The following is a 57,671-nucleotide window of genomic DNA, read 5'->3' as shown; positions in this document are numbered from 1 at the left end:
TTCTAATAGAATTATCACCTTTTTTGGTGCAGTATTAGTCACTTATTTTATTGTTGATCTATGTAAAATAGTGCTAGCAAAAAGCCTAAATCGTTACCTCACACCACATCGTATATTTCTATTAAAAAGATTGATAGCTATCATAATGATGATTAGTGGTGCGGTACTTATTTTTAAAGGAGCTTTTCCTAGTGTAACTAATCAGGTAGAAGAGCAACTGCACATTATTCCAGAATTACCAGAACCAGTCGCTCCAGAACTAGAAGGTGTGGAGGAAATTCCTGTACTTAACGATTCTATTTAAAATAAAAAATCCCCAATCAGTAAAGATTGAGGATTTCAGAGGCGTCTAGCGGATTCGAACCGCTGTACTAGATTTTGCAGACCCATGCCTAGCCGCTCGGCCAAGACGCCTTTTACGCCCGCAAAAATAACAAAAAAGTTGTCTTTATCACTATTATTAATCAAAAACGCTCTTTAGTGTTGACTTCTAGCGACTTTGCTGCATAGAAATGACCACACTTGCCACATCACCACTTATAGGAGGATTGATTTTTGCCACTTTTACATGCGCTTTTTGTACTAATTGCTCTTCATTCAGAACTCGATCCAGTATTCTTTGTGCGACTTGTTCCAGTAATTTTGAACGTATCGCCATTTCTTCTACTATAATTCTATTAAGTGAAACATAATCCACGGTATCACTCAGTTCATCAGTCTTAGCGCTTTTTGATAGATCAGCAGTTACTTCTAGATCTACTCGATATTCACTACCTATCATAGCCTCTTCATCGAGACATCCATGGTTAGTATAAACCTTTACGTTTTCAAGTATAATTGTATGCATGTGGTAAAGATACTATGAGTATGGTTAGGACTGAAATAAGCTGTAAATTTGTTTTATCTAAATATATTGAAAAGAGCCATGAGTGATACTACTAAACCTAATAACTTCATAGAAGACATTATAGAAGACGATTTAAACAATGGTCTTTCTCAAGATAAATTACGTTTCCGTTTTCCACCAGAACCTAATGGGTTTTTACACATAGGTCACGCTAGTGCAATATGTTTAAACTTTGGGCTAGGAGAGAAGTACAACAGGCCAGTAAATCTGCGTTTTGATGATACTAATCCTGCAAAAGAAGAAGCAAAATATGTAGCTGCGATTCAAAAAGACGTAGAATGGTTAGGTTATAAATGGGATAATCTGTGTTATGCGTCAGACTATTTTCAAGAGCTTTATGACTGGGCAGTTCAAATGATTAAAGACGGAAAAGCTTATGTAGATTCTCAATCTAGTGAAGAAATGGCCGCTCAAAAAGGGACACCTACTCAACCTGGAGTAGATGGACCTTACCGTAATAGAAGTGTGGAAGAAAATCTAGCACTTTTTGAAGGTATGAAGAATGGAGAATATGGTGAAGGAGAACATATCCTGCGTGCTAAAATTGATATGCAGTCTAATAACATGCTCATGCGCGATCCTATCATGTATCGTGTGGTTGATAAAGCACACCATAGAACCGGTACTGACTGGAAAATCTATCCTATGTACGATTGGACACATGGAGAAAGTGATTATCTAGAGCAAATCTCACATTCTTTCTGTACGCTTGAATTTAAGCCTCATAGAGAGCTTTATGACTGGTTCCTTGATCAAGTTATCGATAAAGATAAAATACGTCCTAAGCAACGTGAATTTGCCCGTAGAAACGTATCACATACTGTGACCAGTAAACGTAAACTTCAAAAACTGGTAGAAGCTGGTGTAGTTAACGGATGGGATGATCCACGTATGACGACCATATCTGGTTTAAGACGTCGAGGTTACACTCCAGCATCATTAAAAAACTTTGCAGAGTCTATAGGAATCGCAAAACGTGATAACCTAGTAGATATGAACCATCTCGAGTTTCATTTAAGAGATGATTTAAATAAAACTGCAGATCGTGTGATGTGTGTATTAGATCCAGTAAAACTGGTTATTACTAATTATCCAGACGATCAGGTAGAGATCCTTCAGGCAGAAAATAGTCAGGAAGACGAGTCTCGTGGTTTTAGAGAAGTTCCTTTTTCCAAAGAACTTTATATAGAACGTGAAGATTACAGAGAAGAGGCAAATAAGAAATTCTTCCGTCTTAAAAATGGAAAAGAAGTACGTCTTAAGAACGGATACATCATTAAAGGTGAAGGTTGCCTTAAAGATGCAGACGGTAATATTACAGAGATTCACGCCACCTATGATCCAGATTCTAAAAGTGGTAGCGGTACTGAAGCGAGTATGCGCAAAGTAAAAGGTACACTTCACTGGGTAAGTGCTGCACATGCAGTGCCTGTAGAAGTACGCCTTTATGATCGTTTATTTACAGTACCATCACCAGATACTGATAAGGAAAAAGACTTTATGGAATTTGTGAACCCTAATTCTCTAGAAGTTATTACTGCCATGGCAGAGCCTGCAATGAAAAACTTAAAAATAGGTGACATTGTACAATTCCAACGTATGGGATATTTCTGTGTTGATCCAGATACTACAGAGGATCAAATGGTATATAACCGTACAGTAACCTTGCGAGATACTTGGGCAAAGCTAGAGGACTAGTATTTTCTAAATATTTTGAATAATTACGCTTTCGCGAAAGCGTATCTTATAAAATCCTTCTTATTTTAACTACAATTAGTAATAATTATGTTGATTTAAGAAGGATTTAATATATATACCATAATTGTTAACCGGTTATTAACGTATTACCACATACAGTGTGTTTATCTTTGAATCAATTAATAATCAATAAATTAAACGAAGATGGCAAAGACAGGAAACGCATTAGTAGCACTAGTAGCAGGAGCAGCAATAGGAATAGCTGCAGGCTTACTTTATGCACCAGAAAGTGGTGAGAAAACTAGAAAGAAATTAAAGAAAAAGGCTGATAAGGCGCAAAAGGATATTAAAAATCAAGCACAAACTGCTTATGATACTTTAACAACTAAGGCCACTGAATATAAAGGTACCCTAGATGAGCGCATCGAGACTGCATTATCAACAGCAAGTTTTAAAGCTGACGATGCAATTGTTTCGTTAGAAAGAAAATTAGAGCAGTTAAGAGCACAAAATGCAAAATTACAGAAGCCTAAGGTAAACGGAAAAACCACGGTATAAATCTGATATATGGGAAAAGGTATAAGTGAGAATATTCAAGAATTTACCACCGCTACTCAAAGTTTTATAGAATCATCTATTAACTATCATAAACTCGATCTTTATAAAAAAGTAATGAGTGGCGTGATATCGAGCAGCCATAAATTGCTATTGGGATTTTTTTTACTGATATCAATTCTATTTTTAAGTCTTGCTGTCAGTATCTACATTGGTGATTTATTAGATAACGATGCTCTTGGATATTTAATCGTTGGATTATTTTATTTTTTACTCGTTATACTAGTAGCTTTATTTATGAAGCCAGTCATTGAAAAAAGTCTATTGCGCAAGACCAGCCAGCAATTCTTCAATTCAAATGAGGATATAAAAATTGACAAGTATGAGAGTTTATAATAGTTTTGACGAAATAGATAGAGATTTAAGGTATTTACAACTGCAAAAACAGGTTGATCAAGAGACCATGAAACTTAATCTGAATGAAGTAAAGGAAAGCTTCTCTGCAGTATCAGTATTAACTAGTATTGTAAGTTCTATTGCAAAGAAAGCGGTGATTCTTAAAACGGTCAACAAATTGATAGGAAGATAAAATTGCATTGAAAAATAAATGAAAAAGCACCGCAACAGCGGTGCTTTTTTTATTTAATAAAATAGATTTATAAGATTAATCTTGCCATCCATCAGAATCTTTATTTCTATTTGCCTCATCTACTTCTTTATTTTTATTAGTTTTTTTCATTTGCTCACCTATTTGTGCACTTGCAGTGAAACTAGCAATCATGTTGTTTAACATATCACTACCAGCTTGTGGTGAGTTAGGTAAAAGAATAAGGTTAGAATTAGTTTCTTCACCCAAAGATTGTAAAGTATCATAGTGCTGAGTAACTACGATTAAAGCACTTGCCTCTTGAGAATTGATACCTACGTTATTTAAAACATCAACACTTTCTTCTAATCCACGAGCGATTTCACGGCGTTGATCTGCGATACCTTGACCTTGTAAACGTTTAGATTCAGCCTCGGCACGTGCTTTTGCAACAATCTTGATACGATCAGCTTCAGCTTCATACTCAGCAGCTGTTTTCTCGCGCTCTGCTGCATTAATACGATTCATAGCTGCCTTTACCTGTATATCTGGATCAATGTCTGTTACAAGCGTTTTAATGATGTCATATCCATAATCCATCATTGCTTCGTTTAATTCACGTTTTACAGCAATGGCAATATCATCTTTCTTTTCAAAAACGTAGTCTAGTTTCATTTTAGGAACCTCTGCACGTACTACATCAAATACATATGATGTTATCTGGTCATGTGGGTTTTGTAATCTATAAAAAGCATCATATACTTTTTCTCTTCTAACCTGGAATTGTACAGATATTTTAAGACGAACAAATACATCATCTTTTGTCTTAGTTTCAACAATAACATCTAGTTGTTGAATTTTAAGATTAATACGTCCTGCAATTTTATCAATTAATGGCACTTTAAACTGAAGTCCAGAATGACGCATACTGGTAAATTTTCCAAAACGCTCAATTAGAGCAGCTGTTTGTTGCTTTACCGTAAAAAATGAACTGAAAATTAGTAGAAGTATGATTACTCCTAAAATTGGAAAAATTAATTGTCCCATAGTTAGTGTTTTAAGTTTGTTTAAAGATACAGTACAATTAGTCTTATTTTATTTAAAAAAGTTACAGGCACTATTTACAATGTTCTTTATAAAGCTCTGTCAACATTAAAACTCCTTTTTCTTTATAGAGATCTTTTGTGACATGTGTCAGTAATTCAGGACATGAATCTTTAAAATAATAATCTATGATTTTGGTGAATGCTTTATAAAATCCAATTTTAATTTCAGTCATAGAGCTTCCTTCATATTGAAGATATTTAAGTTCTTTTTCATCAGGTAGTTTCATGTATGAAGTCATGCTGTAAGAAATGTTTCCGCGGCCGTCATTTGATTTTCCCCAAGCCACATAAATAGATACACCATCAATATTCTTTTCTATAACTTTAAACCAAATGGGCTTTTTACTCACCTTTAGTTTCTTAAAATTTAAAAATTTTGCCTGCATGTAGTATAAAACTTCATATTTCACAAGCTCTTCGCCTTTAGTAAATTCAAGTGTAGAAAATTCTACTGACAGAAATTTTTGTTTCTTACTATCTAAAGAACTTTTGAATTTAATTTTTTTAACCGCTGCAAAATCTGGTTCTTCAAAATAACCTATTAATTCTGTTCCGTCGGTCTTTACAGCCTTTCCGGGATAATACTTTGCAGCTATAGAAATCAATGGGATAATCAGAAAAAATGTAAGGATTGTATTTTTCATCTTTTATTTCTTTTAAAGAATTTGTAGCCAAGGTAAACAATAATGATATTGTTTGCTTTCTATTTAGTCTCTGAGTTCTTTTATTATTATGTTTAGCTTTTAATTTAATTATGAGAAGTTTATTTATTATTATTTTCATTTGTGGTTTCAATATAGTTGCTCAGGCTCAAAGAAGACAAGCTTCAAATAATAGACTAGGTATAGCTCTAGATGCTACCTTTTTTAGTTTAAACACTGATGATGTAGCGGTAGATGGTAAAGTAGGGTGGAGCGCTGGATTAGAAACCAGAGGATCCTCTAGACCTTATTGGGATCTGATTTTTGGAATACACCTTTTTAATAATAAATTTTCTGTTCAAGAAGCGTTAACACTTGATGATATAGACATGAGTGTTATCGGTGCAGAGGTAAAGTTACTATGGGCTTATAAAATTGATAATAGAGATTATCTTTCTTTAGAAATAGGACCAGCCGTATCTTTTAATGGTGAATTTAAAGTAGCAGATAAACGGTATGAAGACAGCATAATTACAGGTAGTAGCGCTGTTACCGTTGCTTCTTTTCAAGAAACATCGCCAATAAATATTAATGGAATTGTCGGTTTAAGTGGTGGATCAGAGAAGATTAGATTTTCTGCTCATTACCACTATGCGTTTTTAGATGTTTTAAATGGTAAAAACGCCTTAAGCGAAGAACTCAACGGTAATATGAGTTATATCACCGCTGGAGTTCGCTTTTATTTTTAAGATAACTTCTTTATAGCATGTTGAATGCGAGCGATAGTTTGATCTTTACCTATCATACTTGCTATTTCAAATACATCAGGTCCCATCAAACTACCTACTAATGATAGTCTTAATGGCATCATTACTTTACCAAATCCCATTTCTTGAGTAGTAATCCAGCCTTTAATTGCAGTACTTAAACCGGTAGCGCTATCATCAGTGCAGTCTTCGATAATTTTAATCACATCTGTCATAATGTTAGAAGTATCTTCTTTCCAAGCTTTTTTAGCTGCTTTTTCATCATATGAATCTGGTGCAGTAAAGAAGAAACCAGCCAGTTCAAAAAGATCTTCTGTAAAAACAGCACGTTCTTTCACTAGACCACAAACTATATTCACATAATCCTGTGATCCATAATCGATATCTTTTTCTTCTAACGCTTTCGCAAAAGCGGCACCTATAACAGCATCATCTTGTGCAACATACCATTGTTGCTGAAACCATTTAGCTTTTTCCGGATCATATTTTGCACCAGAACTATTTACCTTATCAAGACTAAAAGCTTGAACCAATTCATCTAGACTGAAAATCTCTTGTTCAGTTCCTGGATTCCATCCTAAGAACGCTAAAATATTGATCATTGTCTCTGGAAGAAAACCATCTTGTTTAAAACCTGTAGATATTTCTCCACTTTTAGGATCTTTCCATTCTAGTGGGAATACTGAAAAGCCCATTTTATCACCATCACGCTTACTTAATTTTCCTTTTCCGGTAGGTTTAAGTATTAATGGTAGGTGAGCAAACTTAGGTCGTTCCCATCCAAAGCTTTCATAAAGCAATACATGCAATGCCATGCTAGGCAACCATTCTTCACCACGTATCACGTGAGAAATTTTCATATCATGGTCATCTACCACATTAGCAAGGTGGTAAGTAGGCATTCCATCACTTTTAAATAATACTTTATCATCGATAAGTGAAGTGTCTATTTCAATCCCTTTACGGATTTCATCAAACATGTGTAGTGTTTTCAACTCTGGCTTAAAACGGATCACATAATCATCTCCACGATTGATACGTTCTTTTACTTCATCACTAGATAAGGTTAGAGAATTGGTAAAATCGTTACGATTGTTATGATTGTATATAAAAGTTTCCTTTTTTGCTTCTGCATTTTCACGAGCGGTTTGCAATTCTTGCGCAGTATCAAACGCATAATAGGCGGCACCTTTTTCTATAAGGTCTAGCGCATATTGTTTATACATTGATTTGCGTTCGCTTTGTCTATAAGGTCCACAATCTCCTTCTTTTCCTGGTCCTTCATCATAAGGAATATGACACCAGTTTAAAGCGTTAATAATATAATCTTCAGCACCTTCTACATACCTGTTTTGGTCTGTATCTTCAATACGTAGTACAAAAGTACCGTTGTGTTTTTTTGCAAATAAATAGTTGAACAATGCTGTTCTAACGCCACCTATATGTAATGGTCCCGTAGGACTAGGTGCAAATCTTACTCTAACTGAAGTGCTCATTATCGCCGTTTTTAAGGCTGCAAAGATAATATTTGTAAGTTATGAGTTCAGTGTTAACAGTTAAGACTTTCTCAAGAAAGTGGTTCTCTATAGCTATGGTAGGACAATATTTAACGATTATAAATGTCTATTTTTATTTTCAGATAATTCTATCATTTCTTGTGGCACATGTTTATTAACAATTGAAAACCACAATGGTGGTATCGTAGCAATAACCATCATAGTAGGATATCCATAGGGTAGTTGTGGACTGTTTTCATGATAATCTAGAAGTTGATACTTTTTATTTGCTCTATAGTGATGATCACTATGTCTAGTAAGTTCATAAAGCAAAATTCTACCCAGCGCGTGGTTAGAATTCCAGCTATGTATTTCTCTTACTACTTCATATCTGCCTGACTTTTTCTGTACTCTTCTCAACCCATAATGTTCTAGATAATTTATAATTTCTAGCAAACTAAAACCGACTACAGCAATACATAATGCAATTATAGAAGTCATCCAAGAAAATGAAATACCTATAATAATTAAATAATTCAATTGTATAACTGTGTACCAAAGCATGTCATTTTTTACAGAATAGAATGATTGATCGTTTGCTTTCAATAATCTATTTTGAATACTCCATGAGTTTTTATATTGATTGATAACAGAACGCCACCAGAATGCATATAGACTTTCATTGTAACGCGCACTAGCTGGGTCCTCAGGTGTTGCAGCATTTACATGATGTCCATAGTTATGCTCTATATAAAAATGCATGTAGAGACTAGGTAATAACAATATTTTACCTAGAAAACGTTCCCACGATTCTTGTCTGTGACCTAATTCATGTGCAACATTAATTCCATTACTACCAGCCACTATTCCTAACGTAAAGATTAAACCCATTACTTCATAAGTTTCAAAATTACTGATAGAGTACATGTATAAACCATAAATAAGAACACTAAATATGATAGGTACATTTAACCACAATAAGATGTCAAATAATTTATTTTTCAACTTACTCTCTTTACTTTCCGCATCTAAATTGCTAGTTAAAGATGGCATGATTAGTTCAATTAATGGTACGATTGTAAAAACCATCAATGGGGTAATATATAAAGCAGATCCTCTATAATAAATACCAATCACGCACAAAATAGGAACGATATATGCGGTTAGGTATTTGAGATCTTTCATGAGTATGATGATTAAACTATTGAAATTTTAAGGGCGTTATTTTCTTAAAGAACAAGTTCTAATATACACCATATCATAAACATCGTGCTCATTGCGTTATATTTACCCTACATAGACGACATATTAAGTGATGAATAACTTTCAAATCATAGAGCACAAGCTCAAACTTTTTATTAAAAAATATTACACAAATGAGATCATTCGTGGTATTATTTTATTTCTAGCGATAGGATTATTGTACTTCCTATTTACTGCTGTTATCGAGCATTTTTTATGGTTGAGTTCTACAGGTAGAACAATTTTATTTGGTCTTTTTGTGTTAGTACAGGCAGCATTATTGTTTAAATTTATTGGTATACCATTAGCAAGACTATTCAAATTATTTTCAGGAATTGATTTTAGAGATGCCAGTAATATGATAGGAACTCATTTTCCTGAAGTATCAGATAAATTAATCAACATATTACAATTACATAAAAATGGAGGAGATGATGAGCTTACTTGGGCCAGTATTAATCAGAAGAGTGAAGAGCTCAAACCTATTCCTTTTTCTCTCGCCATCGATTTTAAAAAGAACGCGGCATATTTAAAATATCTTGCTATTCCATTGTTAATTATTGCTGCACTTTTCTTCACTGGTAATAATGATGTACTAACAGAAAGTACAAAACGTGTAGCAGACTTTAACAATGAGTACATCCCACCAGCACCTTTCACTTTTAAGTTGCTTAATGAAGATTTGAATACTTTACAAAAACGTGATTTCAAACTTAATGTAGAAGTTTCAGGAAGAACAATTCCTGAAAACGCAAGTATTCATTTTAATAATCAAACTTATTATTTAACTCAAGACGCTCCAGGTAGATTTAGTTTTGTATTTAATAATCCATCTGCAGACACTCCATTTTATCTTAAAGCAAATGAAGTGCGTAGTGAGAATTTTGAACTTACTGTCGATGCTGTCCCTTCCATTAATAAATTTGAATTATTGATGGACTATCCATCCTATACTGGTAAGAAAGATGAGGTTATAAAAAGCACGGGAAATGCTCTGGTTCCACAGGGAACTAAGATTACTTGGAAATTAGAAACCGCTGCGACAGATCATGTAGATTTTAAATATACTAATGCTGTAGAATCGTTTGAGAAGGATGGTAATGATTACGCTTTCGCGAAAGCGATATTAAAGCCACTTAAATATGCTATCTCAACATCCAATGTGAATGCAAGGGATTTTGAAGAATTGAATTTTAAAATTGAAGTTACTAAGGATGATTATCCAGAATTAAAAATGGAAATGAAGAAAGATAGTATTCAAGAAGATATTCTTTATTTCAGAGGTCAAGTAGCTGATGATTATGGGATTAGAAGGATACAACTTGTTTATTTTGAAAGCGATAATAACGTAAGTCAGCAGATTTATGAGATAGGAAAGAATCGTGGAACATTTGATCAATTTCTTTTCACTTTTCCTGGTAATTTACCCTTAAAAGGCGGTAAAAATTATCAATTTTATTTTGAAGTAGTTGATAATGATGTTGTTAATAATTTTAAAAGTGCAAAGAGTCAGGTTTATGGTTTCAAAAAATCTACAAAAGAAGAGGAACAGCAAAAACAATTAAAAGGTCAAAAAGAATCTTTAGAAGAGCTAGAGAAATCATTATTAGAACAAGAAAAACAACAAGAAGAACTTAAAGAAATAAGTCAAGAGCAAATTGAGAAAAAACAACGTGGTTTTAACGATAAGAAAAAATTAGAACAAGCTCTTAAAAATCAACAAGAGCAGGAACGTGAAATGCGTCAACAAATGGAAAAAATGAGGGATAATTTAGAGAAGTCTAATCCTGAAAAAGATCCTATGAAACAGGCTTTAAAAGAACGTTTACAGCAAAGTGAAGAAGAGATTAAGAAAAATGAAGAATTACTTAAAGAGCTTCAAGAGTACCAAGATAAGTTAAGTAAAGAAGATCTTAAAGAAAAAATAGAGAAGGCTCAAAAGAATTCAAAGCAGCAAAAGCGTAATTTAAAACAATTGCTAGAGCTCACAAAAATGTATTACGTTACGCAGAAGTATGAGCAAATGATTGATAAGCTGAAGGACATTGCACAACAGCAAGAAGATCAATCAAAAAAAGAAGGTGATAAGAATAAGAAGTCTGAACAGGATAAGTTAAATGAAGCTTATAAGAAATGGGAAAAGGAACTACAGGAACTTGAGAAGGAAAACAATGGTCTTAAAAAACCTATGAAGTTAGATTTTGATCCACTTAACTCACCAGAGATTAAGAAAGAACAGCAGGAATCTAGCGATCATCTTGAGAATTCTAAAACGCCGGATGCTAGTAAAAAACAAAAAAGTGCCGCAGATAAAATGAAAGAGCAAGCGCAAGCTATGAAAGCTCAAATGAGTTCTGGTAAATCTGAGAAATTGAAAGAGGATGCAGATATGTTGCGTCAGATATTAGATAACCTGATTGTGTTTTCAAAGGAACAAGAAAACGTTCTTAATGGTGTTAAGAATCTAAATAGAAACAGTCCAAATTTTGGTAAAAAACTTAAAATCCAAAAGGATCTTGAGAAAGCATTTAAACACGTCGATGACAGTTTATTTGCTCTTGCATCACGTAATCCTGAGGTGGGAATAGAAATAAATAGAGAAGTAACTGATATTTACTATTATATAGATAAATCTTTGGTGCAACTAAGTGATTTTGAGATGAATAAAGGGCAGATATCACAGCAGTTCACTTTGAATGGTTCTAATAAACTAGCAAATCTACTTAGCAGCGCTATGGATGCTATGAATAATGCGATGGCTTTACCTGGTAAAGGTGAAGGAGAACCTGGTGAAGGTCAAAGTTCAGGTTTTCAGTTACCAGACATTATTAAGAAACAGGAGTCTTTGATGAAAGAAGGACAGGACGGTAAGGAAGGTAACGATGGTAAAAAACCTGGTGATGGTAAGGGAAAAAAACCTGGCGAAGGTAAACCTGGAGAATCTGGTCCACCTGGTCAAGGAGGAAAGTATGGTCAAGAAGGTCAGTCGGGTGAAGGTGGTCAATCTGGTGAAGGTGGTGAAAGTGGTCAAGGCGGTAAAGACGGTAAAGGAAGTACTGGTGAATCTGGCCAAGGTGGTCAAGGTGGTGAAGGCGGTCAAGGTTCTAATGGTGAAGGATCGGGTAGTGATGGTACGAGTGGAAAAGATGGAAATGAAAATGGATCTGGTGATAGTCAAGAGAAACGTGGATATAAAGAATCAGAAGAAGAAAGTGGCAGGATTTATGAGATTTATAAAAGACAACAGGAATTGAGAAATCAATTAGAGGATATGATTCGTCAGGAAGGTCTTGAAGGAATTGTTGATGACATTACTGATAAGATGAAGGCAGTGGAGCGTAAGCTATTAGATCAAGGTTTTAATCGTGAAGTTCAAAATCAAATGATGGAGATACAACATGATTTATTGAAGTTAAAAGACGCAGGATTGCAACAAGGTAAGGAGGATGAAAGAGAAGGAAATACTAATCGTAAAGACTTCAACAATCCTACTAATGCTGTTTTACCAGATGCATCCATGTATTTTAATAGTAAGGAGATTTTAAATAGACAAGTACTACCTTTGCAACAGCAATATAAACAGAAGGTAAAGGAGTATTTTAAAGAAGATGGTAGACTTTAATTATCAATTTAATTTTGAATTATCAGATGAAGTACGATATTCAAAATGGTTACGAGCTGTTGCTTTATCTGAGAATAAATCTTTAGGTGATTTATCCTATGTTTTTTGTACTGATGATTTTCTATTGGAAATAAATCAGAAGTATTTAAATCATGATACTTTAACGGATATTATAACTTTCGATTATTGCGACGATGATTTTATTCATGGGGAAATATATATTTCTGTGGATAGAGTTAAGGATAATGCTAAGGATTTTGTCGTAAGCTTTGACGATGAGCTGTTACGAGTTATGTCTCATGGGCTGCTTCACCTTATTGGTTTTGGTGATAAAACTGATATCGAAAAAAGTATTATGCGACTCAAAGAAGATGAAAAAATTAAAATGTTTCACGTGAAACAATAGGTATGTTTGATAAAGAATATGATGTAATAGTTGTTGGTGCAGGACATGCAGGAAGTGAAGCCGCAGCTGTATCTGCAAATATGGGTTCTAGTACATTATTGGTTACTATGAATCTTGAAACTATTGGACAAATGTCTTGTAATCCTGCTATGGGAGGTATTGCAAAAGGACAAATTGTTAGAGAAATTGATGCTTTAGGAGGATTGAGTGGAATAGTTTCAGATAAGAGTGCTATTCAATTTAAAATGCTTAATCAATCTAAAGGTCCTGCTATGTGGTCTCCTAGAACACAAAATGATAGGATGCGCTTTTCTGAGGAATGGAGGTTGCAATTGGAGGCTATTCCGTTACTTGATTTCTATCAAGAAATGGTAGCTGGTTTAGTTATTGAAGGTAATAAAGTAGTTGGTGTTCGAACCTCTTTAGGTATTGAAATTAGATCTAAAGCTGTAGTTCTTACTAATGGTACTTTTTTGAATGGTTTGATTCATATTGGTGATAAACAGTTTGGTGGTGGTAGGGCAGGTGAGCGTGCTTCAACGGGTATTACAGGTCAGTTAGTTGATTTAGGTTTTGAATCTGGCCGTATGAAGACAGGTACTCCACCTCGTGTTGATGGTCGTTCTTTAGATTATTCTAGAATGGAGCCACAGCCAGGCGATGCAATTACTTCTAAATTTAGTTACAGTAATCTTACTACATCTCTGAAATCTCAAAGGGATTGTCATATGACCTATACCAGTCCCGAGGTTCATAATTTATTGCGTGAAGGATTTGATAGATCTCCTATGTTTAATGGTAGGATTAAATCTTTAGGTCCTCGTTATTGTCCTAGTATTGAAGATAAAATAGATCGATTTGCTGATAAGGATAGACATCAATTATTTGTAGAACCTGAGGGATGGAATACTTGTGAGGTTTATGTAAATGGTTTTAGTACATCTTTACCTGAGGATGTACAATTTAAAGCTTTACGTAGTGTGGTTGGTTTTGAAAAAGTGAAGTTTTTCAGACCAGGTTACGCTATTGAATATGATTATTTTCCACCTACTCAGTTAAAACATACCTTAGAGACTAAACTTATTGATGGTTTATATTTTGCTGGTCAGATAAATGGTACTACAGGATATGAAGAAGCCGCTTCTCAAGGTTTAATGGCTGGTATTAATGCAGTTCGTAAAATAAGAGAAGAAGAGCCATTCATTCTAAAAAGAGATGAAGCTTATATTGGTGTACTTGTGGATGATTTGATTACTAAAGGAACTGAGGAACCTTATAGAATGTTTACATCACGCGCTGAATATCGAACGTTGTTGCGACAAGATAATGCAGATTTAAGGTTAACACCTAGAGCTGTTGAGTTGGGTATTGTTACTGATGAAGCTCTCAAAAGAGTAGATCGTAAAGCTACAGAATCAGAAAGAATGGTTCAGTTTTTACGTGATACAAGTTATGATTTTAAAGAAATGAATAATCTGTTAGTAGCTAAGGGTACTAAACAAGTTACTCAAAATGATAAGCTTTTTAAAGTTTTTTCTAGACCTCAGATTAATCTAGAGGATATCAAAACGATTTCTCAGGTAAAAGAATATCTTGAAACTAATGATCTAGATGATGATATTCTAGAACAAGTTGAAGTTCATGTAAAATATGCTGGCTACATTGCAAAAGAAAAAGATAATGCTGATAAGTTACACAGATTAGAAAATGTGAAAATTCCATCTGATTATGATTTTAAATCTATTAAGTCTCTTTCCTATGAGGCACGCGAAAAGTTAACAGCAATTCAACCAGCAACAGTTTCTCAAGCATCTCGTATCTCGGGAGTTTCTCCTAGTGATATTTCGGTGTTATTAGTACATATGGGAAGATAGTTTCACGTGAAACAATGAAAAAAAACAATAATTACTCAGAGCATTTTCTTTCTTTAAAAGACTATTTTTTAACTCAAGAATCATTTGAACTATATAAGGATCCTTCTTCCGCAGTTCTTAAAACGATTCCTCAACCTAAGCATTTAGAAGCTTATTATGAAAGTGAGGATTATCTATCTCACGATGATTCTCAAACCTCTTTTTTTGCAAAATGTTATCAGTTCGCTAAAAGGTGGAACCTTAAGAGCAAAAAACAGTTGATTGCAAAGTATGCAATCGACGGAAAAATTTTGGATATAGGTGCTGGAGTAGGCGATGTCGTAGCCATTTTAAAAAATGCGGGTTATGATGCTATAGGGTTTGAACCTAGTGAAAAAGCAAGATCATTTGCCGCGAGAAAAGGAATCGAACTTTTAAATCAAACGGATTCTATAGAACCAAAAAGTATTAAGGTTATAAGTATGTATCACGTTCTTGAACATGTGCCTGATTTTGAACAGCAAATTAATCAAATCCAAAACTGGTTAACAAAAGATGGGATTCTAATTTTGGCACTGCCTAATTATAATTCATTTGATGCAAAATATTTTAAAAATGAATGGGCTGGATATGACGTCCCTCGACACTTATATCATTTCAACAAAGAAGCTATAAGAAATATCTTTCAAGACCGTTTTGAATTAATAACTACAAAACCGATGTGGTTTGACAGTTTATATGTTTCCATATTATCTGCACGTTATCAGAAAAGAAAATTTTCCTTTCTTTATGGTTTATGTATAGGTTTTTTATCTAATTGTTCTGCGGTCTTCACTAAAGAACCATCTTCACTAGTTTACGTCCTTAAAAAACGATTTTAAAGCCTTTTAAGAGGCTTTTATATATATTACTGTAGTTGCGTGTAATATTATTTAAAACACCGTGTAGATTGCTTTAATTAGAAGGTTTTTAATAAACTTAATTTATTTTATGTATAAAAACAATAGTTTATATTGATTGTATCCAAAATAGACCAAAAACGACGAGAAGAAAATAAATAGCTGTTCTACCTGCGCCACGATAATCCTGTAAAATTCTCAATCCGATAAGTAGAATTAAGAAAAGAACTCCTGTAATTATTAATCCTATTTCGCTCAAGGAGATATCTTGATCAACTATGATATCATAAATTCCCAAAGCTAGGAATGAGGTCACAATTATCTCAAGGCCTAAAATTATAATTAAAGATAGTTTCACTAAAAAAGGCGGTAGATGGTTTTTATACATTTCTACATAATCCTTGAGAGTCTTATTCCAAACAAATAATTTTTCATAAGCAGAAATAATTATTGTTAACAGCAAAAAAACTAAAATTAAAATGGGACCTGAATAAGTAATCAACAGAAAGAATTTTTAACGAAAGGTAAAATTACTACCTTTTTATAATTAATTCCTAATTTTCAACATGTTAACTACTTTTAAGCAGATTTATGAATAAGACGAGTAAGTCCTATTGCTAGGTCTGTTAGAATGACTTTACCATTACCATTTCTTTCAATATGGTAAATAGCCTTCTCTATTTCATCACTTATAGGTTGTATACGATGACCTTCTATAAATGGAGCAAACTTTTCTAATTTAAAATCTGGCATTTGCGGTGTTAAATAAACCGCACTATTTGCTTTGTAATTAAGTAGCATTGCTTGTCTGAAATATTCTAGGCAATATAATAAAAAGCGTTTTTGAGTTTCTCGATTAGTTGCGGCTATCATATCTGCCCACGCAATTAAATCGTTTATTGCAGACTTGCGACCACGTGCTGCAAATGCGGTACGTACCCAGGTTACAAACCATTTTTCAAAATCAGTATCTTCAGATATGTTATGAATCGACTGTACAGCTTTATTATAATCACCATTTGACTGTCTTGCGATTTGTTGAGCACGTGTTATTTCTAAACCGTTTCTTTCAAGTAGTCCATTAGCGATAGATTCACTATTTAATTTAGGAACATGTAAAAGCTGGCACCTTGATTTAATAGTATTGATGATTTGATCTTCATCTTCAGCGATTAGTAAAAAGACTGTTTTTGCCGGTGGCTCTTCAATCAGTTTCAATAATTTGTTAGAAGCCTCGGTATTTAATTTATCCGCACCCCAAATTATTAAAACTTTATATCCACCTTCATAGGATTTGAGACTCAATTTAGAAACTATTCTTTTAGCCTCATCAACACCTATTTTACTTTGCTTTTTTTCAATCTCAATGGCTTGATACCAATCTGCAAGGCTACCATAAGGTTGTGTTTTTAAAAACTCTCGCCATTCTGCAATAAAATCATCAGATACTGCTTTGGCTTTAATCTTTGCATTATTTGCTACAGGATAAGCAAAATGTAAATCTGGATGTGCGATTTGATCCATTTGGGCATCACATCTATCATTATTAGAATTACATAATATACTTCTGGCATACGCCAGTGCTAGTGGTAAAACACCACTTCCTGTAGGACCTACCATTAATTGCGCGTGTGCAATCCTACCATTTTCAACCGTGGTTTGTAAATGTGTCTTAAGATGTTCTAGTCCTATGATATCTTGATATCGCATAATGCAAATATAAAAGTATAGGCGCGAGGTTGTATCATAACCGCTATATTTGTGACCATTCACAACATATAACTATGAAGACTATTAACGATATCAATTTTAAAGATAAAAAAGCCTTAGTAAGAGTTGACTTTAACGTGCCGCTCAATGATGATTTTGAAGTAACGGATGCGACTCGTATCCTTGCGGCAAAAGATACCATCATTAAAATTCTAGAAGATGAAGGCTCAGTAATACTTATGTCACATCTAGGTCGCCCTAAAGGAAATCAAGAAGAATTTTCTTTAAAGCACATCGTTGCCGCTGCTACTGATATATTAGGTGTTCAGGTAAAGTTTGTGGATGATTGTATAGGCGATGCCGCTCAACAAGCAGCTGCAAATCTACAGCCATGTGAAGTTCTCTTATTAGAAAACTTAAGGTTTCACAGTGAAGAAACTGCTGGTGATTCCGCTTTCGCGAAAGCGTTATCTCAATTAGGAGACGTATATGTAAACGACGCATTTGGTACCGCACATAGAGCACATGCATCTACAGCAATAATTGCTCAATATTTTGATGAAAAATGCTTTGGTCACTTAATGACAAGAGAGATTGAGAGCTTGAATAAAGTGTTGGAAACTCCAGATAAACCAGTCGTAGCGATTTTAGGTGGTGCAAAAGTTTCATCTAAGATCACCGTTATTGAAAATATACTCGATAAAGTTGATGATCTTATTATCGCAGGTGGTATGGCATATACCTTTATCAAAGCGCAAGGTGGTAAAATAGGGGATTCTCTCTGTGAAGACGATAAAATGGAATTAGCACTTGAAATTCTTGAAAAAGCCAAATCAAAAAATACTAACATACACTTACCTGTAGATGCTATTACTGCCGATGCTTTTTCTGAGCACGCAACCATAGATAATGCAGCTATTGACGCTATCCCAAATGGTTGGATGGGATTAGATATAGGAGAGAAGTCTAGATCACAATTTCATACTGTATTAATGCAGGCCAAAACTATTTTATGGAATGGTCCAGCAGGTGTTTTTGAGCTTGAGCCATTTTCTCATGGTACTATTTCTTTAGGTAAATCTGTCGCAGCATCTACTGCTGCAGGAGCATTTTCTTTAGTAGGTGGTGGTGATTCTGTTGCTGCGGTAAAACAATTTGGTTTTGATGATCAAGTAAGTTATGTCTCTACCGGTGGTGGTGCAATGCTAGAAATGCTAGAAGGTAAAACACTTCCTGGTATTGCTGCCATATTGGATTAATTCTTAAAACAATACATGTATAAATTCTTTTTATTCTTTTTTGCGTTATCTATGGTGACTATGGCGCAAGTCTCACCTGATAGTACGACCACTACAGGACGTATAATCACCTATGAAGAATTCAAAAAAAATCAGGAAAAAGAACAACAAATTACAACTGTAACAGACTCTATAAAACCAACTATAGAGGTAGTAACTGACACTACCTCTATGGTAAATATTCCTGTAATAACAATTGCTACTGCTGCGATTAATGAATATCCCGAGGTAGATAAATTTGATGAGAACTTACTTAAAGAGCTGTATAACAATGATATGTATGATTATATGTATGATGAAGTTATACAAATGGATTATAGTGAGGCTGTTATGAAAACGCTACCTACAGACACACTTAAAGCACGTCTGAAACGTATTAATGAGACCACACCTTTTCAAATAGATTATAATCCTGTACTAGAACAATTAATCAATAAAAAGCTGAGTCATCAACGTATCTATATGGAGCGTTTGATGACTTTGAGCGATTATTATTTTCCGCTATTTGAAGAAATGTTAGATAAATATGATATTCCACTAGAGATGAAGTATCTAGCTGTAGTGGAAAGTGCATTAGATCCTAGAGCAAAAAGTAGGGTAGGTGCTACAGGATTATGGCAATTCATGTTTGCTACAGGTCGCGATTTTGATCTTGAGGTAAATTCTTATGTTGATGAACGCATGGACCCTATAAAATCTACAGAAGCAGCATGTAAATTCTTAAAGAGTTTATATAATATCTATGGAGATTGGGATCTAGCATTAGCGGCATATAACTCTGGTCCCGGAAATGTGAATAAAGCCATAAGACGTAGTGGTGGATATAAAAACTACTGGAATTTAAGACCTTACTTACCACGGGAAACCGCTGGTTATGTACCTGCATTTCAGGCTATGGTATATTTATACACTTATGCAAGTGAGCATGGTTTTCAACCTGCACAAACAGCATATAAAACAATCGCAACTGATACCATACGTGTTAAGAAAATGATTTCCCTAGAGCATGTTGCTCAATTTACTGATGAGGATATAGAAACTATTCAATTTCATAACCCTAGTTATAAATTAGATATCATCCCAGCAGTATCTGGTAGAAATTATTATCTCAGATTGCCGGTAAGAGCAGCAGGGAAATTTGTGAGTAGTGAGGATGCGGTATACGCTTTCGCGAAAGCAGAATTAGACAAAAAAGAAAAACCTTTACCAGAACTCGTTAAAGCAGAGTCTCGTGTCGTTTATCGGGTTAAAAATGGAGACTATCTAGGTAAAATTGCTAATAAATATGGAGTGAAAGTTAGCCAATTGAAAAGATGGAACAGCTTGCGTAGTAATAATTTAAAAATTGGACAACGGTTGTATATACATCCTAGAAAACCTATTACGAGTGGCTCTACTAGTTCAAAAAAAGCACCTGGTAGTTATAAAGTAAAAAGTGGTGATAGCTTATGGAAAATCGCAAACACCTATGGCATAACTATTGCTCAAATTAGAAAATTGAATCCTGGTAAAACCGAAGATTTACAACCAGGTACCACTTTAAAACTTAAATAATACTCTTATGAGATCCATAGTTTACATATTTCTCGCAATGATCACATTAACTGGTTGCAACGATGCGCCGGTAATCGTAACAGATAGCGCTGGTAGAATGAATGATATTTTATTAGTGATTGACAATGATTTATGGGAGAATGAAGTAGGTGATAGTATTAGACAGATTCTAGCAGCACCTGTAGATGGATTAGTGCGTGAAGAACCACAGTTCTCTCTTAACCAGATAGAGCCAGATTCATTTGCAGGATTGTTAATGAAAAACCGTAATTATTTAAAGGTTGAGACTTCTAATAAGGAGCCAGGTGTAACCGTCACGACCGGTTTATATGCAAATCCACAGACTGGTGTTATCATAAGAGGTAAAGATGCTGCTGGGGTTATAGAACAAATCATTACTAATGCACAGCAAATTAAAACCATATTTAATGATGGTGAGATTAAGGAAAAGCAACGCTTGATGAAAAAAGTAGGGCTTAATGTTGATCAGATTAAAGAACGATTCGGCATTGAACTAATAGCACCTAGATCTTATAGGTATGCGGCACCAGATGATAAAGATTTTTTCTGGTTGCGACGCAATATTAAAGAAGGTACGATGGATATTATGATCTATGAAGTAGATCGTGATAAGATTCCTCAAGATTCTAATGTCGTAGCTAGTATTACTAAAGTAAGAGATTCTGTAGGTTCTTTAAAAGTGCCAGTGGATAATGGAGAATTTATAACTGAACGTGCATTCTCACCTTATGTAAATGAAAGTCAGGTGGACGGTAAATTTGCTTATGAAACAAAAGGATTATGGGAAGTTAGCGGACAGTTTATGTCTGGACCTTTTCTTAATTATGCGATTTATAACAAAGAAAAAAATAACTGGCTAGTTATAGAAGGTTACATTTTTGCACCTAGTGCAAAGCAACGCAATTATCTTTTTGAACTAGAATCGATATTAAAAAGCGTGAAATTTATATCCCAAGAAGATTAAATAACACTTTGTGATTATAAATAAAAAGCCCTTTCAACATTGTTGAAAGGGCTTTTAATATGGTATGATTTAGACTAGTTGTTAGAGTCTATTTGATCATTATTTGCTTTGTCTTCTTTAGTAGCGTCTTTAAATTCTTTAATTCCACCACCTAAACCGCGCATCAATTCTGGTATTTTTTTACCTCCAAAAATTAATAACACTACTAGCGCTATTAATATAATACTACCATAACCAGGCATTCCTAAAATAAAGTTTGCTAACATAATATGTGTTTTAAAAACATTACAAAGATACAATGAACTCTTTCAAACTTTTAATAATGACGTTAAAATTACTTGTTTTATAAAAAGTAAAAGGGTAGCCCATTCCTATTGAGCTATAATTATCCTTAAGAAGACAATTTTAAAGCATACTTAAAGTTGATGATTAGTAAGAATAGCATTGTATAGAAATAACGTGTGAGCTATTATATTATTTTATCTTTGAAATTCGTTAAAGACGCTCATGGCTACTAAAAAGGAAAAAGGAAAACTTAAGAGAAAATGGTTGCATCGCTATCGAATGGTGGTGCTCAATGACGATACTTTTGAAGAACGCTTTTCTTTAAACTTAACTAGATTAAATGTTTTTATAGTTACAGTACTATCTGCTATCATCCTTATAGGATTAACTACGGTCTTAATAGCATTTACACCGTTAAGAGAATTCATACCTGGTTATGCCAGTACTAAACTTACTAAAGATGTTATAACCCTAGAAAATAAAACAGACTCTTTACTGACCTCAATTCAATTGCAACAACAAAAATATGATCGTATTCAAATGGTGTTAAGTGGTAACATCACTGCCGCAGAATATGCTAGAATAGACAGTATTGCAAAAGTAGAAACTGCAAATCAAGAGAACTTACCAATCCCTATTGAAGAAGATAGCTTATTGCGAGAAGAAGTGGATCGTGAGGATAAGTTTAACGTGATAGAAGGAGCAACTAGTCGTACTAATTTTATATTCTTTACACCTGTAACTGGTACTATATCAGATGGTTTTAATGCAGAAAAAAAACATTATGCCGTAGATATTACATCTGCAGCAAATTCACCAGTAAAAGCTGCGGCAGATGGCACAGTGATTTTTGCAGGTTGGAGTACAGACACTGGAAACACCATACTTATGGAACATTCTTATGGTGTAATTACCGTTTATAAGCACATGGCTACATTGAGTAAAAAACAAAACGATCAAGTACAAGCTGGTGAGGTAATCGGAATTGTAGGTAATACGGGTGAGTTAACTAATGGACCACATTTACATTTTGAATTGTGGATGGACGGCTATCCACAAGACCCAACTAATTTTATCAACTTTCAGTAATGTCAATAAAATCATTCGCAGCAAAGGTTTTTGCAGCTATCATTGATAGGCAAACTCGTAAATGGTCTACTCAACCAGTGGCTACACAAGAAAAGGTTTTTAAACATCTCATTAAGACTGCTCGAGATACCGCTTTCGGTAAAGCACATTCTTTTCAAGATATAGATTCACACGCTACTTTTATTGAAAAAGTACCCGTAAGAGATTATGAAGAATTAAGGCCATTTGTAGATAGAGTTGTGGCCGGCGAATCAGATATTTTATGGCCTGGAAAACCACTGTATTATGCAAAAACCTCTGGGACTACTAGTGGTGCAAAATATATTCCTATTACTAAAGAATCTATGCCAGAGCATGTCAATGCTGCTCGTAATGCCATTTTAAGTTACATCCACGAGACAGGTAAAGCAGCTTTTGTAGATCACAAAATGATTTTCTTGCAAGGTAGTCCTGAAATGGAAGATAAGAATGGTGTTCAGTTAGGTAGATTAAGTGGAATTGTAGCCCATTATGTACCGGGATACTTACAAAAAAACCGTCTGCCGTCCTGGAAAACTAACTGTATTGAAGATTGGGAAACTAAGGTAGAAGCAATTATTGATGAAACCTTACCTGAGAATATGGGTATCATTTCTGGAATCCCTAGTTGGGTACAAATGTATTTTGAACGCATTGTACAACGTACTGGCAAAAAAGTAGGTGATGTATTTCCAGAATTCAACCTCTTCATTTATGGTGGTGTAAATTTTGAGCCATACAGGCCTAAATTTGAACAGCTTATAGGTAGAAAAGTAGATAGCATTGAGCTTTTTCCAGCAAGTGAAGGATTTTTTGCATATCAAGATAAACAAGATGTGAAAGGAATGCTATTGTTATTAGATGCTGGAATTTTTTATGAGTTTATTCCTGCAGATCAATTTTTTGAAGAAAATGCACCACGTTTAACTATAGGTGAGGTGGAGATCGGTGTGAATTATGTGCTTATTATTTCTACAACTGCTGGTTTATGGGCATATAACATAGGTGATACAATTGCTTTTACCTCTACCAGTCCGTATCGCGTTATAGTAACTGGTCGTATCAAGCACTACATCAGTGCAAGTGGAGAACATGTCATAGGTAAAGAAGTAGAGCATGCCATGAAAGAAGCCGCTGCCATACACAATATTGTGATTAATGAATTTACTGTTGCACCACAACTTGCCCCAGATAATGATGAATTACCTTATCATGAGTGGTTTATAGAGTTTGGTGAAAAACCTAAAGACCTAGAAAAGTTTAAAGCAACTTTAGATCTTAAAATGCGCGAGCAAAATAGTTACTACGATGATTTAATAGTTGGTAAAGTTTTGCAACCTCTTATTATTAAGCAAGTTGTTGAAAATGGATTTAAGCAATACATGAAAACCATAGGTAAGCTAGGTGGACAAAATAAGTTACCGCGACTCTCTAATGATCGTAAGATTGCTGAGGTCTTAGAGAGATTATAATTTAAATAATTTTCTAAAATTAATTTTACAATCATATAATAGGCTGCAAATAGTTGTTATCGCTGTATAGACTAGTTAAATAACTATCTTTGCTAGGAAATTTATTATATGCCTATACTTAACGTAGAACCACGCACAAGAGCCCAAGAAAGTACTAATGCCATTGAACGCATGTATATAACCATGCGACATTTATTTAATCGTGGCTTTTATAAACCTATGGGCGTGAGTGGAGAATCTTTAAGAGAATCACTCCTTACCTTAAGGCCAGAGATCTACGGCTCTATTGCTGAGGAGAAAATAGAACTTAGTGGTTTACTTTATGTGATGGACCGTTTACCAGAAGGTATTGAAGAGTGTTCTTACATCAATTTAACTAGTGATGAAGGTTATCAAGGTTCTCATTTTAAAGCGATTATTCCTAAAAAGAGACGTCGCAACTGCTATCGCATCGATAAGCACCAGATGAATATAGAGGTTACTCGAGGACGCTCAGAGATTTATGATATACTGACGCACCTAACTTTTCTTATGATAGAATCTCATAAGATTATGAAGCAAGTACTAGTCGGTGACAATGGTAGTACAACTCGCGACTGGAAATGTCTAGAAGCAGTAATAGGAAAAACAAAACTAACACAGCAAGAAAAAGAAGTTGCCGTTACACATGTAGCAACTATATTAGGGCGCACTTTTGAAGAAGTGATGAGCGTTTATAATGATTTTGCAACTGCAAAAAATCCTCATCAGTTTTTAAGTACCATCTATCATTTAGGTAATCTTGCAAAGAAGGAAATCCTAGATGAGGAAAAGAGATTGGTGACATTCTCTCCTGTTTTAAGAGAACGTCTGGGTCACCATATTCATGGAGATAAATGGGCGTTACGCATCAAGCAACATCTAGTAGACCACAATCTTTTTGATAGACCATTACATATCATTAGTGCAAATCTGCACAGTGTAATGAATTCACTTTACGGTCCTAAAGCACTTGAGGCAAAGCTTAAAAATAGTGACCGCATGGAGTTGTTTGCGACTCTTAGTAATGACGCTGCAAAAAAAGATCGCGATGCTATTAAAAAGCACGCGCTCGCAAATGGAATGTCCTACCTTAAGGATGAAAGCGGTACTAATATAGATGTACAGATTTTTGATATGTCTCAGTGCCAGTACATGGATGTAGACTTTTGTTCAGTTAGCTTCCGCGAAAGCGAGGAAAACACAAAGCCAGTGCTTATAGTCATGGATTATGCTTTTGGAGAACAAGCTTATGAGACCATGGATGAATTGTTAAAGCCATATAAAGATGAGAATGGTAAGCTGCATTTAATGAACATGAAGTCAATTAACATCATGGGTAAAGCAGGTATTCTAGAAGGTGATAAAGGAGATATCATGGTTCCAGATGCCCACGTTTTTGAAGGTACTGCAGACAACTATCCATTTAAAAATAAACTGACTAAAAAAGATTTAAAAACAGATGGTATTAATGTAGTAGCCGGTTCTATGGTTACTGTATTAGGGACATCTTTACAAAATAAAGATCTATTACAGTTTTTCTATAGTTCGAGCTGGCGTGTGATAGGTCTAGAGATGGAAGGTGCACATTATCAAAAAGCGATACAAGCTGCCTCTAGAGTACGTCGCAGTATCAATAAAAAGATTAATGTGCGATATGCATATTATGCTAGTGATAATCCTTTAAAAACAGGTCATACACTTGCCAGTGGTGGATTAGGTCTTACAGGAGTAAAACCAGTATACGTCATTACTGAAAAAATCCTTGAACAGATCATGGAGAACAGTGTTGCTTCAGAAATAAGTACAGAATTATAATTTAAGCCTCCTATTATCGTTTTTAGGTAGAAATAAACTTCAATTATATTTGAATAAATAAAATCATCGATTTTCATGGAAAACCAACCACAGAATAATCAAGAGCAAGAAGTAGATTTAGTTCCCGTTTTTGTCTGGATTAGTAATGGATTTAAAAACATTTTTACCGGTATAGGTAATTTACTTAAAGGTATAGGTCACTTTTTAATATTATTCCTGATTTTTATTCAGAAAAATTTAATCATTATCGCAATTACTTCTATTGCCGGTATTGCGTTAGGTTGGTATTTAAATTTAAAATCTGGTGATCAGTTTACAGCTCAAATAGTAGTGCAGCCCAATTTTAAAAGTGCTGGTCAATTGATTTCTAACATTAATTATTATCAGTCGTTAGTAGAACAAGAAGACTTTGAAAAGTTATCTCAAGAATTAAATACCTCTGAAGATAAAACTTCAAAAATCACTTCGTTAAGTATACGTCCAGAGTTTAATGATACAGAACTTTTAGAAGAATATGATCAGCTGGCTAGAAAGTCCGATACGATGGCTTTAGAGAACTTCACTTTTGAAGGTTTTAAAGCAGCAAAACGTGATCAAGACTATCAATATCAATTAATTGAAGTAGCATCTAAAGATAGAACGGTTCTTGAAAATTTAATAGATGATGTAATTAGAGTAAAAGAAAACTCAATCATAAAGTCAGAGCAACAAGCACTTAAAGAAACGGCAGATTTTGATCTTAAATCTATGAGTTATCAATTAATAGAACTAGACTCTTTAATCGCGGCTTATCAAACAGCTATTAAATCTAGTGATGTACAAGGTGGAAATGGCACTAATTTATACCTAGGAGATCAAAAACCATCTGAAGCATTAAAAAACCTATTTGATCAAAAAAGAAATATACTCTATCAAATGTCTAGTGTAAGACAAGATAAGTATAGCTATAGTAGCACGATAAATGTCGTTTCTCAGTATATCAAAAAAGGTGTAATAGAAAAAAAGCATTATCGTCTTAAAGGAGCTTTTATAGGTCTAGGATTTGGGCTTTTAATTGCATTATTCCCACTAGTTTGGAGATTTTTGAAAAACTACGAAAAACAGAATGCTTAAAATATTAGTTACCGGTGGAGCAGGTTTTATAGGAAGTAATCTTATTGAATACTTACTTACAAATACCGGTGCCCACATTTATAATTTAGATAAGCTTACCTATGCTGCAGACTTAGGTTTTGCACATAACTTTAAGCATGATCGACTCACTTTTATAGAAGGAGATATATGCGACGCGGTATTTATTAATAAGCTATTTGAAGACTATCAATTTGATAAAGTGTATCATCTCGCGGCAGAGTCCCATGTAGATAATAGTATTGAAAATCCTCAGGTCTTTATAGAAACTAATGTAAACGGAACTTTTAATTTGTTGCATGCGAGCTATCAATTATGGATGGAAAAACCACGAGTTTTTAAACCTGATTTTAGCACAAAACAACAACAATCTAGATTTCTCCACATCTCTACAGACGAGGTTTATGGAAGCTTAGAAGATGACGGTTTTTTCACAGAGAAAACACCTTATGCTCCTAGCAGTCCATACAGTGCAAGTAAAGCAGCCAGTGATCATTTAGTAATGAGTTATGTGCATACTTATGGTTTTCCTGCGGTAATCACAAACTGTAGCAATAACTATGGACCTAGACAGCATGATGAGAAGTTAATACCTGTCGTGATAAGAAAAGCATTAAATGGTGATTCTATTCCCATTTATGGTGATGGTAAAAACGTGCGTGATTGGTTATATGTAACAGACCATTGTCAGGCCTTACATACTGTTTTAGAAAATGCAAGTGCTGGAGAAAATTATAATGTAGGTGGGAAAAACGAAATAAGGAATATAGATATAGCAAATCATATTTGTTCCATATTAGATGAGGTTCAACCTCGTAAAGATGGACAACCTTATGCGGCACAAATAACTTATGTAAATGATCGTCCAGGACATGACTACCGTTATGCAATTGATCCATCAAAGATTGAAGAAGACTTCAATTGGCAACCTGCAGAAACCTTTACTACCGGAATCAAAAAAACAGTAGAGTGGTATCTCAAAAAATATAACGCATGAAAGGAATAGTTCTAGCCGGTGGTAGTGGTACTAGGCTGCATCCACTTACTTTAAGTGTGAGTAAGCAGTTAATGCCTATCTATGATAAGCCTATGATATATTATCCTATCTCAACATTAATGAGTGCAGGAATTCAGGAAATATTAATCATCTCTACACCACAAGATCAACCACTTTTTAAAAATTTATTAGGTGATGGATCTCAACTGGGCTGTAGGTTTGAATATGCCGTTCAAGAAAATCCTAATGGTCTGGCAGAAGCGTTTATTATAGGCGCTGATTTCATAGGAGAAGATAGTGTTGCTCTAATTTTAGGAGATAATATTTTCTATGGAACAGGTCTTGAAAAAGCACTTCAAGAAAGTGTGAACCCAGAAGGTGGAGTTATTTTTGCTTATCATGTAAATGATCCACAACGATACGGTGTGGTAGATTTTGATGAAAATATGCGAGTAACCAGCATAGAGGAAAAACCTATAGAGCCACGTTCAAACTATGCCGTTCCCGGAATTTATTTCTATGATAATGAGGTAGTAGAAATTGCAAAATATATACAACCATCACATCGTGGTGAATTAGAAATTACAGACATTAATAACGTATACCTTAATCGAGGCAGACTTAAAGTAAATGTGCTCGATCAAGGAACTGCATGGCTCGATACAGGCACGTTTGAATCCTTAATGCAAGCCAGTCAGTTTGTACAAGTAATCGAACAGCGTCAAGGCTTAAAAATAGGCTCTATAGAAGAAGTAGCTTATCGCAAGCGATATATTGAGAAGCAACAACTCAAAAACCTCGCACAACCTCTTATAAAAAGTGGTTATGGAGATTATTTGATGAGACTTACAGAGAAATGATTGTAAAAGAAACTCCGTTAAAAGACTGCTACATCATCGAGCCACCTGTTTTTGGTGATGATCGCGGTTATTTCAGTATTAGACATGATAAATACGCTTTCGCGAAAGCGTTTCCTAATCATCCACCATTTGTATTACATAACGAGTCCTTTTCAAGCTATGGAGTGCTGCGTGGTTTACATTTACAAAAAGGAGATGCTGCTCAAGCAAAGCTAGTGCGTTGTGTACAAGGTAAAATCCTGGATGTAGCAGTAGATTACAGACTAGATTCTCCTACTTATTTAAAACATTTCACCATTGAATTAAGTGGTGATAATCATAAACAACTCTTAGTTCCTAGAGGATTCCTGCATGGCTTTTCTGTCCTGTCAGATACAGCAATCGTAAATTATCAAGTAGATAACACTTACCAACCAGAGACTGAATTTGGGATACGATATGACGACCCAACGTTAAATATAGATTGGCAATTACCAGATAGTGCTGTTTTACTATCTGAAAAAGATGAAAAATTAGATTTTTTAAAATTATAATCAGAATGTCAGTCTGAGCTTGTAGAAGACGATGTTTGATAAATACAAACCCTTGAAAAAAATTCTCATCACAGGAGCAAACGGAATGTTAGCTATAGCGATAAAAAACGCTTTATCTGGTTGTGATGTTTATGCATTTTCAAGTCAAGAATTAGACATCACCTGTTCACAAAGCTTACATAAAAAGATAGCAACGGTACAACCCGATTATATTATCAATTGTGCAGCATACACAGCTGTAGATCTTGCCGAAACCGAACAAGAAAAAGCATTTAAAATCAATGCTTTTGCTGTTGAAAAAATGGCTCAAATTGCTAAGCAATACCAGGTAACACTCGTTCATTTTTCTACAGATTATGTTTTTAAAGGCGATGCAGCAATGCCATATCAACCTGATCAAGACACAGATCCTATAAACGTTTATGGAGCCAGTAAGTTAGCTGGAGAAAAAGCCATTTCTCGAGTAAATGGTAAACATTATATTTTTAGAATCTCTTGGTTGTATGCAGCAAATGGCAAGAATTTTTTCAAATGGGTAGCAGGTACTGATGTAAAGGAGTTAAACATTGTGAATACGCAAACTGGTTCACCTACCAGTGCAATAGATGTGGCAAATTTTATCAATCATGTAATTGATAATGACCCTAAGAATTACGGTATTTACCATTTTACAAATCAAGGTGAGATGACGTGGTACGCTTTCGCGAAAGCGATAAATCAAAAATTAGATTTAAATAAAACTATCAATCCAGTGGCCACTTTTAAAACAGATGCAAAACGACCAGCTTATAGTGTGCTGGATTGTAAAAAAACAGAACAGGTTTTCAATTATTCAACTCCATCTATTAGCGATGGATTAGATAGGGTAGTGGCTAGGTATAAGTCTTAAGGAAACCTTATTTTTACAGCTTTACAATTAGAATATGTCTGAAAAGAATCATAAAGTAGCATTAATCACTGGTGTAACCGGTCAGGATGGTGCTTATTTAAGTGAGTTTTTATTAAAAAAAGGATATGAAGTACACGGTATTAAGCGCCGTGCTTCATTGTTTAATACAGATCGTATCGATCATCTGTATCAAGATCCACACGAGACTGATGTGAAGTTCAAATTGCATTATGGTGACCTTACAGATACGACTAACCTGACTAGAATCATCAAGGAAACTCAGCCAGACGAGATTTATAATCTTGCGGCTATGTCACACGTTCAAGTTTCTTTTGAAATGCCAGAATACACAGCAAATGCAGATGGGATAGGAGCATTGCGTATTTTAGAATCAGTACGCTTGCTGGGAATGGAGAAAAAGACCAAAGTCTATCAAGCATCTACCTCAGAATTGTATGGTAAGGTGCAAGAAATTCCACAATCAGAAACGACTCCATTCTATCCGCGCAGTCCTTATGCGGTGGCAAAAATGTATGCTTACTGGGCAACGGTAAATTACCGTGAAGCTTATGGTATGTTTGCTTGTAATGGGATTCTTTTTAACCATGAATCTCCAGTACGTGGAGAAACATTTGTGACTAGAAAAATTACACGTGCGACTTCTAAAATTGTAAAAGGACTTCAAGATAAAGTGTATTTAGGTAACCTAGATGCCAAAAGAGATTGGGGACACGCTAAAGATTATGTACGCATGATGTGGATGATCTTACAACACGATGAGCCAGAAGATTGGGTTATCGCGACAGGAACAACGACTAGCGTAAGAGACTTTGTACGTATGGCTTTTCAGTACGTAGGTATAGAACTAGAATTTAATGGTGAAGGCGTGGATGAGAAAGGAACGGTAAAGTCCTGCTCAAATCCAGATTATCAGCTAGAAATAGGTAAAGAAGTGGTGGCGGTAGATCCTCGATATTTCCGTCCTACAGAGGTAGATTTATTGATAGGTGATCCTACTAAAGCCAAAGAAAAACTAGGTTGGGTTCCAGAAATCGCCCTTCAAGAACTCGTTAATGACATGATGAAAAGTGATTTACATTTAATGTCTCGAGAAGAATATTTGAAAAGTGGTGGTTATAGAATTAACAACTACTTTGAATAATGAATAAAGATTCAAAAATATACGTCGCTGGACATCGTGGTCTTGTAGGAAGCGCCATCGTTAGTGAGTTAAAAAAATTAGGTTACACAAATTTTGTTCTTAAAACTCACAAAGAGTTAGACCTTACAAATCAACAAGCCACAGCAGACTTTTTTGTAACTGAAAAACCAGAATTCGTCTTTCTTGCAGCGGCGAGTGTAGGTGGTATCGTAGCAAACAACACTTACAGGGCAGATTTTATCTATAAAAATCTCATGATCCAGAATAACGTGATTCATCATAGTTATTTAAATGGAGTTAAGAAATTATTGTTTCTGGGAAGCACTTGTATTTATCCTAAAATGGCACCACAACCTATGCCAGAGGACAGTTTACTTACTGGACCGCTAGAATATACAAACGAGCCTTATGCGGTCGCAAAAATCGCTGGGATCAAGATGTGTGAGAGCTATAACTTACAATATGGCACCAATTTTATCTCTGTAATGCCTACTAATTTATATGGTCCTAACGATAATTTTGATTTAGAGAAATCACATGTACTGCCAGCGCTAATTCGTAAAATGCACCTAGGTAAATTATTAATGGATGGTAATGAGCAGGCATTAATGGATGATTTAGGTGTTGATGATATCGCTTTCGCGAAAGCGGAATTACAAAAACACGGTATCACAGAAAATGGCATCGCTTTATGGGGAACTGGCTCACCAAAGCGAGAGTTTCTATGGTCACATGACATGGCAAAAGCCTGTGTGTACTTGATGGAAAACAAAGACTTTGCTGATGTAAAAGGAAGCGAAAAAGACATAAGAAATACACACCTCAATATAGGAACCGGAGAAGATATCGCTATAAAAGACCTCGCAGAACTGATTAAAAAAACGGTAGGTTATGAAGGAAAGCTAGATTGGGATGCTACAAAACCAGACGGTACACCGCGCAAACTTACAGACGTTACTAAACTGCATGAACTGGGCTGGAAACACGAGGTCGATCTTGAAAAAGGTGTAGAGATGATGTATGAAGCATATTTGAAATAATAAATAAAAAAATAATAAATTTTATATGAAGAAATGGCTAACACATCACTACTATAAGTTACCTGTTATAAGACATTTAAATGAGATCATATGGGCGAATGTATATTCTGACAGCATAAGAGGTTATAGTTTTTTAAATGACCTATCTCTTAATATCGGAAGATTTGCTTGTAATTACACTTTGTTATACTTAACCCATAGAATAGTAAATAGTGTAAAACCTAAACGAGTATTAGAAATTGGTCTAGGTGAATCGACAAAATTTTTATCCACATTTATAAATCATACTATTGATGATTGTAAACATTTTGTTGTTGAACACAATAAAGAATGGATTTCATTTTTTCCTTCTTCTAACCTTTATGACTGTACTGAAATTAAATACTTTGAAGTTGAGAAGTCTACTTACAACGGAAATTATAAATCCTTAAATTATGTAGGTTTTGAGACCTTAGGTTGTTTTGGAACCTACGAGGTTATAATTATTGATGGTCCACATGGAACAAAGAATTTTTCTAGAAATGATGTTCTTCAAAACCTTGAACACCTGATTGATTTCAACAATTTTACAATTGTTTTTGACGACACAAATCGTTCTGGAGAATTACAAACCTATAAAGCCATGTTGAAAAAGCTTAAAACCTTAGGTGTCAAATTTGGGACAACTAGATATTATGGTAGTAAAATCGTTTCTATTATTTATTCTGATAACTACAAATATTTTGAAAGTCTTTAATGAATTATTTAGTTAATTTGTCTCAATAATTTTAGTTTAAACGGCTTTTATTGGTGCATTATTAATTGGGAATTATTAAATTGAGTTTAGGTATTCTAAATACACTTGTTTAATATTATGATGCGAAAGCTTTCTAAAAAACTGTCTGAAGAAGAAAAAACAGTGGCTAAAAACTATGGTGCACTTATCGTTCTTCAAGGATTGAATTACTTATTACCATTACTCATCATTCCATTTTTAGAGCGACAGCTGGGGCTAGAAAAATTTGGTCTGGTAATGCTAGCACAGTATCTGATGGCATTTTGTGTCGCGGCAGCAGATTTTGGTTTTAATGTTACCGCAACAAGAGAAATTTCAATATTAAAAGCTGAAAAAGGAGATTATTCTACCATTTACTTTAAAGTTTTTTGGGCAAGAATGATTTTGCTTGTAGTTGTATTTATGCTATTAAACTTAGTCGTCTTTTTAGTACCTAGATTCACAGTAGAATGGGAGATTTACTTATTGAGTTATGGTGCAGTTATAGGTCAAATATTGTTACCTGATTGGTTTTTTCAAGGAATTGAAAAAATGAAGTTACTTACGATAGTAAATGTTTTAGCAAAACTAATTTTCACGCTTTTATTATTTCTATTTATTTCGAATCCAGATGATTACACTTTTGTTCCGATTTTTAATTCTATTGGTTTTTTGACTGCTGGCTTAATTTCGTTTTTTCTAAGTTTAAAGTATGTAAAATGGCAATGGCCTAATTTTAAGGATTCTAAAGATTTTTATAATGAGAGCTTCCAGATTTTTATTTCCAATATAGCCTCGCAGTTGAGCAATGCTGCAAATGGGGTGGTATTAGGCTTTTTTGGTGGTGATGCAATTGTTGGTATTTTTAGTGCTTTTGATAAATTGATTATTGCAGCAAAAAAAATGTATCTTCCTTTTTATCAAGCGATGTATCCGTATTTTTCAAGGAAATCTTTTAATGAGAAATTAAAGATGATGAAGAAATTGATTCCTGTAATTACCATTGTAGGTATTATTGGATTTAGTATTATATTCCTGATGGGAGACTGGATTATTCAATCGCTATATAAAGATGATACTATTTATGAGAACGTTTATCTATTCAAATGGATGGGATTGATAGCTTTTTTTACAGGCTTGAGCTTATTATTCCATTCTCTTTATGCTCCAGCAAGAAAACTATTTAATGACAGGATGAAGATGACTATAATTGCTGGTATATTTAATATTATTTTGAGTTTAATAATTGTTCCTATTTATGGTTTAAAAGGGACTGTGATATCAGTAATATGTACAGAATTTGTACTACTAGGAATAGCTGCTTTATTCTATTATAAGGACTTTAAAAAATCGCTATGGGTGAAAAGCTGATTTTAATACAGACAGTCATACCTGATTACAGATTGAAGTTTATCAATCAAATAAAAAAGGAACTAAAAACAGATTTTAAGACTGCTTGTGGCGAACGGTTTTTTGACCCAACGATTAAAAAATCGAAAGGCTATGAGCCTGATTTTTTGTTGAAAAACAGATTTTTTTTAAACAATAAATTTTTATGGCAATCAGGTATATTAAATTATGTGTTTTCAAATTCAATCCTCATTATAAGCTTGAACCCTAGGGTTTTATCAAATTGGTTTATTTTGATCATACGCAAATTAACGGGTCGTAAAACGCTGGTTTGGGGTCATGCTTGGCCTAAATCTGGAATGAACTCTAAATCTGATAAGTTGCGTCATATCATGAGAATGCTAGCTGATGAAATCATCGTCTATACAAACGGTCAAAAGAAAGAATTAGCTATAAAAATGCCCAATAAAGTCATCCATAGTGCACCCAATGCCTTATTATATAAAGAGGAAATGTCAAGTGAGCACTTTAAGGACCCTTGTAATATTATATTTGTAAGCAGGATGGTTGAAAACAAAAAGGCTATGTTACTTTTTTTGGCTTTCGAAAAAATAGTTAGCCAACTGCCAACAGATTCAAAATTAATATTGATAGGTGATGGTCCAGAAAAAAAGCTTATCAAGGATCAAATTACTAAATCAGATTTAAAGGGTAGAATTATTTTGCCTGGTACAGTCGTGGATAAAGTTCAATTAAATGAATATTATAAATCATCCTTAATAAGTGTGTCTCCTGGAAGAGTAGGTCTAGGGCTCACACAAAGCTTAGGTTATGGTGTACCCATGATAATAGCTAAAAATGAATTACATGGACCTGAAGTTGAAGTGGCAGTCGAAGGTGTTAATTCTTATTTTTTTCAAGAAGATAATGTGGATGACCTTGCTTTAAAAATTTTAGAAGCTTTTAGAAATAGCGTAACAATATTAGACTCCAGAGAAAAACTTTCTTTAGATTGCAAAAACACATTTTCAATTGAAGTGATGGCTACAACATTTGTTAATTTACTTAATAAAATAAATTAGTGTTATTAAGGAACTTTTTTATTTTCATTTATCTGTCCATAACGGTATTTCTATTTTCCACATTAGAAGCTACTATTTCTTTGTGGTTGAGTTTTTTTGGAAATGCATTAATTCTTACATTCATTACCTATTATCATATTTTTATTGAACGTAGATACAGTCCTTTCATAAGCACTTATATAGTATTTAATTATTTGTTTTTTTTAGTAGCTCCATTGGCTCAAATCAGTGAGTTCAATATTATGGAGGCACCTACCTTTACACATCACTTTCCCTTTTCAGAACTTACTTTCATTAAGACTAATGGTCTTATAGCCATCTTTAACATTGTATTTTTCCTATTTTATGTAGCTGGTAAGGATTACATAAAACTGAAGAAGCAAATACCTACTAGGAAGTCGTACTCGTTATCTAACATCTTTTTCTTTATCGTCTTAAGTATATTAGTCCTTATCATTAACTATGATTTTTTCTTAGATGAGCTTTCTAGACCTAGTTGGTTACAATCAACGTATAGTGTTAGTCAACTTCTAATTATTAAGAAAGTTCTTTTTCTATTACCTCTTGCAGGCACAATTCTTTGTATTGATTACTTTAAAAATTCCAATATAAATACACAAAAATGGATTATAGCATCTGCTTTCTTACTTGCTTCAATTTCTTTGTTATTACTTTTTAAAAATCCATTAACAGAGAAGAGAAACGCACTGGGACCTATTTATTTGTTACTCATATTCTTGTTTGTTCCCAAGTTATTAAATAGTAATGTAAAATCAACTTTGCTTTTATTTGTGGTTATGATAATAGGTTTTCCATTATCACAAATTTTCACACATGTAGATTACGGTTTTGAAGAGATATTGAGTAACCCTAGTTTATTGTTTGCAAAAAATCAATTGAGTGAAGGATATATGTCATTAAACTATGACGCTTTTATCAATATAGGAGTAGTGATGGAGCACGTTGAGTTTGATGGGCTTTCTTATGGGTATCAATTATTGAGTGCTTTATTGTTTTTTGTACCTAGAAGTTTATGGGTTGCAAAACCCGATGCATCGGGATTAATAGTAGGGAATCATGTAATAGATCACTATGATTTCTATTTTGCAAACCTATCTAATCCTTATATTGCTGAAGGCTACATGAATTTTGGTATCATAGGAGTTATTTTTATGGCTATAGTACTCGCATTGAGTATAGTATATTTCTTAACTTGGCTTAATAGTTCTAATCTATTTAAAAAATCAATCGCCTTTTACTTTGCGATGCATTTGTTGTTCTTGTTAAGAGGAGATTTTACAAATGGATTTGCTTACTTTATAGGAACATTTATAGGTCTATATCTATTACCTAAAGTTATTTTAGCGTTTGTAAATTTATTTTTCTACAAAAAAGTATGGGTGCAAAAATCTTAATAGAGAAACATAGTAACACTATTTTATGGCTTTTAACCGCTATGATGTTTGCGTTTCCTGTAATTCCTTCTCCTGTGAGGCCTATTTGTATCGTTCTATTTGTGTTAGGTTCTATATGGAGTAGTTACTATTGTAAGCAACAATTTAGATGGAGATATTTTCTTTTAAATGCTTCTGTATTTATAGTTTATTTAATAAGTCTTACTTATTCTGACGACTTAAGTTATGGATTTAGAAAAATAGAAACTGGAGCGTCACTTATAGTATTCCCATTGATTTTTTCTCTTATTTCTATTAAGCATCTTAATTACATTTTTGAGAATATCCATAAACTTATGTGGATTTTTATCACTACTGTACTTATTGCAAACCTTGCATTTTTCATTAAATTTTACACACATTATAATTTTGTAGACTCAGTACAGCACTTTCCAAATATTATTAGATCAGATATTTATGGATGGAATATTCATCCTATTTATCTAAGCATGCACGTAGCTATTGCAATAATTTTCTCATTATTTCTTATTCATAAAGGATTGTCTCTTAGAAATATGTGTATCCTATTGTTAATGGATTTAGTGCTTATTCTATTTTTACTCATAATGATTAAAAAAGGCCCTATTTTAGGTTTAGTAATGATTATGTCCTTACTGGTCGTTCTTTTTAAAAATAGAAGCCTTTGGATTTTTTATGGCTCAATAGTTACGATAGTAATTGGTGTTATTATTTTTCACCCTAAAGTCAATAGTAAATTCTCTGAATTACTAGAGATTAATAAAAACAATCATGATGAGTTGACTTCAACTAACATAAGAATGAAGATTTATGATTGTGCGGTAGATATCACATCAGACGCTGGGATATTTGGCTTTGGATTAGGAGATGGAAAAAATCATCTTGTAAATTGTTATGTCGAAAAAGAAGCTTTTGCACTTTCAGACAGTCAGTATAATTCTCATAATCAGTATTTAGGTTTTATACTCAATATAGGATACCTAGGCCTTATTTTCTTTCTGCTATTTGTAGGAATACGTTTAATTAAGGCATATTCAAATAAAAATTATCTCGCGCTTGCAGTTGTTTTGTTCTATTGTATCGTAATGTTTTCAGAAAATATTTTAGAACGTGAGCAAGGAGTTATTTTCTTTAGCTTTTTTGCAAACTTGTTATTTTTAAAGAATAGTAAATACTTGATTGAAAGCACCAAGAAAAAACAAGTAGAGAATGTTTTTGAAGAACTTAATGTAGGTAAGAACTAATTATGTTAATTCATAAAAATAAAGTCTTGATCATAGGACCTTTTCCCGATCCTATAACCGGTTTAAGTATTTCAAATGCTGCATTATTGCGAGGACTTTGTGCACACGGTCATCAAGTAGATTTTATCAACACAGAGCACTCTACTAATGTTTCTTCAGAGCTTGGGGAATTTAGTTTTAGCAAACTTAACTTCTTATTTTTCTATTTTAAGATCTATAAAATCCTTAAGAACGATATCATTTATATGACACCAGGACAGACCTTTTTTGGTGTTATGAAGTATTTGCCTTTTGTTTTAACAGCAAAGCTTTTTAAAAGAAAATCATTATTCCATTTACATGGGAATAGTGTTAAAGACGTTTATGCGAGCCTTAAAGGGTTAAAGCGCAAACTCTATTCAAGAACAATCAAGTGTTTTGATGAATCGATAGTTCTTTCACCATCGCTGAAAGTCAATATGCGACCTTTTTTCAATGATTCTGATATTCATGTTGAGCATAACTTTATTCAAGAAGATATCGCAATATCCCTTAGTGAATTAGAAAGTAAGAAGGACTATAAAGAGATTAAATTAATCTTTATAAGCAATCTACTACCTGAAAAAGGAATTAATAATTTGATAGATGCTTTATTAAAATTACAATCACTAGACATTAATCTTAAAATTAAAATAGCAGGTAACATTCCGTTTAATAACACAAACATTAGTGACAAAATTGCTCAATTGAAAAGCGGTGAATACTTAGGTGTTGTAAGTGGAGAAAAGAAAAGAGATTTACTTTTATGGGGAAACGTTTTCTGCCTTCCCACACAACTAGAAGAAGGACAACCTATCTCTATACTAGAAGCAATGACTTACGGGCATTTTATTCTTGCGACCAGAACACCTGGGATAAGCGATATTATACATGACAAAAACGGTGCATTGCTAGAAAACTATGATGTTGCTTCTATTATGAAACAATTACAGCTATTAACACTTAATCAGGTCGAGCAAAAAGGTATATTCAATAGTAGATTTGCCAATAATAGATTTACAGAAGCTTCCTATGTAGAAAGATTATCTAATCTACTGTCAACAAACGCTTAGATTAGTTAAAATAATTACCTTGCAATCTTAACACTACAGCTTTTTGAAAAACTACCAGCAACTAGACCAGTTTGAATTACCGCCCAACTTCCGTGGTCGTGGTGCGGTAACGGTGCAATTATGGTGGTTAGTACAAAGCACACTTTTTGCTTGGTCACCTCAATTTATGTACGGCTGGCGCAGATTTTTGCTACGTTCTTTCGGAGCTCAAATCGGTAAAAAAGTGATTGTTAGACCTACGGTTAGAACACAATTCCCATGGAAAGTTTTTATAGGTGATTACAGCTGGATAGGTGATGATGTGGTGCTTTATAGTCTTGGCGAAATAAAAATAGGGAACCACGTAGTGATATCTCAAAAATCATACATCTGTACAGGAACACACGATCCACAAGCGGTATATTTTGATATCTATGGCCATAAAATTACTATAGAAGATCAATGCTGGATTGCAACAGACGTTTATGTTGCACCAGGAATAACTATAGGCCGCGGCACATTAGTAGGCGCACGCAGCAGCGTTTTTAAAAACCTTCCAGCAGGTAAAATATGTCTAGGAAGTCCAGCACAAGTGATAAAAGATAGATGAGTTTAAAAGGAAAACACATCACATTCATAGGGCTCAACTATGCGCCAGAAGATACAGCCATAGGCCTGTATTCTACTCAAATGGTAGAAGCACTCACAAGTGCTGGCGCCAACGTAAATGTCGTTACAGCCTTTCCTTATTATCCACAGTGGAAAATAGCGCAAGCCTATCAAGACCAGCCCAGTTATCTTCAAGAAGAATATAAAGGTGCAAAACTCTACCGTTATAAGCAGTATGTGCCAGAAACGCCTACTTTTTTAAAACGCATCATTCATATTCTAAGCTTTACAAAAGGAAGTTTCTTCAATTTGAGAAAGATTAAAGAAGCAGATCTAGTCATTTCTATTATTCCGTTTACAGCCAGTGCATGGCTTGCAGGATATCATGCAAAAATTCACAAAGCCAAAAGCTGGATTCACATTCAGGATTTTGAATTTGATGCCGCATTACAATCGGGATTATCTAGTGGTGGAAAAAAGTTGATTTTCAAGTATCTTTTTGGTCTTGAAAAACGCATTTTAAATAAGGCAAACACTGTTAGTACCATAAGTCATAATATGATTGCAAAACTGGAATCCAAAACCAGCCAGCCACATTATTACTTACCTAACTGGATTGATGAAAATCAAGTAAATCCAGAGACAGCAAAGCAGCATTCTTACTTACGCAGTGATAAATTTAAATTGCTTTATAGTGGTAATGTAGGAGATAAGCAAGATTGGGATTTTTTATCCGCTTTCGCGAAAGCGTTACCACAACAACATTATGACATTATCATCGTAGGTGCTGGAGCAAAATACCAGCAGTTAAAGGATACTACAAACCAAGAAAATATTCACTTTTACGATCCAGTTCCTTTTGAAGAACTCTCAGATTTACTGTGTAGTGCTGATGCGCATTTTTTGTTTCAAAAAACCGAAGTGCTCGATACTGTAATGCCGTCTAAACTGTTAGGCATGATGGCTAGCAAGAAGCCTTCTCTAGTTCTAGGAAATGCAAAGTCTGAAGTAAAACAGGTGATGGAACTTGCAAACGCAGGTTGCTATCTCACTACTGCAAATGTTGAAACTGCTGTCAATCAATTAGAAAATTGGCGATTAAATCAAGATGAGACCTTGCAAATAGGTAAGGACGCCAGACGCTATGTAACCCAACACTTTGCACGCAAACCTATATTAGACAATTGGGTAGATCAACTCACAGAATTACTGGACAGCTAGTATACGGTGCTACCAGCCATTTTCCCTATATTTACAGCTCTAACCACAATTTTACTCGATGAAGAAAAGAGTTCTTATTACTGGCGCAGCTGGCTTTTTAGGTTCGCATTTATGTGATCGCTTTATAAAAGAAGGTTATCGCGTGGTAGCAATGGATAACCTGATTACAGGAGATCTTAAAAATATAGAACATCTTTTTCCATTAGAACAATTTGAGTTTTATCATACTGACGTGAGTAATTATGTGCACGTTGCTGGTGAGTTAGATTATATTTTACATTTTGCCAGTCCAGCTAGCCCAATAGATTATTTAAAAATTCCAATACAGACTTTAAAAGTAGGATCCTTAGGAACTCACAATTTATTAGGTCTTGCTAAAGCTAAAAATGCACGTATACTTATCGCCTCTACCAGCGAGATTTATGGAGACCCATTAGTCCATCCTCAAAGTGAAGATTACTATGGAAACGTAAACACCATAGGACCTCGTGGTGTATATGATGAGGCAAAACGTTTTCAAGAATCCATAACCATGGCATACCATCGTTTTCACGGTTTAGAAACACGCATCGTACGTATTTTTAACACCTATGGACCTAGAATGCGATTGAATGATGGTCGCGTTATTCCTGCATTTATGGGACAGGCCTTGCGTGGAGAAGATATCACCGTTTTTGGAGATGGAAAACAAACGCGTTCTTTTTGTTATGTAGACGATCAAGTAGAAGGAATTTATAGATTACTCTTGAGTGATTACAGTGATCCAGTAAATATTGGTAATCCGCACGAGATTACGATAGGCGATTTTGCAAAAGAAATAATTGAACTTACTGGTACTAATCAGAAAGTGGTTTATAAAGAATTACCTCAGGATGATCCTTTAAAAAGAAAGCCAGATATTTCACTAGCTAAAGAATTACTTAACTGGGAACCTAGAGTCCATAGGGAAGAAGGAATGCGCATTACATTTGAATATTTTAAAACACTTTCTAAAGAAGAATTAGAAAAACGTGAGCACAAAGACTTTACAAAACATATCAGACGATAGTATATCCTATCGAGATGGCCGTTATTCGGGACTGATTAGACCTTTTCTGTATTTAACAGATTTGTGCCTGATCATTGCTGGTGCGGGATATTTTTTTGATAGTAGTTTTGACTTACTCACTTTTGGGATTTTCATAGGTATATGCTGGGTGATAGTATCTATGCAATTTGATTTTTATCAAATACATCGCAATACTAAATTCATCACGTTGATGTTGCGTATCGCAAAACAATCGGTGTTTTTTGCTTTTATCGTTTTCGCATTTTTTGGCTACTATTATCAGTTGGATAGAGATTCTGTTTTTATATTTAAATATATAGGCGCTACAATGGCTGCTATCGCTACCATTAAGGTGAGTATCTTTTTCTTGTTTAGAAACTATCGTAAGGTATTAGGCGGTAACCTAAGACATATTGCGATTTTAGGGGCAAATAAAGACACAGAACAGCTCAAGAACTTCTTTGCAAAGCGTCCTGATTATGGATACCGACTCAAAAATCTGTTTGATACAAACGACTCTTTTAATATTCAAGAGTTTACAGATTGGGTAATTGAAAATAACGTAGATGAGATATTTTGTTCTGTACCAGCATTAACTAATGAGCAATTAGTTGAACTAACAGATTTTGCAGACAACAATCTGCGTACTCTGAAATTTCTACCAGACACAACTGCGGTGCTTTCTAAACAGTTACACTATGAGTATTATGGTAAAACACCCATATTATCTTTAAGGCAAATTCCACTGGATGATCCAGTAAATAAACTAGCAAAAAGATCATTTGATATTGCCTTTTCATTGTTGGTAATAGTTGGAGTTTTATCCTGGTTAATACCTATAGTGGCCATCATTATTAAGTTAGAATCTAAAGGAGCTGTGTTTTTTAAACAAAAACGTAATGGACTAGACTATAAAGAATTTACCTGTTATAAATTCCGCAGTATGGTACCCAATAAGACTGCAGATTTACACCAAGTCACACGTGGAGATCATCGCATAACTAAAATAGGGAAGTTCCTGCGCAAGACCAGTATAGATGAGCTGCCACAATTTTTCAATGTATTTCTAGGCGATATGAGTGTTGTAGGACCACGACCGCACATGGTCAGTCACACACATATGTATGCAGAACGCATCGATAAATTTATGGTCCGTCATTTTGTAAAACCAGGCATTACAGGACTTGCACAAGTAAGCGGTTATCGTGGCGAGGTAGAGACAGAAGAAGATATTATAGGTCGTGTGCGCAATGATATTTTCTATATAGAAAACTGGAGTACAGTGATGGACTTAAAGATTATTTTTAAAACTGTGGCAAACGTATTTATGGGTGAAGAAAAAGCCTATTAGATGGAACTTGTATCTGTCATTATGCCTACGTATAACAGTGCTTTAACTCTTAAAGAAGCGCTGGACAGCATCATTCATCAATCATACAGACCTATAGAAATTATCACAATTGATGACGCAAGTAATGATAATAGTCTCGCTATTGCAAAATCATATGCACAACAACAAAGCACTAAAGATGTACAGTTCGTTACTCTAAGTAATGACGTGAACGCTGGTGCAGGAATAAGCAGGAACAAAGGAGTTGAAAAAGCATCAGGTACCTACATCGCTTTTCTAGATGCAGATGATATATGGAAATCAGAAAAGCTTACGACTCAACTCGACGCCATGAAATCTCAAAACGCTACCGTATGTTATGGAGCTTATGAGATTTTTAAAACCAGTCCAGATCAGCCTATCTCAGTTCATAAAATATTTGAAAAACTTACTTATGATAAATTGCATAAAACCAATTATCTAGGCAATCTTACAGGCATTTATAACGCTGCTGTATTAGGTAAAATAGGCATTCCATCATTGCGCAAAAGGCAAGATTGGGCCATGTGGCTAGACGTTCTTAAAAAAGCAGAATTTGCTATAGGAATTCAAGAGCCTATTGCTAGTTATCGACTAAGCGATGGACTGTCTGCAAATAAAATAGAGTTGATTAAGCATAACTATACAGTTTATAGAAAACACCTCGGTTACTCAGCGATGAAGAGCTATTGGAATATGATGTTGTTTTTTTATGAGCAGTTTGTGGTGAAAAAGGCAATGATAAAGAAGCTGTAAAAAAGGAATATATAAATTTGCTAACTACCCAATGCTTACCGGTCTACCTCGCTCATAAATTGTTTCAATTTCCCACGATTACTACGATCTAAGGAATCTAATCGTGTAAAAGCGACGGCTAAATCAGGTTCAAGATATTCATCCATAGCTTTCTGGACTTTAGCTTTTTGAAAATCATCCATTTCCTGCGAACTCACATATTGAATTTCAAAAGACGCTTCTGTTTTTTGAATGACTATAAATTCTAGTATGTTGACATCTTCATTGATAATCGATTTTGTGACATAATAAAAGGTCAATCCAGGCACTACTTTACCACTAGGTAATCTTGCGATATCACTGGTACGACCTTGTAGATTTTCTAGAATTCTAGTACCATTTTCTAGTGTTTTTAAACTACCTAAATCGCCTATTTCATAGCGTATCATAGGATGTGCTAGGTTATATAAATCGGTAACGAGTATACGACCTATAGTTCCATCTGTAACTGGTTGATTAGCCTCATCTACTATTTCTATAAATAGATTTTGCTGGTTCAGAACAAATTCTCCTCGTAGATTTTCCATAGCAATTAATCCTACCTCGCTAGCTCCATATTCATTCACAATGGGAACACCTATCCATTTTTCGAGAAGTTTGCGATCATCTGCAAACAGCATTTCACTGGTTACGATACATATTTTTAGACTTGGACAGTAGGTTTTGAGAGTTGTGCCTTTTTCACGACAGTATTTTGCTAGTAGTACGATACTACTGGTATAACCGTTGAGGTATTCGTATTTGCTTTCGCGAAAGCGTGATACATACTTCTCTAGTATCGCATTATTTAAATTAAAAATTGGAAACCTTTTGCGATTGCTCACGTAATCTTTAAGGAGTTCTACATATTTACCTTTTCCACTCAATGGAATCCCATAAAAACGAGCCTGTAAAGACGTGTTGAGGTCAATGTCATGTTCATTATAGGCATGGTGAAATGCTGCCCAAGTAATCGCGTGTGCAAATTTATCTTTTGCATAAGTAAAAGGATGACCGCTAGAACCACTGGTTTTTCCTTTAAAAACGTTTTTTGAGCTGTAGTCGTTACTTAATCGTTCATGAAGTGGTTGCTGTAAATCTCTTTTAGTAAGTACTGGCAGCTTTGCCCAGTCAGTAGACTTGTTGTTTAATAGGTTTATATAGAAGTTGTTATGCTTTAAATGATGTTGAACAATTGCCTTCTTATGTTGTTCTATAGATTCATCAGTGTTATTTAATAATTGTTTAAAATGAGATTTGGCTTCCTGAATAGGGAAACCTTGCCATCTTAATATGTTGTCAAAAAGTTGTAGTGGCATTTTAAATTTTAAAGCAATATTGAGCAAGGTAAAACTTATTTTTGCATTCTTAAACACAACCTAATGAACGTCCTTATTCTAGGAAGCGGTGGCCGCGAGCACGCTTTTGCATATTCAATTTCAAAAAGCTCTTTACTTTCTCAACTTTTTGTTGCTCCAGGAAATGCTGGTACGGCTCAAATAGCGACTAATGTAGCGTTAGGCGTGACTGACTTTCAGGCGATTAAAGAATTTGTTCTTGAGAATAATGTGCAAATGGTAGTAGTTGGACCAGAAGCACCACTGGTAGAAGGAATCTATGATTACTTTCAAGAAGACGCTGCTCTTAAAGATGTTAACGTTATAGGACCATCTAAACAAGCTGCCATGCTTGAAGGTTCTAAAGAGTTTGCAAAAGAATTTATGGAACGCAATGAAGTTCCTACGGCAGCCTATAAAAGTTTTACAGCCACATCACTTAAAGAAGGAATGGCGTTTATTGATTCATTAAAGCCACCATTTGTTCTAAAAGCAGATGGACTCGCTGGTGGAAAAGGTGTGCTTATAATTTCTGATGCTCAAGAGGCAAAGGAGTCTCTTGAAGAAATGTTGGTAGGTGGAAAATTTGGTGCAGCATCTAATAAAGTTGTGATTGAAGAATTTCTAGACGGAATCGAAATGAGCGTTTTTGTTCTTACAGATGGCGACTCTTATAAAATCTTGCCCACTGCAAAGGATTATAAACGTATAGGTGAAGGCGACACAGGTTTAAACACTGGTGGAATGGGTGCGGTTTCTCCAGTACCATTTGCAGATGATGTGCTGATGCAAAAAATTGAGCAAAAAGTTGTCATTCCAACTGTAGAAGGATTTAAAAAGGAAAACTTAGTCTACAAGGGATTTGTTTTTATAGGTCTAATGATTGTAGATCAAGAACCGCTTGTTATAGAATATAACGTACGTATGGGTGATCCAGAAACTGAATCTGTTCTTCCACGTATATCTAGTGATTTATTAAGTCACTTAAATGCCTTTGCCACGACTAGCTTAGATCAAGAAAATTTAGTGATCGATGAGCGCAGTGCAACAACAGTAATGTGTGTTGCAGGTGGCTATCCTGAAGCTTATGATAAAGGAATGGAGATTACAGGACTAGATGAGGTAGTAGACAGTATTGTTTTTCACGCAGGTACGACTGTAAAAGATGGTAAAATAGTTACTAATGGTGGACGTGTTATGACAGTAACTTCTTATGGTACAGATTTCAATGAGGCACTAAAAAAATCCTACCAGAATGTAGATAAACTACACTTTGATAGGATGTATTATAGAACCGATATAGGATTTGACCTATAGTGGTTAATAGTTATTTCTGATTTTTTCCTAAGAAAGAATGAGCAGTTTGTGTGTGGTCTTCCTCACCATTTGCTTCAAAAATACGTAGTTGCTTAATCCAGTAACCTAAAGCTACTATTAAAATTGCAATACAAATCCATGAAACGGTATTTGCTAACCACCAGTTTTCTAACTCTAATTCAGCTAGAGCTGAAAATGGAGCTAATAATATCTCTTCAAAAAAGTATGCGATTCCTTCAAAAAATTCTTTCATTACTGTAAATTGCTTTATACTGATGCAAAAATAGTCAAAAAACCATATGCTTTCTACTTTTTTTAGTACTTCTAGACCTGTTCACTATTTGATGGTGTTCATTATAGTAGTCTTGACGGTATTAATTACAATATTATGGGATCCACAAAGACAATGGTGGGAACTTATTGCTATACTAATTTTGTCGGGAAGCCTTGCTCTAGTTGAATTTATTGTGTCTAAAAACGATTTAACACCTTCATCCAGTTATGTGTTGTGGTGTGCTACAATTTTATCACTTACTTATCTTGCATTTAAAGTACCGCTGCATATTATGGTTGCATTGTTCTTTGTTTTGCTAGCAATTCGTCGTTTATTGAGTCTTAAAACAGGACATTCAATTATAAAAAAGATTTTTGACGCTACCTTTTGGATAGCTATAGCGACCGTCTTTTATCATTGGAGCGCCTTATTATATCTCTTGGTTTTTGTTTCTATATTTCTTTATGTGCGCAATGACTTCAGGCACTGGGCGACACCATTTATTGCATTGGGTTGTGTGTGGGTTTTATTATTTACCTATGATTATGTGTGGGAAAACCACGTCATTTCTTCGTTATGGGACTCATATAAAACTTCATATTTATGGGAGTATACAGTATTTCAAAGTCAAGAAATCATCTTGTTTTTTCTGATTATCTTTTCTGTGTTTGGACTATTTATTTACCTGACAAAGCTCATTGATATACAGCAAAGTGTGCGACCACGATTTACTATTATGACATTTATGGGTTTATGTGGTATTGCTTTATTTTTAATCGATTTTGAATCATTCTGTAATGGTGGATATTTATTTCTCATATTACCACTAAGTGTATTTATCGCAAGAGCAGTGCACGCAATAACTCATAAAATATTTAAAGAAATTCTTCTTTGGATTCCTGTTTTACTGCTGTTGGGCAGTTTTTTACTGTATTAAATCAAACTCTAAAATTGACTAAAGAGACTTATATTTGTATCTTAAAATAACAAATTATGTTCTCAGATAAAGCCAATGCTATTTTTCAGAAAGTCATCGATGTTTACCACGTTGTAAATACAGTTGATCAACCTTTTGAAAATGCATATGATCGTAATACAGATCTTATAGAGCACTTATTATATCGCAAGTGTTGGATTGATACGGTACAATGGCATTATGAAGATATCATCCGTGATCCTAACATTGATCCAGTTGCAGCACTAACTTTAAAACGTCAGATAGATGCTAGTAATCAAGATCGTACAGATATGGTCGAGTATGTAGATAGTTATTTTTTAGATAAATATGCAGATGTTACCGTTAAGGATAACGCCACTATTAATACAGAAAGTCCTGCATGGGCAATTGATAGATTATCTATCCTAGCCTTAAAGATTTATCACATGAATGAAGAGGCAACACGTACAGATGCTTCTCAATCACATATTGATGCCTGTCAGAAAAAATTAGACATTTTATTAGAACAACGTATTGATCTTTCTACTGCTCTAGATCAATTGTTAGAAGACATCGCGCATGGTCGTAAATACATGAAAGTGTATAAGCAAATGAAGATGTATAATGATGATGAGCTTAATCCAGTATTGAGAGCACGTAAATAATATGGCCTTACCGCAACGCATTATCGTTATCAGGCTCAGTGCCATGGGTGACGTGGCTATGTGTGTGCCTGTTTTACTTGCTTTACAAAGAGATTATCCCAGTGTTGAGGTGATCACGCTTTCGCGAAAGCGATTTAAACCCATCTTATCACAAATACCTAACGTTACGTTTATAGAAGCTCAAGTAGACGATATACACAAAGGAATTCCCGGTTTGTGGAAACTAGCGAAAGAATTGAAAGAACTTCAACCACAAGCTATTGCAGATTTTCATAATGTGTTGCGCACTAAAATGTTGCGTACATTTATGATGGGAATACCTAACGCTGTTATTAATAAAGGTCGCGCAGAAAAAAAGCAATTAATTGATAACTCATCATTTTTTAAACCTCTTAAACATAGTACAGAACGATATGCAGATGTATTGCGAGATCTAGGTTTTGAAATTCATTTAAAACAAGACGAGTTTCTTCCAAAAAGATCCATTTCTGCTCAAATACTTGAAAAAGTAGGCAAAAATTCTTCTAAATGGATAGGTTTTGCACCATTTGCTGCACATCGTACTAAGGCTGTAGGTCTAGAAAAAGCTACTGAAATTGCTCAAAAGGTTGCTGCAATGTCTAACGTCAATTTATTATTATTTGGTGGTGGCAAAAAAGAAACTAGTGATCTAGCTCAAATGGCAAGCAGCGCAGATAATATTATCTCAATAGCAGGTAATTTAGAGTTTGAAGAAGAGCTCAGTCTTATTTCAAATCTCGATGCTATGATTGCTATGGATAGTGGTAATGGTCACCTAGCAGCGATGTATGGTGTTCCTGTTATTACCCTATGGGGAAACACACATCCATATGCTGGTTTTGCACCTTTTGCCCAGCCTATACAACGTCAACTTACTGTTAATAGAATAACTTATCCATTAGTTCCTACTTCTATTTTTGGTAATCAATTAGTGGACGGCTATGAAGATATTACTGATTCTATAGAGACTACTCGCATTCTAGAAGAGTTGAAGAAGTTGTTGTAGGTAACAGCAATTTTATTCCTTCCCAAAACTATACTCACGTTCCACTTTACAAATGCGCACGTGATACCATTCATACCAATCAGATTTACCTAAGCGTTGCGCCATTTGATGATCCACTTGCTGTTTCCATTGGGCTATGGCTTCTAGGGAATCCCAGTAAGAAACAGTAATGCCTATTTCTTCACGAGCAGATTCGTGATGTTTATATCCAGGTTGTTGATGTGCAAGTTTTTCCATTAGTCGAGCCATAGAATCGTACTCAGGAATATTTTCTTTTTTAACTGAGGTAAATATAACGGCGTAGTATGGAGGCATTTTTAAACTCTTTAAAACAAATAAATTTTACTTACCTCTTAATTTCAACCCATTGTCCTTTATTGCGCACAATATACTCGTTATCATACATCGCTTCACACTGTATACCTGGCAGGTAATAATTACCTAGATAACTTGCGTTGATAACCGTTTCAAAGGTGATGGACTTATTAGCTTGTAAGCTGAAGTAATAATTTACTCGATCATCTCTTATATCGGTATATTCAGCTTTGTTGCTTGTGTTGTCGCCGTATTCTGTAAAACGAGTATTGACTATTTCCCAACCACTAGGTAAGATCTGACTTAAAGCGATATCATTTACATATAGACCTGTCGTATTTGTGATGATCACTTTTGCCGTGATTTCTGTTCCCTGTATGATATTACTCATATCAATCGCTTTACCGTTTCCATCAGTATAACTCACAATAGCAGATAACTTACTTTTCACTGCCTTTTCTTCACCTACTGGTAATTTTCCTGTGGTTGCCGTAGTGATGAAAATACTGTTTTCACCATTGTTAGTTACAGATATAGAGGTCTCTTGTGTATCTATTTCTAAATCACGACTGGCTAAACTTTTACCACTTGAAACAGATGTAGAATTCGCTTTAAAACTATAACTAACGTCAATGCCTTTTCCTCCTATAAAATCTGCATATTTTGAAATAGCGAGTAGGGAATAGGCCGTCTCTTGTGTACTGTAATACTTTTGAGAATCAAGTCCTTTTGCGAGGTCTTCTACAAGATTTCTTGCCTTGCTATTTTCTTTTAATAGAATCATGGTTTCTAGAGCCATAGCACGATTGCGCTGTGGTGATCCATAGGTTCTATAATCATATCTAGAAGGTTTAAAATCTATGTTTGAATTAGAGACCAACTCATTTGCCGCTTTTTGTTGACCTACCAGTGCATAAGCCGCGGCTAGTCTTAATTTACTTTCATTAGACAGATTTCTGGTTTCTCTTAATCTATTCATAGAAGATAAATCTGGCGCTCCGGCTAGTGCTAGTGTATAGAGTCGATATGCTTGATGCATGTCATTCCACTCTGTATAACGCCATTCTTTTGAAGCTCTTTTTTGATAGGCTATCCAGTTTGACTTGAAGGATATAGGTATGGTGTATCCCATTTTCTCTGCTTCAATTAAAAAGTGGCCAGCATAACTTGTTCCCCAATCGTTTGCACTACCATATCCAGGCCAGTAAGAGAATCCACCACCAGAACGTTGGTAACGACCTAATTTTCTAATTGCGGCTTTAATATTCTTACTCGTTGCTGCTTGTTTAGTACTGGTCAAATCCACAACTTTACTCAAGTGTAATTGCGGGAAGGCAGCACTGGTAGTTTGCTCCACACATCCATGTGGATAACGGATCAAGTAACTCAATCTACGACCTAAATCCATAGATGGTAAACTAGAAAAACTGACTTGGGCACTGTTAGTTCCACCAGTTCCAAATGGCGTTATAGGAACGCTAACTGTTGCGCCAGCGGCAACCTCTGCCTTTTCTGATATGGTTGTATATGGATTAGGATTTACAATATCAATTTCAGTACTGTAAGCTGCTTTTTCTCCGTTACCGCTGGCTCTAAGTTCAAGTTTTGCAATACCAGCTTGTGATTTTACTTTGACATCAAAATATGCGATTTGGTCACCTGTTTCTGTAAAGCTTAGCTTTTGAGAATTCCCATTTAAAAATTCAAAGTATGGTGAGTTCTCCATGGTTACACTTACATTCTTCACTTTTTTATCCATTGCAAAGATGGTTACAGGCAACTTTACTGTTTCCCCAGGAGATAGTTTTCGCGGAAGCGAAGCCAACATCATTAATGGTTTTTTAACCGCAGTAGTTTTCTCTGCATTTCCATAAGATTCTGTAAGATCATTACCGGCTACAACCATGGTGCGCACAGAACCTACATAACGTGGAATATCGATAGTATGCGATTTACTGCTGCCAGCTTCTAACTGGAATGGCCCTAAGTGAATGACCATAGGTGTGAAGCGATTTGCTTTTTTCCCTTTGGCATCTTGTGCAGTTCCATCACCACCTATTTCAAAGGCAGCATCGATACGGCCGCCATAAGCGCCGACTACATCATCAAAAATATCCCATGTTTTTACTCCTAAAGCCTCGCGAGCAAAAAAGGTGTCCCAAGCATTAGGCGTTTTGAAATTTGTTAAATCTAATAGTCCTTCATCAACTACGGCAATGGTATAGGTCATGGCTTTACCGTTTTTCTCACTCACTTTTATGGTCGTCTGACTTTCTGGAGCGAGCTCATCTGGCATATGGATCACTGGATATAAATGTGAAGCTTTATTTTCTACTAGAAGCGGTATCACACCATACATTCTTAAAGGAAGATCGTTTGCGGTTTGTTCATGTGGCTGTAAATAAGTGATGTGCACAAATACATTAGGTACGTAAAGGTTGTTGAGAGGTATATTTACTACAGTTTCATCTTTTGTGGTGTTTACCCATTGTGCATCGAGCACTTCTGTTCCATTTTCTATGGTGACTAGTGCACGACCATCGCTAGTACTAGGGAAAGTGATTTTTGCATTTTCACCTACTACGTATTTTTCTTTATCTGCATTAAAAATAAGCATGGAAGCGGTTTCTGGGTCTGTCTTACGACTTTTTCCAGCCCATCCTGGCCAGTCTACATAAACTAATTTACCTGTCGCATGTCCACTGGTCGGATCGTATACACGCACTAAATATCGTCCCCATTCTGGATATTCTAGATTGAATTTAAAGTCGCCTTTACCATTACTACCAGTAGATACAGTGGTTTGCATAATAAGTTCTTTATATTCTCTAGATTCATAACGTGATAAACTGTTTGAAGAGCTTTGCCACCACCAGCGCCAGTTTACCTTATAAACTTTTACTTCTAGGTTTTTAGTTGCTTTAGGTTTTCCGTTTTCATCAACAGTTACTACATCAAATTTATGATCGCGATCTGTTACTAGCATTCCACGACGTTTATCTCCTGGTGGTACATCTAGACCAACATAAGTGTCATAAGGTGAATATATTTTGGTAGTTACGTTTGTACTGAAATCTCCACCGTTTTCATAAACCTTAGTCAAGAAGCTTGCTTTCAACATTCCAGGAGCTTCTGTAGACATGCCTGGTTTGAAAGTAAAACTAGCCTGTCCTTGCTGGTTAACGCTGCTATTTAATACTTCAACTTCTTCGGTATCATAATAGCGTGACGGATCGTCAAAGATGTAGCTGTTATAATCCTCAAATTTTGTAGTAGTAGGATATAACTTTGCAGTAATATCTGCTTTAAGTCCTTTTGCAGTTGCGCCATGTAACCACATGGTTTCTAGAGTTCCAGTACTTGCTTTTCCAGATTTTAAAATCTCATCTTCAAAATCGAGTTTTACCTTAAGTCGATTCGGTTTAATGGTTTCTATTTTAAGTGTTTTATTAAAAGTAGAACCACCTACTTCTATGCGTGCATTCCAGTTTCCTGTAGGCGCTTCATCATCTGTTTTTAGATCAAATCGGTAAAAATTATTCAATCCATTTTTTAAAACCTCTCGATGGGTGATTTTACCATTTGGATTGCGCAATTCTAGTTTGATAGGATGACCGTTGGGTAATTTATTATCGGCATCATTTAATACAAATGTTAGATAAATGTGATCGCCAGGTCGCCATACGCCACGTTCACCATAGACGTATCCTTTAAGACCATTGCTTAAGTTTTTTCCAGCTGTGTCAAATTTACTTACTGGTAATGCGTTACCATCATCTAACCTGACGTATCCAAATTGATTATTATAACTCACTTGTGCAAAAAATGCTTTCTCATCTCTTAAATCGATATGTAGTAGTCCTTGCGCATTAGTACGTCCTTCATAAATTTCTTGTTGTTGAAAATTAAATAACTCAACACGGGCGCCGCCCAATGGTTTAGTCGTCAAGATATTATTGATAGCAACTAGATAGGTATTATTCTCACCACGTTTAACCGTTATTCCTAGATCGCTAGCAAGCACATTAGTACTAACGCTTTTATTGCGATAAAAAGAATTTGAACAAGGATTATCACGCTCGCTCCAGTCATAATCATAATAATAGTCATCATAGTAATAGTTTTGATAACTATCCCAGTTAGAAGACTCAAAAGAAACGTCAAAATCGATCTCTTCTTCATCTTCTGTTTCTTCTAGTGTACTGTCATCACAATTGTAGGCACTATAGGCTTTTTTATATTTAAACTCTACACGATATAGTGCACCAGGATCTGGAGCAATGATCTTGCTTAAATCTATTGAAAAGACATTCCATTTAGTAACATCTTTACCACTACCGGCTAGATCGATCACGTCGCGTGCAACCGGTCTACCTACATTGCGCAAATTACCTTTATTGCTTAAGTTATTGCTTTGTAAATATTGCAGTACATTATTAGTATAAACTTTATAAACCCAAACATCTACCGCTTTAAGATTCACGGCTTTAAAATTGATTTTTAAGTTTTGAGAAGAAGGTAAAATAGTTCCGTTGCGCACTAATTCCACAGCAGGTTCTACCTGTTCAAAAGCAATGTAACTAGAGAAAGGAAATTTAAGGTTATACCCATCGACACTTTTTATGCCTGTAAAGACCTCAACTTTTTTACTTCCGGTAACGGTTTTATTAGGATATAACTTAACCTCATTGCCGTCAACTTCAAATTTATATTTATCAACACCTTCAATTTGTATCAACCCATCTAGATTTTGTCCAGTCTGTAAAGGATCAGAAAAATTGACCAGTATATATTGCGAATCGTTGTTAAACAGTTCTATATCTGTAACAGAAAAAGAATTCTTACCAGGTATGCGCACCACATTATCACCTTTGCTATCGACACCTATCGATTTACCATTCCAGCTTACTTCTATCTCTTCATCTTCAACAGGTCGTTTTATACTATCTATTTTAAATTCAAAATACTTTCCTAATTCATTATTATCAAGAATTTTAATAGGCAACTCTTTGCCGTTTAATGTCGCTTTTAATAAAAGATCAGCATTAGTTAAAGTCATCACGTCACTACTGATGATACTACCAGAGATGAATTGGTAATTACTATCATAAGAACTTACCGGTTCTGTACGTACTATAAAATCTTGTTTAATGGTTTTAAGCTCAAAATCAAATGTTTTAAAATCTGCTGGGACGTCTTTTACTTTTCCCAGTTTAAAACTCACTTTATATTTAGTGTCTTGTTCCAGTGGTTCATCGGGTACAAAAGCGATGGTCTGATGATCTAAGGACTTTACTATTCCATTAGCTCTAGGCGAAAGCGTCATGATATCATTCTCTAGCTCCATATCAACCTTCCAGCTTTCTACAGGCTCATTAAGTCGTATGATGATAGGTTCTCGAGCAGATATCACGTTATCAGAAACCTGTGCCACATATTCTCTAAACTTGAAGAAGGTGTTGACGTTTTCTTCTGTATTGATTTGCTGGTCGTCTTTACAGGCAAAAAGAAGCATGACAGTACAAAGAGCGAGGATTAACTTTTTCATAGAAATAGGTAGTAGGTGTGGTTAGTACTAGAATTCCTATAAAATTATAGAAACTAGTTGAGCAATAAGAGAATAACGAGAAAAATTTAAAAGTATTTTTATAGAAGTAGTTGAGCGATACGACTTAAGACTAGCGGTTGTTTTATTACTTAGTCATCATTTCCCACTATAGAACCGCTTTACCACGTGGATTTAAAATATAATTGAAGAGCAACTGTATAATTTTTAAAACAGGTATTTATGCCTATTGATAGAAAAATCTTACCTTAGTATTTTTAAAGATAATTTACAATTTTAAAATATGTTTAAACGCTCAAACGCTCAAACGCTCAAACGCTCAAACGCTTAAATGGACGAATTCTCTATTGGCGATAGCACTTATGGCAATGCTTTCTATTACTAGTTGTGAAAAGGATGATACTCCACTAGAAACTATACAAGAGCAACCACAATTTAAAATTGAAAAACTAACAGGTTCTCAATTAACTAACAATCATTCTTTAAACAAGGCTTTAAGTGGCGCAAAAGAATCATTGGGCATCAATACTTTTCAAAAATCAGTTTATGATTCTATCAATGGTTTTTACATTGAAGACACTGATGTTAATTATTTATCCAGTGGAACTTATGAGAGTTATACTTTTAAAATCACTGACCCAAGCGATACAACCCATTTAAAAAACATGGTGTTTTCAAAACAAATGGACTCTACCTATCAAGCATTTATAGTTGCATATGATTTGAATTACATAACCCTAGACGATATAAGGCAAGGAAGCATTCCTGTAGATGCTACTCCGTATGTCAGATATACACCTGTAACATCCAGTTTTCAACATAAAAATGGTGTAGTAATGATAGGTGAAGGAGATTGTGTAAGTTTTGCTGAGGTTTCACCTGCTAGAAACTGTACAGTTGGTGATCATGCTCCAGGTGAAGCTTGCGATTTAGATGAAGGAGATTGGAGAAGAGCGCAAGAAGCAACCTTAGTATTCTATATGGAACCTTGTGGTGGTGGAGATTTATTACCATCTAACGGAGATGTAAATCCTGGAGGTGATTTTCCAAATGATCCTGGTCCACCTACTGGCGGACAAACAAATCCCGGTGGTTCTGGACAATTACCACTTATTAACAACAATACTAACGAGCCAGATGAACCTTGTAACGATCAACTTACCTTAAGTAATGGTGATTGTGCTGGTGTGATTACTTCTCCTGTTATAGATTTAAAACCGGCGCCAACATCGGTAGCTGACGAGACACAAGAGTTTTTTGATCGTTTAGAACAAACAGATGAAGAACTCTGGAGATTTATTAATGACTCAGATCAAGATGATTTGAGAAATGACACTGATAATTTTTTAGTAGATGAAAACCATAGTGATGAGGCTAAGAACTTTGCAGAAGAGGCTATAAAGGCTAAAGAAGAAGATGAAGATAATGAGGTGGATTTTGAAAATAAATCTATTTATGACGTCTCAGTTCCAGATTGTTTAAAAGATATAATAGATAAGTTCAAGCCAACAAATAATTTCTATATGGATATGAATGGAGTTGCACCATCGTTACAACAACAATTAAATATTGCAACTCAAACCCTTTCATTATTTGATAATACTGGAAATTACGGCATCACATTTGCTGTTTCTAACATCCC

51 protein-coding genes and 1 tRNA gene (2 of these 52 running past the window's edge) are annotated in these 57,671 nt (G+C 34.7%); 39 read left to right on the top strand and 13 right to left on the bottom strand.

Annotated features, from left to right (window positions below):
• Positions 1-304, top strand: the 3' portion of a protein-coding gene (locus tag IL45_RS09715) for a LysE family translocator (RefSeq protein WP_036583282.1). The gene continues 440 nt to the left of window position 1, outside the view; only the last 304 of its 744 coding nucleotides appear in the window; its start codon lies beyond the left edge, outside the window; it ends in the stop codon at positions 302-304.
• 39 nt (positions 305-343) lie between these two features.
• Here the strand turns inward: IL45_RS09715 and IL45_RS09710 are convergent.
• Both IL45_RS09710 and folB read right to left on the bottom strand, forming a co-directional pair.
• Positions 344-414, bottom strand: a tRNA-Cys gene (locus IL45_RS09710).
• A gap of 76 nt (positions 415-490) precedes the next feature.
• A complete protein-coding gene (gene folB, locus IL45_RS09705) occupies positions 491-847 on the bottom strand; it encodes a dihydroneopterin aldolase (RefSeq protein ID WP_036583281.1) in 357 nt (118 codons plus the stop codon).
• A gap of 78 nt (positions 848-925) precedes the next feature.
• On the opposite strand from folB, the gene IL45_RS09700 reads away from it, so the two are divergent.
• The 4 genes from IL45_RS09700 to IL45_RS09685 all read left to right on the top strand — a co-directional run bounded on the left by IL45_RS09700 (position 926) and on the right by IL45_RS09685 (position 3,749).
• A complete protein-coding gene (locus IL45_RS09700; protein WP_036583279.1) occupies positions 926-2,605 on the top strand; it encodes a glutamine--tRNA ligase/YqeY domain fusion protein in 1,680 nt (559 codons plus the stop codon).
• A gap of 204 nt (positions 2,606-2,809) precedes the next feature.
• A complete protein-coding gene (locus IL45_RS09695; RefSeq protein ID WP_036583277.1) occupies positions 2,810-3,163 on the top strand; it encodes a YtxH domain-containing protein in 354 nt (117 codons plus the stop codon).
• Between the two features lie 9 nt (positions 3,164-3,172).
• Complete coding sequence (locus IL45_RS09690) at positions 3,173-3,556, top strand: phage holin family protein (protein WP_036583275.1); 384 nt, start codon at positions 3,173-3,175, stop codon at positions 3,554-3,556.
• Positions 3,543-3,749, top strand: coding sequence for a DUF6327 family protein (locus IL45_RS09685; protein ID WP_036583274.1), 207 nt, complete (start codon positions 3,543-3,545; stop codon positions 3,747-3,749). The genes IL45_RS09690 and IL45_RS09685 overlap by 14 nt, the downstream gene beginning before the upstream one ends.
• A gap of 75 nt (positions 3,750-3,824) precedes the next feature.
• Here the strand turns inward: IL45_RS09685 and IL45_RS09680 are convergent, their stop codons facing one another.
• Together IL45_RS09680 and IL45_RS09675 are read right to left on the bottom strand one after the other, a co-directional pair.
• On the bottom strand, positions 3,825-4,793 hold the full coding sequence (locus IL45_RS09680; protein ID WP_036583272.1) for an SPFH domain-containing protein: 969 nt from the start codon (positions 4,791-4,793) through the stop codon (positions 3,825-3,827).
• Between the two features lie 70 nt (positions 4,794-4,863).
• Complete coding sequence (locus tag IL45_RS09675; RefSeq protein WP_036583270.1) at positions 4,864-5,496, bottom strand: hypothetical protein; 633 nt, start codon at positions 5,494-5,496, stop codon at positions 4,864-4,866.
• A 110-nt stretch (positions 5,497-5,606) separates the two neighbouring features.
• On the opposite strand from IL45_RS09675, the gene IL45_RS09670 reads away from it, so the two are divergent.
• The gene (locus tag IL45_RS09670) at positions 5,607-6,242 is read left to right on the top strand and encodes a hypothetical protein (RefSeq protein WP_036583266.1); all 636 of its coding nucleotides are present in this window, start codon (positions 5,607-5,609) and stop codon (positions 6,240-6,242) included.
• Here the strand turns inward: IL45_RS09670 and gltX are convergent.
• Entirely contained in the window at positions 6,239-7,756 is a 1,518-nt protein-coding gene (gltX, locus tag IL45_RS09665) for a glutamate--tRNA ligase (RefSeq protein WP_036583263.1), read from the bottom strand. The genes IL45_RS09670 and gltX overlap by 4 nt on opposite strands.
• 117 nt (positions 7,757-7,873) lie before the next feature.
• Entirely contained in the window at positions 7,874-8,941 is a 1,068-nt protein-coding gene (locus tag IL45_RS09660; RefSeq protein ID WP_036583262.1) for an alkane 1-monooxygenase, read from the bottom strand.
• A 130-nt stretch (positions 8,942-9,071) separates the two neighbouring features.
• On the opposite strand from IL45_RS09660, the gene IL45_RS09655 reads away from it, so the two are divergent.
• The 4 genes from IL45_RS09655 to IL45_RS09640 are packed head-to-tail and all read left to right on the top strand — an operon-like array spanning position 9,072 to position 15,760.
• The gene (locus tag IL45_RS09655; protein ID WP_036583260.1) at positions 9,072-12,620 is read left to right on the top strand and encodes a DUF4175 family protein; all 3,549 of its coding nucleotides are present in this window, start codon (positions 9,072-9,074) and stop codon (positions 12,618-12,620) included.
• A complete protein-coding gene (gene ybeY / locus IL45_RS09650) occupies positions 12,607-13,026 on the top strand; it encodes an rRNA maturation RNase YbeY (RefSeq protein WP_036583258.1) in 420 nt (139 codons plus the stop codon). Before IL45_RS09655 ends, ybeY begins: the two co-directional genes overlap by 14 nt.
• A gap of 2 nt (positions 13,027-13,028) precedes the next feature.
• Positions 13,029-14,900: a tRNA uridine-5-carboxymethylaminomethyl(34) synthesis enzyme MnmG gene (gene mnmG, locus IL45_RS09645; protein WP_036583256.1), complete on the top strand. Its 1,872-nt coding sequence runs from the start codon at positions 13,029-13,031 to the stop codon at positions 14,898-14,900.
• Positions 14,901-14,914: 14 nt separating this feature from the next.
• Positions 14,915-15,760, top strand: coding sequence for a class I SAM-dependent methyltransferase (locus IL45_RS09640; RefSeq protein WP_036583254.1), 846 nt, complete (start codon positions 14,915-14,917; stop codon positions 15,758-15,760).
• 127 nt (positions 15,761-15,887) lie between these two features.
• On the opposite strand, the gene IL45_RS09635 is transcribed toward IL45_RS09640, so the two are convergent.
• Together IL45_RS09635 and IL45_RS09630 are read right to left on the bottom strand one after the other, a co-directional pair.
• Positions 15,888-16,136, bottom strand: a complete 249-nt coding sequence (locus tag IL45_RS09635; RefSeq protein ID WP_152556348.1) for a hypothetical protein — start codon at positions 16,134-16,136, stop codon at positions 15,888-15,890.
• Positions 16,137-16,357: 221 nt separating this feature from the next.
• Positions 16,358-17,488, bottom strand: coding sequence for a DNA polymerase III subunit (locus tag IL45_RS09630; protein ID WP_036583252.1), 1,131 nt, complete (start codon positions 17,486-17,488; stop codon positions 16,358-16,360).
• Positions 17,489-17,562: 74 nt separating this feature from the next.
• On the opposite strand from IL45_RS09630, the gene IL45_RS09625 reads away from it, so the two are divergent.
• The 3 genes from IL45_RS09625 to IL45_RS09615 are packed head-to-tail and all read left to right on the top strand — an operon-like array spanning position 17,563 to position 21,325.
• Positions 17,563-18,747: a phosphoglycerate kinase gene (locus IL45_RS09625; RefSeq protein WP_036583249.1), complete on the top strand. Its 1,185-nt coding sequence runs from the start codon at positions 17,563-17,565 to the stop codon at positions 18,745-18,747.
• 15 nt (positions 18,748-18,762) lie between these two features.
• Positions 18,763-20,340: a lytic transglycosylase domain-containing protein gene (locus IL45_RS09620; RefSeq protein ID WP_036583246.1), complete on the top strand. Its 1,578-nt coding sequence runs from the start codon at positions 18,763-18,765 to the stop codon at positions 20,338-20,340.
• Positions 20,341-20,347: 7 nt separating this feature from the next.
• Positions 20,348-21,325: a DUF4837 family protein gene (locus IL45_RS09615; protein WP_036583245.1), complete on the top strand. Its 978-nt coding sequence runs from the start codon at positions 20,348-20,350 to the stop codon at positions 21,323-21,325.
• 74 nt (positions 21,326-21,399) lie between these two features.
• Here IL45_RS09615 and IL45_RS09610 read toward each other — a convergent pair whose 3' ends face one another.
• Positions 21,400-21,594 (bottom strand): twin-arginine translocase TatA/TatE family subunit, encoded by a 195-nt coding sequence (locus IL45_RS09610; protein WP_105072209.1) that lies wholly within the window; start codon positions 21,592-21,594, stop codon positions 21,400-21,402.
• 238 nt (positions 21,595-21,832) lie between these two features.
• Here IL45_RS09610 and IL45_RS09605 point away from each other — a divergent pair, with 238 nt between their 5' ends.
• The 21 genes from IL45_RS09605 (at position 21,833) to IL45_RS09505 (ending at position 44,573) form a co-directional block, all read left to right on the top strand.
• Positions 21,833-22,699: a M23 family metallopeptidase gene (locus tag IL45_RS09605; protein WP_036583243.1), complete on the top strand. Its 867-nt coding sequence runs from the start codon at positions 21,833-21,835 to the stop codon at positions 22,697-22,699.
• The gene (locus IL45_RS09600; RefSeq protein ID WP_036583241.1) at positions 22,699-24,189 is read left to right on the top strand and encodes a GH3 auxin-responsive promoter family protein; all 1,491 of its coding nucleotides are present in this window, start codon (positions 22,699-22,701) and stop codon (positions 24,187-24,189) included. Before IL45_RS09605 ends, IL45_RS09600 begins: the two co-directional genes overlap by 1 nt.
• A gap of 108 nt (positions 24,190-24,297) precedes the next feature.
• Positions 24,298-26,025, top strand: coding sequence for a DUF6909 family protein (locus IL45_RS09595; protein ID WP_036583240.1), 1,728 nt, complete (start codon positions 24,298-24,300; stop codon positions 26,023-26,025).
• A gap of 75 nt (positions 26,026-26,100) precedes the next feature.
• Entirely contained in the window at positions 26,101-27,138 is a 1,038-nt protein-coding gene (locus tag IL45_RS09590; protein WP_036583237.1) for a hypothetical protein, read from the top strand.
• Positions 27,131-28,153, top strand: a complete 1,023-nt coding sequence (gene rfbB, locus IL45_RS09585; RefSeq protein WP_036583236.1) for a dTDP-glucose 4,6-dehydratase — start codon at positions 27,131-27,133, stop codon at positions 28,151-28,153. Before IL45_RS09590 ends, rfbB begins: the two co-directional genes overlap by 8 nt.
• The gene (gene rfbA / locus IL45_RS09580) at positions 28,150-29,013 is read left to right on the top strand and encodes a glucose-1-phosphate thymidylyltransferase RfbA (protein ID WP_036583235.1); all 864 of its coding nucleotides are present in this window, start codon (positions 28,150-28,152) and stop codon (positions 29,011-29,013) included. Before rfbB ends, rfbA begins: the two co-directional genes overlap by 4 nt.
• Complete coding sequence (gene rfbC / locus IL45_RS09575; RefSeq protein WP_036583234.1) at positions 29,010-29,546, top strand: dTDP-4-dehydrorhamnose 3,5-epimerase; 537 nt, start codon at positions 29,010-29,012, stop codon at positions 29,544-29,546. The genes rfbA and rfbC overlap by 4 nt, the downstream gene beginning before the upstream one ends.
• A 52-nt stretch (positions 29,547-29,598) precedes the next feature.
• Positions 29,599-30,435, top strand: a complete 837-nt coding sequence (rfbD, locus tag IL45_RS09570) for a dTDP-4-dehydrorhamnose reductase (RefSeq protein ID WP_081866632.1) — start codon at positions 29,599-29,601, stop codon at positions 30,433-30,435.
• A 34-nt stretch (positions 30,436-30,469) separates the two neighbouring features.
• Complete coding sequence (gene gmd / locus IL45_RS09565; protein WP_036583231.1) at positions 30,470-31,597, top strand: GDP-mannose 4,6-dehydratase; 1,128 nt, start codon at positions 30,470-30,472, stop codon at positions 31,595-31,597.
• The gene (locus IL45_RS09560) at positions 31,597-32,637 is read left to right on the top strand and encodes a GDP-L-fucose synthase family protein (protein WP_036583229.1); all 1,041 of its coding nucleotides are present in this window, start codon (positions 31,597-31,599) and stop codon (positions 32,635-32,637) included. Before gmd ends, IL45_RS09560 begins: the two co-directional genes overlap by 1 nt.
• A 25-nt stretch (positions 32,638-32,662) precedes the next feature.
• The gene (locus IL45_RS09555) at positions 32,663-33,373 is read left to right on the top strand and encodes a hypothetical protein (RefSeq protein ID WP_036583228.1); all 711 of its coding nucleotides are present in this window, start codon (positions 32,663-32,665) and stop codon (positions 33,371-33,373) included.
• Between the two features lie 117 nt (positions 33,374-33,490).
• Positions 33,491-34,762, top strand: a complete 1,272-nt coding sequence (locus IL45_RS09550) for an oligosaccharide flippase family protein (protein ID WP_036583227.1) — start codon at positions 33,491-33,493, stop codon at positions 34,760-34,762.
• A complete protein-coding gene (locus IL45_RS09545; protein WP_036583226.1) occupies positions 34,747-35,823 on the top strand; it encodes a glycosyltransferase in 1,077 nt (358 codons plus the stop codon). The genes IL45_RS09550 and IL45_RS09545 overlap by 16 nt, the downstream gene beginning before the upstream one ends.
• An 86-nt stretch (positions 35,824-35,909) precedes the next feature.
• Positions 35,910-37,238 carry an O-antigen polymerase gene (locus tag IL45_RS09540; protein WP_235183338.1) on the top strand — a complete coding sequence of 443 codons (1,329 nt, stop codon included), beginning with the start codon at positions 35,910-35,912 and terminating at the stop codon, positions 37,236-37,238.
• Complete coding sequence (locus IL45_RS09535; RefSeq protein ID WP_036583222.1) at positions 37,220-38,500, top strand: O-antigen ligase family protein; 1,281 nt, start codon at positions 37,220-37,222, stop codon at positions 38,498-38,500. Before IL45_RS09540 ends, IL45_RS09535 begins: the two co-directional genes overlap by 19 nt.
• Before the next feature lie 2 nt (positions 38,501-38,502).
• Entirely contained in the window at positions 38,503-39,591 is a 1,089-nt protein-coding gene (locus IL45_RS09530) for a glycosyltransferase family 4 protein (protein ID WP_036583219.1), read from the top strand.
• 43 nt (positions 39,592-39,634) lie between these two features.
• Positions 39,635-40,180 carry a putative colanic acid biosynthesis acetyltransferase gene (locus tag IL45_RS09525; protein WP_036583217.1) on the top strand — a complete coding sequence of 182 codons (546 nt, stop codon included), beginning with the start codon at positions 39,635-39,637 and terminating at the stop codon, positions 40,178-40,180.
• Positions 40,177-41,400, top strand: coding sequence for a WcaI family glycosyltransferase (locus IL45_RS09520; protein ID WP_036583215.1), 1,224 nt, complete (start codon positions 40,177-40,179; stop codon positions 41,398-41,400). The genes IL45_RS09525 and IL45_RS09520 overlap by 4 nt, the downstream gene beginning before the upstream one ends.
• Positions 41,401-41,458: 58 nt before the next feature.
• Positions 41,459-42,448: a UDP-glucuronic acid decarboxylase family protein gene (locus IL45_RS09515; RefSeq protein WP_036583212.1), complete on the top strand. Its 990-nt coding sequence runs from the start codon at positions 41,459-41,461 to the stop codon at positions 42,446-42,448.
• The gene (locus IL45_RS09510; RefSeq protein ID WP_235183337.1) at positions 42,411-43,799 is read left to right on the top strand and encodes an undecaprenyl-phosphate glucose phosphotransferase; all 1,389 of its coding nucleotides are present in this window, start codon (positions 42,411-42,413) and stop codon (positions 43,797-43,799) included. The genes IL45_RS09515 and IL45_RS09510 overlap by 38 nt, the downstream gene beginning before the upstream one ends.
• Positions 43,800-44,573 carry a glycosyltransferase family 2 protein gene (locus tag IL45_RS09505; protein WP_036583209.1) on the top strand — a complete coding sequence of 258 codons (774 nt, stop codon included), beginning with the start codon at positions 43,800-43,802 and terminating at the stop codon, positions 44,571-44,573.
• A 35-nt stretch (positions 44,574-44,608) separates the two neighbouring features.
• Here IL45_RS09505 and IL45_RS09500 read toward each other — a convergent pair whose 3' ends face one another.
• The gene (locus IL45_RS09500; RefSeq protein WP_036583208.1) at positions 44,609-45,910 is read right to left on the bottom strand and encodes a phenylacetate--CoA ligase family protein; all 1,302 of its coding nucleotides are present in this window, start codon (positions 45,908-45,910) and stop codon (positions 44,609-44,611) included.
• Positions 45,911-45,973: 63 nt separating this feature from the next.
• Between IL45_RS09500 and purD the strand changes: the two genes are divergently transcribed.
• Positions 45,974-47,245: a phosphoribosylamine--glycine ligase gene (gene purD, locus IL45_RS09495; RefSeq protein ID WP_036583206.1), complete on the top strand. Its 1,272-nt coding sequence runs from the start codon at positions 45,974-45,976 to the stop codon at positions 47,243-47,245.
• Between the two features lie 10 nt (positions 47,246-47,255).
• On the opposite strand, the gene IL45_RS09490 is transcribed toward purD, so the two are convergent.
• On the bottom strand, positions 47,256-47,498 hold the full coding sequence (locus IL45_RS09490) for a DUF6341 family protein (protein ID WP_036583203.1): 243 nt from the start codon (positions 47,496-47,498) through the stop codon (positions 47,256-47,258).
• 46 nt (positions 47,499-47,544) lie between these two features.
• Here IL45_RS09490 and IL45_RS09485 point away from each other — a divergent pair, with 46 nt between their 5' ends.
• The 3 genes from IL45_RS09485 to IL45_RS09475 are packed head-to-tail and all read left to right on the top strand — an operon-like array spanning position 47,545 to position 50,148.
• Entirely contained in the window at positions 47,545-48,456 is a 912-nt protein-coding gene (locus tag IL45_RS09485) for a DUF6427 family protein (protein WP_036583200.1), read from the top strand.
• 56 nt (positions 48,457-48,512) lie between these two features.
• Positions 48,513-49,121 carry a DUF4254 domain-containing protein gene (locus IL45_RS09480; RefSeq protein WP_036583198.1) on the top strand — a complete coding sequence of 203 codons (609 nt, stop codon included), beginning with the start codon at positions 48,513-48,515 and terminating at the stop codon, positions 49,119-49,121.
• 1 nt (position 49,122) lies between these two features.
• Positions 49,123-50,148, top strand: coding sequence for a glycosyltransferase family 9 protein (locus IL45_RS09475; RefSeq protein WP_036583196.1), 1,026 nt, complete (start codon positions 49,123-49,125; stop codon positions 50,146-50,148).
• 12 nt (positions 50,149-50,160) lie between these two features.
• Here IL45_RS09475 and IL45_RS09470 read toward each other — a convergent pair whose 3' ends face one another.
• Positions 50,161-50,463 (bottom strand): antibiotic biosynthesis monooxygenase family protein, encoded by a 303-nt coding sequence (locus IL45_RS09470; protein WP_036583193.1) that lies wholly within the window; start codon positions 50,461-50,463, stop codon positions 50,161-50,163.
• A 31-nt stretch (positions 50,464-50,494) separates the two neighbouring features.
• On the bottom strand, positions 50,495-56,011 hold the full coding sequence (locus IL45_RS09465; protein ID WP_036583190.1) for an alpha-2-macroglobulin family protein: 5,517 nt from the start codon (positions 56,009-56,011) through the stop codon (positions 50,495-50,497).
• Positions 56,012-56,376: 365 nt separating this feature from the next.
• On the opposite strand from IL45_RS09465, the gene IL45_RS09460 reads away from it, so the two are divergent.
• On the top strand, positions 56,377-57,671 hold the 5' portion of the coding sequence (locus IL45_RS09460; protein ID WP_152550766.1) for a hypothetical protein. The gene runs 493 nt beyond the window's last position; 1,295 of the gene's 1,788 nt are visible here — the first part of the coding sequence; the start codon lies at positions 56,377-56,379; its stop codon lies off the right edge, out of view.

The organism is Nonlabens ulvanivorans (assembly GCF_000732625.1).
Lineage (GTDB): Bacteria > Bacteroidota > Bacteroidia > Flavobacteriales > Flavobacteriaceae > Nonlabens > Nonlabens ulvanivorans.
This window is presented reverse-complemented; position numbering and strand designations above follow the sequence as displayed.

What these genes read in the sequence shown, in the direction of transcription:
- folB (WP_036583281.1), bottom strand. Translation starts at nt 847, where the DNA reads ATGCATACAATTATACTTGAAAACGTAAAGGTTTATACTAACCATGGA.
- IL45_RS09700 (WP_036583279.1), top strand. Translation starts at nt 926, where the DNA reads ATGAGTGATACTACTAAACCTAATAACTTCATAGAAGACATTATAGAA.
- IL45_RS09695 (WP_036583277.1), top strand. Translation starts at nt 2,810, where the DNA reads ATGGCAAAGACAGGAAACGCATTAGTAGCACTAGTAGCAGGAGCAGCA.
- IL45_RS09690 (WP_036583275.1), top strand. Translation starts at nt 3,173, where the DNA reads ATGGGAAAAGGTATAAGTGAGAATATTCAAGAATTTACCACCGCTACT.
- IL45_RS09685 (WP_036583274.1), top strand. Translation starts at nt 3,543, where the DNA reads ATGAGAGTTTATAATAGTTTTGACGAAATAGATAGAGATTTAAGGTAT.
- IL45_RS09680 (WP_036583272.1), bottom strand. Translation starts at nt 4,793, where the DNA reads ATGGGACAATTAATTTTTCCAATTTTAGGAGTAATCATACTTCTACTA.
- IL45_RS09675 (WP_036583270.1), bottom strand. Translation starts at nt 5,496, where the DNA reads ATGAAAAATACAATCCTTACATTTTTTCTGATTATCCCATTGATTTCT.
- IL45_RS09670 (WP_036583266.1), top strand. Translation starts at nt 5,607, where the DNA reads ATGAGAAGTTTATTTATTATTATTTTCATTTGTGGTTTCAATATAGTT.
- gltX (WP_036583263.1), bottom strand. Translation starts at nt 7,756, where the DNA reads ATGAGCACTTCAGTTAGAGTAAGATTTGCACCTAGTCCTACGGGACCA.
- IL45_RS09660 (WP_036583262.1), bottom strand. Translation starts at nt 8,941, where the DNA reads ATGAAAGATCTCAAATACCTAACCGCATATATCGTTCCTATTTTGTGC.
- IL45_RS09655 (WP_036583260.1), top strand. Translation starts at nt 9,072, where the DNA reads ATGAATAACTTTCAAATCATAGAGCACAAGCTCAAACTTTTTATTAAA.
- ybeY (WP_036583258.1), top strand. Translation starts at nt 12,607, where the DNA reads ATGGTAGACTTTAATTATCAATTTAATTTTGAATTATCAGATGAAGTA.
- mnmG (WP_036583256.1), top strand. Translation starts at nt 13,029, where the DNA reads ATGTTTGATAAAGAATATGATGTAATAGTTGTTGGTGCAGGACATGCA.
- IL45_RS09640 (WP_036583254.1), top strand. Translation starts at nt 14,915, where the DNA reads ATGAAAAAAAACAATAATTACTCAGAGCATTTTCTTTCTTTAAAAGAC.
- IL45_RS09630 (WP_036583252.1), bottom strand. Translation starts at nt 17,488, where the DNA reads ATGCGATATCAAGATATCATAGGACTAGAACATCTTAAGACACATTTA.
- IL45_RS09625 (WP_036583249.1), top strand. Translation starts at nt 17,563, where the DNA reads ATGAAGACTATTAACGATATCAATTTTAAAGATAAAAAAGCCTTAGTA.
- IL45_RS09620 (WP_036583246.1), top strand. Translation starts at nt 18,763, where the DNA reads ATGTATAAATTCTTTTTATTCTTTTTTGCGTTATCTATGGTGACTATG.
- IL45_RS09615 (WP_036583245.1), top strand. Translation starts at nt 20,348, where the DNA reads ATGAGATCCATAGTTTACATATTTCTCGCAATGATCACATTAACTGGT.
- IL45_RS09605 (WP_036583243.1), top strand. Translation starts at nt 21,833, where the DNA reads ATGGCTACTAAAAAGGAAAAAGGAAAACTTAAGAGAAAATGGTTGCAT.
- IL45_RS09600 (WP_036583241.1), top strand. Translation starts at nt 22,699, where the DNA reads ATGTCAATAAAATCATTCGCAGCAAAGGTTTTTGCAGCTATCATTGAT.
- IL45_RS09595 (WP_036583240.1), top strand. Translation starts at nt 24,298, where the DNA reads ATGCCTATACTTAACGTAGAACCACGCACAAGAGCCCAAGAAAGTACT.
- IL45_RS09590 (WP_036583237.1), top strand. Translation starts at nt 26,101, where the DNA reads ATGGAAAACCAACCACAGAATAATCAAGAGCAAGAAGTAGATTTAGTT.
- rfbB (WP_036583236.1), top strand. Translation starts at nt 27,131, where the DNA reads ATGCTTAAAATATTAGTTACCGGTGGAGCAGGTTTTATAGGAAGTAAT.
- rfbA (WP_036583235.1), top strand. Translation starts at nt 28,150, where the DNA reads ATGAAAGGAATAGTTCTAGCCGGTGGTAGTGGTACTAGGCTGCATCCA.
- rfbC (WP_036583234.1), top strand. Translation starts at nt 29,010, where the DNA reads ATGATTGTAAAAGAAACTCCGTTAAAAGACTGCTACATCATCGAGCCA.
- gmd (WP_036583231.1), top strand. Translation starts at nt 30,470, where the DNA reads ATGTCTGAAAAGAATCATAAAGTAGCATTAATCACTGGTGTAACCGGT.
- IL45_RS09560 (WP_036583229.1), top strand. Translation starts at nt 31,597, where the DNA reads ATGAATAAAGATTCAAAAATATACGTCGCTGGACATCGTGGTCTTGTA.
- IL45_RS09555 (WP_036583228.1), top strand. Translation starts at nt 32,663, where the DNA reads ATGAAGAAATGGCTAACACATCACTACTATAAGTTACCTGTTATAAGA.
- IL45_RS09550 (WP_036583227.1), top strand. Translation starts at nt 33,491, where the DNA reads ATGATGCGAAAGCTTTCTAAAAAACTGTCTGAAGAAGAAAAAACAGTG.
- IL45_RS09545 (WP_036583226.1), top strand. Translation starts at nt 34,747, where the DNA reads ATGGGTGAAAAGCTGATTTTAATACAGACAGTCATACCTGATTACAGA.
- IL45_RS09535 (WP_036583222.1), top strand. Translation starts at nt 37,220, where the DNA reads ATGGGTGCAAAAATCTTAATAGAGAAACATAGTAACACTATTTTATGG.
- IL45_RS09530 (WP_036583219.1), top strand. Translation starts at nt 38,503, where the DNA reads ATGTTAATTCATAAAAATAAAGTCTTGATCATAGGACCTTTTCCCGAT.
- IL45_RS09520 (WP_036583215.1), top strand. Translation starts at nt 40,177, where the DNA reads ATGAGTTTAAAAGGAAAACACATCACATTCATAGGGCTCAACTATGCG.
- IL45_RS09515 (WP_036583212.1), top strand. Translation starts at nt 41,459, where the DNA reads ATGAAGAAAAGAGTTCTTATTACTGGCGCAGCTGGCTTTTTAGGTTCG.
- IL45_RS09505 (WP_036583209.1), top strand. Translation starts at nt 43,800, where the DNA reads ATGGAACTTGTATCTGTCATTATGCCTACGTATAACAGTGCTTTAACT.
- IL45_RS09500 (WP_036583208.1), bottom strand. Translation starts at nt 45,910, where the DNA reads ATGCCACTACAACTTTTTGACAACATATTAAGATGGCAAGGTTTCCCT.
- purD (WP_036583206.1), top strand. Translation starts at nt 45,974, where the DNA reads ATGAACGTCCTTATTCTAGGAAGCGGTGGCCGCGAGCACGCTTTTGCA.
- IL45_RS09490 (WP_036583203.1), bottom strand. Translation starts at nt 47,498, where the DNA reads ATGAAAGAATTTTTTGAAGGAATCGCATACTTTTTTGAAGAGATATTA.
- IL45_RS09485 (WP_036583200.1), top strand. Translation starts at nt 47,545, where the DNA reads ATGCTTTCTACTTTTTTTAGTACTTCTAGACCTGTTCACTATTTGATG.
- IL45_RS09480 (WP_036583198.1), top strand. Translation starts at nt 48,513, where the DNA reads ATGTTCTCAGATAAAGCCAATGCTATTTTTCAGAAAGTCATCGATGTT.
- IL45_RS09475 (WP_036583196.1), top strand. Translation starts at nt 49,123, where the DNA reads ATGGCCTTACCGCAACGCATTATCGTTATCAGGCTCAGTGCCATGGGT.
- IL45_RS09470 (WP_036583193.1), bottom strand. Translation starts at nt 50,463, where the DNA reads ATGCCTCCATACTACGCCGTTATATTTACCTCAGTTAAAAAAGAAAAT.
- IL45_RS09465 (WP_036583190.1), bottom strand. Translation starts at nt 56,011, where the DNA reads ATGAAAAAGTTAATCCTCGCTCTTTGTACTGTCATGCTTCTTTTTGCC.